Origin of the sequence: Dialister pneumosintes, from assembly GCF_001717505.1 — a bacterium.
GTDB classification, from domain to species: Bacteria; Bacillota; Negativicutes; order Veillonellales; family Dialisteraceae; genus Allisonella; species Allisonella pneumosinta.
In genome coordinates this window covers 628,700-686,370 of the sequence record NZ_CP017037.1, presented here as the reverse complement: position 1 = coordinate 686,370, position 57,671 = coordinate 628,700, and the positions used below count along the sequence as shown (strand labels likewise).

General features: G+C 35.1%; 50 protein-coding genes, 1 tRNA gene, 3 rRNA genes, 2 other RNA genes and 1 other annotated feature (2 of these 57 running past the window's edge). Of the genes, 51 read left to right on the top strand and 5 right to left on the bottom strand.

Going from position 1 to position 57,671, the window contains the following annotated elements:
* Both lpxD and BCB69_RS03390 read left to right on the top strand, forming a co-directional pair.
* Positions 1-967: the 3' portion of a UDP-3-O-(3-hydroxymyristoyl)glucosamine N-acyltransferase gene (gene lpxD, locus BCB69_RS03395; RefSeq protein WP_022513492.1), read on the top strand. Its footprint begins 59 nt before the window's first position; 967 of the gene's 1,026 nt are visible here — the last part of the coding sequence; its start codon lies off the left edge, out of view; the stop codon is at positions 965-967.
* Positions 968-1,025: 58 nt separating this feature from the next.
* Positions 1,026-1,913 carry a lysophospholipid acyltransferase family protein gene (locus tag BCB69_RS03390; protein WP_022513491.1) on the top strand — a complete coding sequence of 296 codons (888 nt, stop codon included), beginning with the start codon at positions 1,026-1,028 and terminating at the stop codon, positions 1,911-1,913.
* A gap of 333 nt (positions 1,914-2,246) precedes the next feature.
* Here BCB69_RS03390 and BCB69_RS03385 read toward each other — a convergent pair whose 3' ends face one another.
* The gene (locus tag BCB69_RS03385) at positions 2,247-3,134 is read right to left on the bottom strand and encodes a fumarylacetoacetate hydrolase family protein (RefSeq protein ID WP_069177003.1); all 888 of its coding nucleotides are present in this window, start codon (positions 3,132-3,134) and stop codon (positions 2,247-2,249) included.
* Positions 3,135-3,256: 122 nt separating this feature from the next.
* On the opposite strand from BCB69_RS03385, the gene BCB69_RS03380 reads away from it, so the two are divergent.
* From BCB69_RS03380 to smpB, 19 genes are all read left to right on the top strand, one after another.
* Positions 3,257-4,942 carry a glutamine--tRNA ligase/YqeY domain fusion protein gene (locus tag BCB69_RS03380; protein WP_069177002.1) on the top strand — a complete coding sequence of 562 codons (1,686 nt, stop codon included), beginning with the start codon at positions 3,257-3,259 and terminating at the stop codon, positions 4,940-4,942.
* 2 nt (positions 4,943-4,944) lie between these two features.
* Entirely contained in the window at positions 4,945-5,628 is a 684-nt protein-coding gene (locus BCB69_RS03375) for a hypothetical protein (RefSeq protein ID WP_069177001.1), read from the top strand.
* Between the two features lie 86 nt (positions 5,629-5,714).
* Positions 5,715-6,143 carry a flavodoxin gene (locus BCB69_RS03370; RefSeq protein WP_022513487.1) on the top strand — a complete coding sequence of 143 codons (429 nt, stop codon included), beginning with the start codon at positions 5,715-5,717 and terminating at the stop codon, positions 6,141-6,143.
* A gap of 128 nt (positions 6,144-6,271) precedes the next feature.
* Positions 6,272-7,408, top strand: coding sequence for a hypothetical protein (locus tag BCB69_RS03365; protein WP_069177000.1), 1,137 nt, complete (start codon positions 6,272-6,274; stop codon positions 7,406-7,408).
* A gap of 22 nt (positions 7,409-7,430) precedes the next feature.
* The gene (locus BCB69_RS03360) at positions 7,431-8,222 is read left to right on the top strand and encodes an undecaprenyl-diphosphate phosphatase (protein ID WP_069176999.1); all 792 of its coding nucleotides are present in this window, start codon (positions 7,431-7,433) and stop codon (positions 8,220-8,222) included.
* Between the two features lie 83 nt (positions 8,223-8,305).
* Positions 8,306-9,064, top strand: a complete 759-nt coding sequence (locus BCB69_RS03355) for an ATP-grasp domain-containing protein (protein WP_022513484.1) — start codon at positions 8,306-8,308, stop codon at positions 9,062-9,064.
* Positions 9,065-9,164: 100 nt separating this feature from the next.
* Entirely contained in the window at positions 9,165-10,964 is a 1,800-nt protein-coding gene (gene dnaG / locus BCB69_RS03350; protein ID WP_069176998.1) for a DNA primase, read from the top strand.
* A 128-nt stretch (positions 10,965-11,092) separates the two neighbouring features.
* Positions 11,093-12,178: an RNA polymerase sigma factor RpoD gene (gene rpoD, locus BCB69_RS03345; RefSeq protein WP_418235874.1), complete on the top strand. Its 1,086-nt coding sequence runs from the start codon at positions 11,093-11,095 to the stop codon at positions 12,176-12,178.
* 52 nt (positions 12,179-12,230) lie between these two features.
* A tRNA-Ile gene (locus BCB69_RS03340) sits at positions 12,231-12,305 on the top strand.
* Between the two features lie 120 nt (positions 12,306-12,425).
* On the top strand, positions 12,426-13,133 hold the full coding sequence (locus tag BCB69_RS03335) for a tRNA (adenine(22)-N(1))-methyltransferase (RefSeq protein WP_022513481.1): 708 nt from the start codon (positions 12,426-12,428) through the stop codon (positions 13,131-13,133).
* The gene (locus BCB69_RS03330) at positions 13,106-14,134 is read left to right on the top strand and encodes a Nif3-like dinuclear metal center hexameric protein (protein WP_069176997.1); all 1,029 of its coding nucleotides are present in this window, start codon (positions 13,106-13,108) and stop codon (positions 14,132-14,134) included. Before BCB69_RS03335 ends, BCB69_RS03330 begins: the two co-directional genes overlap by 28 nt.
* 63 nt (positions 14,135-14,197) lie before the next feature.
* Positions 14,198-14,542, top strand: an RNA gene (gene rnpB / locus BCB69_RS03325) — RNase P RNA component class A.
* Between the two features lie 569 nt (positions 14,543-15,111).
* Positions 15,112-16,557 carry a cysteine--tRNA ligase gene (gene cysS / locus BCB69_RS03320; protein ID WP_022513480.1) on the top strand — a complete coding sequence of 482 codons (1,446 nt, stop codon included), beginning with the start codon at positions 15,112-15,114 and terminating at the stop codon, positions 16,555-16,557.
* Entirely contained in the window at positions 16,547-17,029 is a 483-nt protein-coding gene (locus tag BCB69_RS03315) for a Mini-ribonuclease 3 (RefSeq protein WP_022513479.1), read from the top strand. The genes cysS and BCB69_RS03315 overlap by 11 nt, the downstream gene beginning before the upstream one ends.
* On the top strand, positions 17,007-17,825 hold the full coding sequence (gene rlmB, locus BCB69_RS03310) for a 23S rRNA (guanosine(2251)-2'-O)-methyltransferase RlmB (RefSeq protein ID WP_236887166.1): 819 nt from the start codon (positions 17,007-17,009) through the stop codon (positions 17,823-17,825). Before BCB69_RS03315 ends, rlmB begins: the two co-directional genes overlap by 23 nt.
* A gap of 4 nt (positions 17,826-17,829) precedes the next feature.
* Positions 17,830-18,336: an NYN domain-containing protein gene (locus BCB69_RS03305; protein WP_022513477.1), complete on the top strand. Its 507-nt coding sequence runs from the start codon at positions 17,830-17,832 to the stop codon at positions 18,334-18,336.
* A 130-nt stretch (positions 18,337-18,466) separates the two neighbouring features.
* Positions 18,467-18,703, top strand: a complete 237-nt coding sequence (gene secG, locus BCB69_RS03300; RefSeq protein WP_022513476.1) for a preprotein translocase subunit SecG — start codon at positions 18,467-18,469, stop codon at positions 18,701-18,703.
* Positions 18,704-18,754: 51 nt separating this feature from the next.
* On the top strand, positions 18,755-20,785 hold the full coding sequence (gene rnr, locus BCB69_RS03295) for a ribonuclease R (protein WP_069176996.1): 2,031 nt from the start codon (positions 18,755-18,757) through the stop codon (positions 20,783-20,785).
* An 8-nt stretch (positions 20,786-20,793) separates the two neighbouring features.
* The gene (gene smpB, locus BCB69_RS03290) at positions 20,794-21,264 is read left to right on the top strand and encodes an SsrA-binding protein SmpB (protein ID WP_069176995.1); all 471 of its coding nucleotides are present in this window, start codon (positions 20,794-20,796) and stop codon (positions 21,262-21,264) included.
* A 42-nt stretch (positions 21,265-21,306) separates the two neighbouring features.
* Here smpB and BCB69_RS03285 read toward each other — a convergent pair whose 3' ends face one another.
* Entirely contained in the window at positions 21,307-21,849 is a 543-nt protein-coding gene (locus tag BCB69_RS03285; RefSeq protein WP_022513473.1) for a GerMN domain-containing protein, read from the bottom strand.
* 30 nt (positions 21,850-21,879) lie between these two features.
* Positions 21,880-23,004: an N-acetylmuramoyl-L-alanine amidase family protein gene (locus BCB69_RS03280; protein ID WP_069176994.1), complete on the bottom strand. Its 1,125-nt coding sequence runs from the start codon at positions 23,002-23,004 to the stop codon at positions 21,880-21,882.
* Positions 23,005-23,229: 225 nt separating this feature from the next.
* Here BCB69_RS03280 and BCB69_RS03275 point away from each other — a divergent pair, with 225 nt between their 5' ends.
* The 5 genes from BCB69_RS03275 (at position 23,230) to BCB69_RS03255 (ending at position 28,346) form a co-directional block, all read left to right on the top strand.
* Entirely contained in the window at positions 23,230-24,021 is a 792-nt protein-coding gene (locus BCB69_RS03275) for an electron transfer flavoprotein subunit beta/FixA family protein (protein WP_069176993.1), read from the top strand.
* An 8-nt stretch (positions 24,022-24,029) separates the two neighbouring features.
* Positions 24,030-25,034: an electron transfer flavoprotein subunit alpha/FixB family protein gene (locus BCB69_RS03270; protein WP_069176992.1), complete on the top strand. Its 1,005-nt coding sequence runs from the start codon at positions 24,030-24,032 to the stop codon at positions 25,032-25,034.
* Between the two features lie 58 nt (positions 25,035-25,092).
* Positions 25,093-25,333: a binding site (T-box leader), on the top strand.
* A 38-nt stretch (positions 25,334-25,371) separates the two neighbouring features.
* Positions 25,372-26,853 carry a tryptophan transporter gene (locus BCB69_RS03265; RefSeq protein ID WP_069176991.1) on the top strand — a complete coding sequence of 494 codons (1,482 nt, stop codon included), beginning with the start codon at positions 25,372-25,374 and terminating at the stop codon, positions 26,851-26,853.
* Complete coding sequence (locus tag BCB69_RS03260) at positions 26,847-27,659, top strand: energy-coupling factor ABC transporter ATP-binding protein (RefSeq protein WP_022513638.1); 813 nt, start codon at positions 26,847-26,849, stop codon at positions 27,657-27,659. The genes BCB69_RS03265 and BCB69_RS03260 overlap by 7 nt, the downstream gene beginning before the upstream one ends.
* Before the next feature lie 3 nt (positions 27,660-27,662).
* On the top strand, positions 27,663-28,346 hold the full coding sequence (locus BCB69_RS03255) for an energy-coupling factor transporter transmembrane component T family protein (protein WP_069176990.1): 684 nt from the start codon (positions 27,663-27,665) through the stop codon (positions 28,344-28,346).
* Between the two features lie 63 nt (positions 28,347-28,409).
* Here BCB69_RS03255 and ppx read toward each other — a convergent pair whose 3' ends face one another.
* A complete protein-coding gene (gene ppx, locus BCB69_RS03250) occupies positions 28,410-29,960 on the bottom strand; it encodes an exopolyphosphatase (protein ID WP_022513636.1) in 1,551 nt (516 codons plus the stop codon).
* Positions 29,961-30,169: 209 nt separating this feature from the next.
* Between ppx and BCB69_RS03245 the strand changes: the two genes are divergently transcribed.
* The 12 genes from BCB69_RS03245 to rrf all read left to right on the top strand — a co-directional run bounded on the left by BCB69_RS03245 (position 30,170) and on the right by rrf (position 44,343).
* Positions 30,170-31,726, top strand: coding sequence for a Ppx/GppA phosphatase family protein (locus tag BCB69_RS03245; protein WP_069176989.1), 1,557 nt, complete (start codon positions 30,170-30,172; stop codon positions 31,724-31,726).
* Between the two features lie 2 nt (positions 31,727-31,728).
* Complete coding sequence (gene ppk1 / locus BCB69_RS03240; RefSeq protein WP_107528624.1) at positions 31,729-33,873, top strand: polyphosphate kinase 1; 2,145 nt, start codon at positions 31,729-31,731, stop codon at positions 33,871-33,873.
* A gap of 425 nt (positions 33,874-34,298) precedes the next feature.
* Positions 34,299-35,285 carry a G5 and 3D domain-containing protein gene (locus BCB69_RS03235; RefSeq protein ID WP_022513633.1) on the top strand — a complete coding sequence of 329 codons (987 nt, stop codon included), beginning with the start codon at positions 34,299-34,301 and terminating at the stop codon, positions 35,283-35,285.
* Positions 35,286-35,385: 100 nt separating this feature from the next.
* Positions 35,386-35,817, top strand: coding sequence for a signal peptidase II (lspA, locus tag BCB69_RS03230; RefSeq protein WP_022513632.1), 432 nt, complete (start codon positions 35,386-35,388; stop codon positions 35,815-35,817).
* Positions 35,814-36,728 (top strand): RluA family pseudouridine synthase, encoded by a 915-nt coding sequence (locus BCB69_RS03225; RefSeq protein ID WP_022513631.1) that lies wholly within the window; start codon positions 35,814-35,816, stop codon positions 36,726-36,728. The genes lspA and BCB69_RS03225 overlap by 4 nt, the downstream gene beginning before the upstream one ends.
* Positions 36,729-36,787: 59 nt before the next feature.
* Positions 36,788-37,133: a transfer-messenger RNA gene (gene ssrA, locus BCB69_RS03220) on the top strand.
* A 120-nt stretch (positions 37,134-37,253) separates the two neighbouring features.
* Positions 37,254-37,574, top strand: a complete 321-nt coding sequence (locus BCB69_RS03215; protein WP_022513630.1) for a thioredoxin family protein — start codon at positions 37,254-37,256, stop codon at positions 37,572-37,574.
* Positions 37,575-37,658: 84 nt separating this feature from the next.
* Entirely contained in the window at positions 37,659-38,465 is an 807-nt protein-coding gene (gene thiM, locus BCB69_RS03210) for a hydroxyethylthiazole kinase (protein WP_069176987.1), read from the top strand.
* Positions 38,425-39,108: a thiamine phosphate synthase gene (gene thiE, locus BCB69_RS03205; RefSeq protein ID WP_236887165.1), complete on the top strand. Its 684-nt coding sequence runs from the start codon at positions 38,425-38,427 to the stop codon at positions 39,106-39,108. Before thiM ends, thiE begins: the two co-directional genes overlap by 41 nt.
* 314 nt (positions 39,109-39,422) lie before the next feature.
* A 16S ribosomal RNA gene (locus tag BCB69_RS03200) occupies positions 39,423-40,993 on the top strand.
* Between the two features lie 223 nt (positions 40,994-41,216).
* Positions 41,217-44,143, top strand: a 23S ribosomal RNA gene (locus BCB69_RS03195).
* A gap of 83 nt (positions 44,144-44,226) precedes the next feature.
* Positions 44,227-44,343 (top strand): 5S ribosomal RNA (rrf, locus tag BCB69_RS03190).
* Together the 16S, 23S and 5S rRNA genes form the textbook arrangement of a ribosomal RNA operon.
* A 110-nt stretch (positions 44,344-44,453) precedes the next feature.
* On the opposite strand, the gene fba is transcribed toward rrf, so the two are convergent.
* The gene (fba, locus tag BCB69_RS03185) at positions 44,454-45,386 is read right to left on the bottom strand and encodes a class II fructose-1,6-bisphosphate aldolase (RefSeq protein ID WP_022513528.1); all 933 of its coding nucleotides are present in this window, start codon (positions 45,384-45,386) and stop codon (positions 44,454-44,456) included.
* Between the two features lie 312 nt (positions 45,387-45,698).
* On the opposite strand from fba, the gene BCB69_RS03180 reads away from it, so the two are divergent.
* The 13 genes from BCB69_RS03180 to BCB69_RS03120 all read left to right on the top strand — a co-directional run.
* Positions 45,699-46,733: a rod shape-determining protein gene (locus tag BCB69_RS03180; protein ID WP_022513527.1), complete on the top strand. Its 1,035-nt coding sequence runs from the start codon at positions 45,699-45,701 to the stop codon at positions 46,731-46,733.
* A 56-nt stretch (positions 46,734-46,789) separates the two neighbouring features.
* Positions 46,790-47,659 (top strand): rod shape-determining protein MreC, encoded by an 870-nt coding sequence (gene mreC / locus BCB69_RS03175; RefSeq protein WP_236887164.1) that lies wholly within the window; start codon positions 46,790-46,792, stop codon positions 47,657-47,659.
* Between the two features lie 2 nt (positions 47,660-47,661).
* Complete coding sequence (gene mreD / locus BCB69_RS03170) at positions 47,662-48,153, top strand: rod shape-determining protein MreD (RefSeq protein WP_022513525.1); 492 nt, start codon at positions 47,662-47,664, stop codon at positions 48,151-48,153.
* A 68-nt stretch (positions 48,154-48,221) separates the two neighbouring features.
* Complete coding sequence (gene mrdA / locus BCB69_RS03165; protein ID WP_083990057.1) at positions 48,222-49,982, top strand: penicillin-binding protein 2; 1,761 nt, start codon at positions 48,222-48,224, stop codon at positions 49,980-49,982.
* 34 nt (positions 49,983-50,016) lie between these two features.
* Positions 50,017-50,865, top strand: a complete 849-nt coding sequence (locus BCB69_RS03160) for a nucleotide-binding protein (protein ID WP_069176985.1) — start codon at positions 50,017-50,019, stop codon at positions 50,863-50,865.
* A 3-nt stretch (positions 50,866-50,868) separates the two neighbouring features.
* Positions 50,869-51,990 carry a rod shape-determining protein RodA gene (rodA, locus tag BCB69_RS03155; protein ID WP_022513356.1) on the top strand — a complete coding sequence of 374 codons (1,122 nt, stop codon included), beginning with the start codon at positions 50,869-50,871 and terminating at the stop codon, positions 51,988-51,990.
* Positions 51,991-52,068: 78 nt separating this feature from the next.
* Positions 52,069-53,490 carry an Rne/Rng family ribonuclease gene (locus tag BCB69_RS03150; protein ID WP_069176984.1) on the top strand — a complete coding sequence of 474 codons (1,422 nt, stop codon included), beginning with the start codon at positions 52,069-52,071 and terminating at the stop codon, positions 53,488-53,490.
* A 107-nt stretch (positions 53,491-53,597) separates the two neighbouring features.
* Positions 53,598-53,843, top strand: a complete 246-nt coding sequence (locus tag BCB69_RS03145; RefSeq protein WP_022514178.1) for a type B 50S ribosomal protein L31 — start codon at positions 53,598-53,600, stop codon at positions 53,841-53,843.
* 104 nt (positions 53,844-53,947) lie between these two features.
* A complete protein-coding gene (prfA, locus tag BCB69_RS03140) occupies positions 53,948-55,021 on the top strand; it encodes a peptide chain release factor 1 (RefSeq protein WP_069176983.1) in 1,074 nt (357 codons plus the stop codon).
* Entirely contained in the window at positions 55,021-55,887 is an 867-nt protein-coding gene (gene prmC, locus BCB69_RS03135; RefSeq protein ID WP_022514175.1) for a peptide chain release factor N(5)-glutamine methyltransferase, read from the top strand. Before prfA ends, prmC begins: the two co-directional genes overlap by 1 nt.
* A gap of 5 nt (positions 55,888-55,892) precedes the next feature.
* On the top strand, positions 55,893-56,930 hold the full coding sequence (locus tag BCB69_RS03130; RefSeq protein WP_069176982.1) for an L-threonylcarbamoyladenylate synthase: 1,038 nt from the start codon (positions 55,893-55,895) through the stop codon (positions 56,928-56,930).
* A gap of 49 nt (positions 56,931-56,979) precedes the next feature.
* A complete protein-coding gene (gene rpiB, locus BCB69_RS03125) occupies positions 56,980-57,429 on the top strand; it encodes a ribose 5-phosphate isomerase B (protein WP_022514173.1) in 450 nt (149 codons plus the stop codon).
* Between the two features lie 107 nt (positions 57,430-57,536).
* On the top strand, positions 57,537-57,671 hold the 5' end (the start) of the coding sequence (locus tag BCB69_RS03120; RefSeq protein WP_069176981.1) for a serine hydroxymethyltransferase. It continues 1,104 nt past the right edge of the window; 135 of the gene's 1,239 nt are visible here — the first part of the coding sequence; the start codon lies at positions 57,537-57,539; the stop codon falls past the right edge of the window.

The following is a 57,671-nucleotide window of genomic DNA, read 5'->3' as shown; positions in this document are numbered from 1 at the left end:
TACACATATAATTTCAGATGTAAAAGGAAGTAGAGCTGCGGGAAATTCACATGTTACTTTTGCGCAAGGAATTTATCTGGAGTACATAGAGGAGTGCAATGCAGGCGTTATTTTAGTTGATGAATTGCCACAAAATTTTACTAAAAATATTATTTTGTGTGATGATGCAAAATATGCTTTCAGTCAATTGGTGGAATTATATCATCCGGCACCTCAATTTTTACCGGGTATACATGATACAGCTATTGTAAAAAAATCAGCAGTAATAGATGAAACGGTAACGGTTATGCCTTATTGTGTTATTGATGAATATGTACATATTAAAGAGGGAACGGTTTTATATCCTTATGTATATGTGGGGAAAAATGTACAAATAGGTAAAAATTGTGAAATTAATCCCGGTGTGGTTATTCATGAAAATACAATTATTGGAGACAATGTTACCCTTCGTGCTCATGCTGTTATTGGTGGGCAAGGTTTTGGATTTGCTACTGATGAAAAAGGGCATCATACACATATTCGACAAATTGGAAATGTTGTTTTATATGATGATGTAGAAGTTGGAGCATGCAGTACAATAGACAATAGTACTATGGATAGTACTATTGTTGGGAGAGGAACAAAGATTGATAATTTAGTTCATCTTGGGCATAATGTAAAAATGGGAGAAGATTGTTTTTTGTGTGCACAAGTTGGGGTGGCAGGAAGCACTACTGTAGGAAACAATTGTGTTTTAGCAGGTCAAGCAGGAGTAACCGGGCATACAACAATTACTGATAGAGTAACACTTGGCGGGAAAACAGGGGTGATTGGGAAAATAGATAAGCCGGGCGAGTATGTTGGATTTCCTGCTATACCACGTAGTGAATGGGGGCGCACTCAGGTTTTAACTTCTCGTCTTTCGGAAATGAGAAAACAATTAAGGCAACTTCAAAAGGCAGTTGAACAACTAATCGGCAATAAGTGATTTTTATACTGAAAAAGGTGCAGTTTGCATCTTTTTTTGTTATAAGTATGAGGTCTATATGAAAGGTAATTATTTTTTATTAAAAAGTTTAAGCTGGTTTTGCTGTAAACTTTCTGAGAACCAATCAAAAAAATTAGGAGATAAACTAGGAGAGTTTTTTTGGTTGTTAGTACCGAAAAGAAGAAAAAAGTTAGCAGTACAAAATATACTACGAGCAGGTATTACTACTGATGAAAAAGAAGCGGAGCAAATTGCAAAAATATCTTCTGTTCGATTTGGCGAATTGGCTGTATCTATGTGTAGATTTCCCCTTTTAACGAAAGAAAATATAAAAGACAAGGTGACTATTACGGGCAAAGAAAAGTTGGATAAACTTATCGAAGAAGGGAAAGGTTGCATTCTTGCAGCAACACATTGTGGAAATTGGGAAATAGAAGGTGCGGCTCTGGCTTTGTATGGTTATCCTATTCTTTCTGTTGCAATGCAGCAAGTAAATAAAGAGTTTGACCAGTTTTTAACTGAATATAGATCTATGGTAGGACAAACTGTCGAATATAAAACAGGAGTTCGAGACATGTTAAGGAGACTTAAGCAAGGATATTTTGTAGGGCTTCTTTGTGATCAAGATCCGGGAAATACAGGAATAGGTTCTATGTTTTTTAAACAAATGACACTTACACCTTCCGGTCCTGCTCATTTCTCTATTTTATGTAATTTACCGGTAATGACTGCTTTAATTCATGAAACAGAAGCAGGGCATTATGAAATTATTATTGGAGATCCGATTATTCCTGATGAAGGATTAGATAAGAAAGAAGCAATTCATAATGTAACCGATAAAATCAATCAACGATTGGAAAATTGGATAAAGAAATACCCGGGGGAATGGTTTTGGTTGCATAATAGATGGAAATGGACAGATCGATTACATCCGGAATGGAAATAAAATATGTTAGAGGTATATGAATACCAAATAAAAAGGGAGACATAGAAAATATTTGGGATATTATTATTTTTAAAAGAAAAGGTAATCAATAAGTTTCCGTATTTTTTATCATGGTTAAAGTACTATAAGCGGTAAAAATATTATTTTATTCACTTATGGGATATACAGTTATTCCGGGCAGCATTAACGGGATTCACGTGGGAAATAGGTCAATTATTATGACGATGTATCATAGAATTCTTTTAGAAGACCATTCTATTATTAATAAATAAACAGAATATATCTTTAATTTATGCAAACAAAAAGACTATCGATTGATAGTCTTTTTGTTTATTACTTTACTTTGTTTTTTAATATCCCTATAGGATCAATTGTAATTTCAATTTCATCCCCTTTTTTTAAGAATTGAGGTGGGTTCATTGCCATTCCTACTCCGGAAGGAGTACCTAGTGCAATTATATCACCGGGAAGTAATGTCATGCCTTCAGACAGAGATGCAATAATTTTAGGAATAGAAAAAATAAAGTCGGAGCTGGAACTTTCCTGTCTTAAATTCCCATTTACTTTTGTATAAATCGTAAATGGGAATGGCCAAGCACCTACCATTATAGATGGACCCATAGGACAAAAAGTATTTAAGCTTTTACTCTTAAACCATTGTCCTTGTTTATTTTGTAAATCTCTAGCGGTTATATCATTGATAATTGTATATCCGTAAACATGTTTTATTGCTTCTTCCTCTGAAATGTCGGTACCTTGCTTTCCAATAATAACAGCTAATTCTCCTTCATAGTCTAATTTAGAGGTTATATCAACATGAGAATCAATGAGTTCATTAGGTCCGATTACAGATGTGTTGGATTTAGTAAAAAAAATAGGTGTTTCAGGAAGTGTATTTTGAAAAAGAGAAAGCTCCTTTGCATGTTTTTCAAAATTTTTTCCAACACAAAAAATATTACGTTGTGGATAAAAGGGGATTTCAATTTGAACCTGGGATACAGGGATAGGTATTACGGACTGATCCTTTTTGTTCATTTCAAGCATTTTCGCCAGATTTAAAAGGCCTTCTTCACCAAAGCGAATAAATTCTTCTATGGTTTCTGCTAAAGGAATAAAGTAGGTTTCTTCCAGCTTCAATGCAGAATAGATACCGGTTCCATCGGTTGTCATTACACCCCATTGTTTAAGCCCTTGATAGGAATAGGAAATAAGTCTTTGCATAATAATCCTCTCTTTTATTGAATAATATTTGTTAAATTATAACACAAGAAGGGCAGGTAACTTGAATGAAATTGACAATATGATAAAATGAAATATAAATAAATTTTCTTGGAGGCATAGTTATGAGCGAAATGGTAGAGTCTTCTAATTTCATTGAGGCAGAAATCAATAAAGATATTGAAAATCATGTATATGCGAATGGTAGAGTTTTAACACGCTTTCCACCGGAACCTAATGGATATTTGCATGTTGGTCATGTCAAGAGTATTTGCCTTAATTTTGGAATTGCTATGAAATATAATGGATTAACCAACATACGTTTTGATGATACTAACCCATCAAAAGAAAATGTGGAATATGTGAATGCAATTCTTGATAATGTGAAATGGTTAGGCTTTAAGTGGGAAGAGCCGGTACATTATGCATCAGATTATTTTCCACAGTTATATGAATTTGCTTGTAAATTGATTCGCATGGGTTTAGCTTATGTTGATGATCAGACAAGTGAAGAAATTAAAGAGACTCGTGGGGATTTAGAAAATCCTGGGGTAGAAAGTCCCTGGAGAAATCGTTCCATAGAAGAAAATTTAAAATTGTTTGAAGAAATGAAAAATGGCAAGTATCCGGATGGTGCTAAAGTACTTAGAGCTAAAATTGATATGGCCTCTCCTAATATAGTTATGAGAGATCCTGTGCTTTATCGTATTTTGAGAGCGACCCATCATAGAACCGGAGATACTTGGTGTATTTATCCTCTTTATGATTTTGCACATCCACTTTCTGATGCATTAGAAGGCATTACACACTCTATTTGCACTGTGGAATTTGAAGAACGACGCCCACTTTATAATTGGTGTTTACAAGCTTTTGCTGGTAAAGAAAAACCGAGACAAATTGAATTTGCTCGTTTAAATGTAACGACTATGATTACAAGTAAACGCAAATTACGTCGAATGGTTGAAGAACATGTTGTTTCAGGATGGGATGATCCGCGATTAGCAACTATTGCAGGATTGAAGCGTCGTGGTTATACACCGGAGTCTCTACGTCATTTTTGTGAATTAATTGGAATTTCTAAAGCAAACAGTACAGTTGATATTGGTATGTTGGAATACTGTATTCGTGAAGATCTCAAAGATAAAGCACCTAGAATTATGACAGTTGTAGATCCAATTAAAGTTGTACTTACTAATTATCCGGAAGACAAAATTGAATATATTACTTTAGAAAATAATCCATCAGATCCTACTATAGGAACAAGACAAGTTCCATTTGGAAAGAATTTATTTATTGAAAGAGAAGACTTTATGGAAAATCCAATAAAGAAATTCTTTAGAATGACTCCGGGAAAGGAAGTAAGACTTAAAGGTGCTTATATTATTAAATGTGATGATGTTATTAAAAATAAGCAAGGAGAAATCCTTGAAATTCATTGCACTTGTGATATGGATACCAGAAGTGGAACTCCGGGGGCTGAACGTAAGGTAAAAGGAACTTTACATTGGGTTGCAGAAAAAACAGCAGTAGAAGTAGAATGTCGACTTTATGATTACCTTATTCCTAAAGAAGATGAAGAAGATAATCGTGATTTTATGGAAAAGATTAATAAAAACTCTTTACAAATTATGCATGGTAAAGCAGAACCGGCTATTAAGGAATATGCAGTAGGTAGCCGATTCCAGTTTTTACGTAAGGGATATTTTATATTAGATAAAGATTCTAGAGAAAATTATTTAGTAGCTAATAGAATTGTTGGATTGCGCGATACTTGGGCAAAAGAAAAACAAAAGGTTCAACAAGGGAAATAATTATGAAGAAAAAACAAATTCTTTGTTTATTTGCTATGATAGCAACCGGATTTATGGCAAGTATCAGTCAAACTGTAATAGCGGCAAGTACTTGGGAGCTACCGGGGATTGGAAGCATGAAATTACCTGCTAATGTAGAATTTACAGAGGGCATATATGACTCTATACCTTTTATAGATAATGAACAATATTCTGAATGGTATTTTGGTAAAAACACAGTTAAGAATGGTCACTATTATGTAATGACTTATTCCAAGCCTCCCCATTATTCGTATGGGTGGGCTCTTTCGGAAGAAGTGGGATATCCTTATTTGTTAAAAGCAGGAGTTACAACTACCGGTAAAGAAACACAAGAAGAGCAATTAGATATGATTGCGGATTATATTAATGAAATTTTTGTTAAATATGGAGCTGCGTATACTGCCCCTAAGCCTCTTAGAAAAGTACAGGACAAAAAGAATCCTCGATGGGAAGGACGTGTTATCCTTACAAAACGGGAAGAAGGAGTTATTTACAAAGAGGCTTATCAAATAGTATTACAAATTAGTAACGCCCGTATCGTATTAGGAGTTATTAATTCAGATGCCGGTCAGGGGCAGCTTACGAATTTAATACAGGCTATGGTAAATAAGAGAAAATTACCACAGAAAAAACAGATTACAGGGTATTTAAAAAGCTCTAAATAAAAACACATTAATTGGTTTGACAACATAATCGTTAGCAAGTAATATAACAAAAGGTAAAAATATTTATATACTAGGAGGAATATAAAATGAATAAAATTGCTATCGTATTCTGGACCGGATCCGGTAATACAGAAGCTATGGCACAAGCTGTAGAAGAAGGCGCTAGAAATGCAGGGGCTGATGTAGAACTTAGTTTTGTCGGTGATACCAGTGCTGGTGATGTAGCAGCTTTTGATAAAATCATTTTAGGTTGCCCTGCAATGGGAAATGAAAATTTAGAAGAATACGACTTTGAACCATTTTTTGAAGAATTATTACCTGAACTTCAGGGGAAAACCGTAGGTATTTTTGGTTCTTACTCCTGGAATGAAGGAGAATGGATTCAAATTTGGAAAAATCGTTTAACTGAAGCTGGAGTTGAATTAGCAGCAGAGCCGGTTAAAGCATATAGCTATCCGGATGATGATGCATTAGAATTATGCAGAGAACTCGGAAAAGTAATTGCCGGTGTGTAAATGAAGAGAGCTCATAGTAAAATGTCTATTTTACTATGAGCTTTTTTGATGAAATTATAAATAAGCTATTATAGATATGCTATACTCTTATATAAGCCTTATTAGTAAACTAGTTAGGGAGAATTATAATGAAGTGGGAAAAACACATAAAAGGGATAGCTGCAGTTTTTATTTTGTCTACCTTTGTTTTCGGAAATACAATGATTCAGGCAGAAGATTCTCTTGACCTGCATAAAGAAGATAAGCAACTTATTGACACAAAAGTACATTCAGAAAAAGAGGACGTTAAGACTGTAAATCAGAACATAGATAGTATAGAAGTACAAGAGGAGAATTTACTTGGTATTAATAAAATATCAGTAAATGCCTCAGATTTTGTATGGCAAGGAGTCGTATTGGGAGATGAAGAATCAAACCTTATTAATAAATTAGGAAAACCGGATTCAGTAAAAAATGGTAGTATTTTGACACAATACGCATGGGGAAATATAATTGGAACCTTTCATAAACCTTTACCAACTACTTATACAGAGTCAAATTTTTCTTTAGGTAGAAGTATTAAATCAGGGCTTTTTGATTTATCTTTAGGGAAAGAAACAAAGTCTACTTATAGAGGTATTTCTGTAGGAATGTTACGTGAAAATGTATTACGGACTTATGGAAAACCGGATTCTATCTTGTGGAATGGAAAAAAACACTCTTTTTATTTTTTATATGGATATGAAGATAAAATTATATGCTTTCAAATTGTAAGTGATAAAGTTGAAAGTATTCAATTTTTATACAAAGAATATATGGAATTTTCACCTAAAAAATCTTTTGAAATAGTTCCTACAGGAACCATTGGAACCGATGATTTGCATATAGCAGGATTTCATTTAGGCGATGTTTTTTTAGCACATTCATGGGATACTTGGGAAAAGAAATGGGTTGGTAAAGGAATTACCCAATGGTACTATTCAGGGTATGCTGTAAGAGAAAGTGATAAAAATCATAAGATTCAAAGCCTTTTTATTACTGATAAAAATATGTTAACTAATCGTGGAATTACAATCGGAGACACTGTTGATACTGTCGAGTTTTTATATGGAAAACCGTCAAAAATAGAAATTAATGTAGTAGATGGACAGATAGAAAAGGTATATGTATATATACCGACTTATAAAAATGGAGTTTTATTAATTTACTTTAAAGATAAAAAAGTTTCAAATATTGCAGTAATTTCACATGTTAATAAAAAGGTAAATCATTCTAATAAATCATAGTTAAACAAGGGTGGAAATAAATATGTACGAATATTTTTGTGCCATAATCATTGGTATTGTTGAAGGTTTAACTGAATATATACCCGTATCTAGTACAGGGCATTTAATTATTGTAGGGCACCTATTAGGCTTTACAGGTACGCTGGCTGATGTTTTTGATGTGTTTATTCAACTGGGAGCAATTTTAGCAGTACTAGCCGTATATCGGAATAAATTTATTTATATGTTAAATCCTGAGAATTGGTTTCAGAGGAAGGGAGCTTCCGGACTTAATTTAGCAATTGCAATGCTCCCTGCCTGTTTATTGGGATATCTGTCGCATGGACTCATAAAAAAATATTTATTTGGGCCACATACTGTAATTATTGGATTAATTATAGGTGGTGTTTTTATGATTTTTGCTGAGAAAAAGAGAAAAAAATTATATATTCGTAATGTAGATGAAATTACTTCCAAACAAGCTCTTTCTATAGGACTGTTTCAATGTCTTTCATTATGGCCGGGTTTTTCAAGAAGTGGAAGTACTATTTCCGGTGGATTATTGCTTGGGATTTCTCGAAAAGCAGCTGCAGATTTTTCTTTTATTATGGCTGTTCCACTTATGTTTATTGCTTGTATTTATGATTTGCTTAAAGTAGTAAAGTTTCTTCAATTATCAGATTTTGCTATTTTAGCAATAGGATTTATTACCTCTTTCGTAGTAGCATATGGTTCTATTGTATGGTTTTTAAAGTTTCTTAATCGATATACATTGACCGGGTTTGCTGTATATCGCTTTGTTATTGCATTAATAGCTTGGATTTACTTTTTTTGATTCAACTTGAATGGTGGATAAAAAAAACATATAATTATATATGTAACTTTAGAAGTAAATTTGTATCTTATGAGGTGTAATCGATGAAAGCGTATCTTCGTATTTCTCATAATGGCGAATTTTATAATCAGAATTGTAATGATGCATTTATTGGTTGCCAAAAATTAGGAATTGATGTTGTAAGATATAAAGCAATTTATTCAATAGAGAATAATTTACCGGAAGATGTAGTGGTTGGTAGTTATTCTGATGTATTGGTTGCTTTGGATAATTTGGGAGTACATCCTGAACCTTTAGATTATCCGGAGGAGTTGCTTTCTTTTGCTGGACGTAAAATTTGGAAATCCACATTATTTGATGTTACTCAAAATGTTACCGATGCTATCAATAAAGAATCTTGTCATATTTTTGTTAAGCCACTAAAAGATGTCAAAAGATTTCGTGGAACTGTATTAAATCGATGTGAGGATTTAATAAAGCTTGGTGGTGGAGTAGATGATATTGATATTTGGTGTAGTGAATATGTTCAGTTTGTATCAGAGTGGAGATTGTGGGTCTTACACGGAGAAATTATTGGGATAAATCCTTATCAAGGTGCATGGGATGTTTTTCCGGATGTAGAAATTTTAAAAAAAGCAGTAACTGCTTTTAAATCTGCGCCCAGTGCTTATGCATTGGATTTTGGTATAACGAGCGAAGGAAAAACTTTATTAGTGGAAGTTAGTGATGGATATGGGCTTATGAGTTATGGATTACACCCGGAAAAATATATTCAAATTTTAATAACCAGATGGAAAGAATTAACAAAGGATGCTTCTAAATTTGTTATGGGAGGCAAATAATTAGATAAGAGATTATACTTTGTGATGTCGATTGTTTATTTTGAAATATAATTAGACCTTATGATATATGTGATTATGGTAATACTCTGGGAGGGATATAATGGTTAAATTTCAAAGTGATTTCCTTCAAAAAATCAGAGAAAATACTAATATCACAGATATTGTAGGGTCTTATGTATCCTTAAAGAAAAAAGGGAAACGTTATTGGGGGTGTTGTCCGTTTCATAATGAAAAAACTCCTTCTTTTTCTGTTTCTCCGGAAGACGGACTTTATTATTGCTTTGGCTGCCATGAAGGTGGAGACACTTTCTCGTTTTTACAAAAGATGGAGAACCTCACTTTTATAGAAGCAGTAGAACGTTTGGCAGAATTAGCACATATAGAATTGCCGCAAGCTGAAATGTCTGTAGAAGAGCAACGACGTCATAGTCAAAATCAAGAGCTTTATAAGGTTCTTGATTTAGCTGCTGTTTATTTTCATAATTGTTTGACAAAGACAAAAATTGGAGTTGTAGGCAAGGAATATTTTCAGGGTAGGAATCTTTCTGATAATGTTATTAATCAATTTAAACTGGGGTTTGCACCGGCATCTTGGCATAAGTTATATCATGATTTTACAACAATAAAGCATATTCAAGATAAAGTTTTAGTAGACTCAGGTCTCGTCGGGTATAAAAATGGAAGACATTACGATATGTTTCGTAATAGATGTATGTTTCCCATTCTTGACGTGAAAGGGCGTGTAGTTGCTTTTGGTGGACGTGTTTTAGATGATAGTAAACCTAAGTATTTAAATTCCCCTGAAACATCTATTTTTAATAAACGTAAATTATTGTTTGCCTTTTATCAAGCATTACCTGAAATAAAAAAAACAAGACAGGCTATTATGGTTGAAGGGTACATGGATGCGATTTCTTTACATGCACATGGAATAAAGAATGTAGTGGCTTCTTTGGGAACTGCTTTTACTATTGAACAAGCTAGGTTATTAAAACGGTATGCAGATGAAGTGGTTTTTAGTTATGATATGGATGAAGCAGGACAAAAAGCAACTAAACAGGCATTAGAAATAGCAAATAATGTGGGGCTTTCTATTCGGGTATTAAAACTTAGTGAGGGTAAAGATCCGGATGAGTTTGTTAATTATTATGGGAAAGAGTCTTATTTAGAGGCTGTTATAGAAGCGAAACCTGCTATGGATTATCTATTATCATCCTTGCTTAAACAATATGACCGTACTTCTTTAGAAGGGCAGCATTTAATATTAGCTGAAATGTTTTCAGTATTATCTGCTAGAGGAGATTCTTTTGAGTTTAATTTGTATATTCAGAAGATGGCGCAAGCTCTTCGTGTGGATGAAGGTTTAGTTCGAAATGAAGCTAAGCTTTATGCAGAAAAAAATAATCCTAAAATTTATATTTCGCAGCAAAATCAACGTACAGAAATAGAAATTCCATTATCAAAAGAGGAAGAGAAACAAAAAATTCTTGAAGAAGAAATTATTCGTTATTGCTTAGTATCACATCGCAAACCCGAAGGTTGGGAAACTTTATCAACGTATGATTTTATTGATGGATTTTGCAAACGAATGTATCAAATACTGAGCGTGCTTTTACAAGAAGATAAAGCGTGGACACAAGAAAATGCAACACCATTAATGGAACAAAACGAAATAAAAAAATTAGCACCTCTTATAGTAAAAGAAGGACGATTAGCTATAGATGCTTGGGAAGAATATATTCGACCACTTAAAATTATCTCACTTCAAAAATTATATAAAGTGCATACTGAAAAAGTAGCTGCTTTTCTTGAAGAGGGGAATAGAGAAGCTGCTATTAAAGAACAGCAAACTTGTATTAAGATAAATCGAGAAATACGTTCATTAAAAAGAAAAGTCTAGTAAGCATTATGCCTTTTAATATCTGAGGAGGTGTAAATATGGGGAATAAAATAAAAAATGTAAAATTATTAGTAGATAAATTAATTGATGAAGATGTAAGGGAGTCTTCTATCTCAAATAAGGATATTATGAAATTTGCAGAAACATATCAATTAGAGGCAAAGCAAATATCTACCATTTATGAAGAGCTTCATGAAGAGGGGGTAGAAATTACTTTTGATGAAGATGCGGTGGGAATAGAGGGGAATGCTTTAATTCCTACAGATTTAGAAGAAGAACTGCATTTATCGGATGAACGGGTAAAAGACTCTCAACCTGTTAGGATGGCTCGAAAGATTATTAGCAATATTACTGAATCTGTTGGCATTGATGATCCTGTAAAAATGTATTTAAAAGAAATAGGAACTGTTAGTTTGTTGACAGCAGAAGAAGAAGTTATTTTAGCAAAAGCTATTGAAGCCGGTTTAGATGAAAAGGCAACTACAGAAGAAGTTTTAGAAGGTGAACGAGCAAAAAAAGCATTATCAGATGCTAATTTAAGACTTGTAGTATCTATCGCTAAGAAGTATTTAGGGCGAGGACTCCAATTTTTAGATTTGATTCAAGAAGGAAATCTGGGGTTATTGAAAGCTGTCGACAAGTTTGACTACACAAAAGGTTATAAGTTCAGTACATATGCAACTTGGTGGATTCGTCAAGCGATTACTCGAGCTATCGCAGATCAAGCTCGTACCATTCGCGTACCTGTTCATATGGTGGAAACTATCAATAAATTAAATCGAATTTCACGTCAACTATTACAGGAAAAAGGTCGAGATGCTACTAATGAAGAATTAGCAGAAGCTATGGGAGTAACACCGGCTAAAGTTATAGAGGTAAAAAAGATTGCACAAGATCCCATTTCTTTAGAAACACCTATTGGAGAAAAAGAAGATTCTCATTTAGGTGACTTTATTGAAGATCATGATGCCATTGCTCCGGATGAAGCGGCAGGTTCTATTTTATTACGAGAACAAATTGATGAATTGCTCAATTTGTTAACAGATAGAGAGCGGCAAGTATTGGAACTTCGCTTTGGTCTTAGGGATGGGAAAACACGTACTTTAGAGGAAGTAGGAAAATATTTTGCGGTTACTCGAGAAAGAATACGTCAAATAGAAGGAAAAGCTTTGACTAAGCTGAAAAAATCGGCACGATTTTTAATTACCGGATGATTTACTTCTTGACGTTTATTTATTTTATTGTTAAAATAGCTTATGTCGCTAGGGGCCTATAGCTCAGTGGTAGAGCCGCCGGCTCATAACCGGCTGGTCCCAGGTTCGAACCCTGGTGGGCCCACCAATAATATAAAAAAGTCGAAGCAATTTGCTTCGGCTTTTTTTATAGCCGAATTATTTGCATTTTTTATATTTAATACTTATGATTTAAGTAGTATATATAATTATTGATAAAGAGGTTTTTATGGAACTGACAAAAAGACTTTTAATGGTAGCCGATTTAGTACCTGTATCAGAATCTATTGCAGATATTGGTACCGATCATGCATACATTCCCATTTACCTTTTTCTAAAAAACAAAATAAAGCATGCTATCGCATCAGATATCCATAAAGGACCACTGACTATGGCAGAAACTCATATTAAATATTATGGATTAGAATCTCATATTGAAGCACGTTTAGGGGCGGGCTTATCCGCTTTAAAAAAAGAGGAATGTGAAGGAGTCGTGATTGCCGGCATGGGAGGGCTCATGATTCGCAATATTTTACAGGAAAGTTCAACCATCGCCAATTCTTTATCGTGGGCAGTTTTACAACCGATGAACCATGCTTCTGATTTACGCATATGGTTAACACAGAATGGATGGAAGATTGTTAAGGAGAAATTAGCCAAGGAAGATAAGCATATTTATGAGGCTATGTATGTAATACATGGAAATATGGAACTACCAAGTGAACTGCTAGCGGAAATTGGAGTTACAGAAGAGCGAAAGCAGGATTCACTATTTGGATTACATATAGAAAAACTTATGGCACATAAAAAAAAGGTAATAAAAGGAATTCCTTCTAATACTATGAATAAATTAAATAAAGAAAAAAGGGAAAAAGCTATAAAAGAATTAATGGAATTGGAGGCGTTTTTATGTCAATTAAAGCTAAAGAACTCATAAGTTTAATGAATAGATGGGCACCTCCCTCTTTAGCTGAAAAATGGGATAATCCGGGACTTCAAGTAGGCAGTCCTGAAACGATAGTAAAAAGAGTAATGATAGCACTTGATGTAACAAAAGAAAATGTGGAATATGCAATTAAACATCAGGTGGATATGATTATTTCACATCATCCACTTATTTTTAAACCATTATATGGAATTAATTCAGAAGAGCCGAAAGGCAAGCTTATCACATCATTATTAACAAATAATATCGTTTCATTTGCAGCACATACTAATTTAGATTCTGCAGAAGAAGGAGTTAATGATGCATTGGCTCATGTTTTAAAACTTACTAATTGTATAGGATTTGTTCCTGTTAGACAGGAAGTAATATATGAATTATCTTTACACGGTTATGCTCAAAATGAAAGTCAATTAAAAGAATTATTTTCTTCTTTTCAAATGTTGTTAAAACATGATTCTTATCAAGATATGATTCATTATAGTATTAAAGTACAAGAGGGAGATATAAATAAAGTAAAAGAAATTCTTATAAAAGGTGAGGAATATATACATTCTTTTGAATGGCATAAACTGGCACATAATGGACATTTATATACTATGGGGAGAATAGGTGAACTTCCGCATATAATGGATGGAAAGGATGCTTTGCAATATATTAAAAATTGTCTTAAAATTCCGGTTTTAAAATATTCCGGAAATAGCAATAAAAGAATATCTAAGATTGCTATACTTGGCGGATCCGGTGCTGATTTTGCACAAATGGCTAAAAATATAGGTGCTGATATGTATATCACCGGAGATGTTAAATATCATCAAGGACAAGATGCGGCGGCATCAGGTTTGCTAATAGTAGATGGAGGTCATTTCTACACGGAACATGTTATTGTTCCTTATTTGGCACAACGATTGAGAAGAGAAGCTATTGCAAAAAATTGGGATATAGAATGGGTAGAAGATCCTGTAGCTAAAGATATATTTGAGTATGTAATATAGGTCTAATATTAATATTTGAATTTTTTATTGAAAAAAAATGATATTAATGATATACTACCGTCGCGAGCAGGAAAGATGATTGCGGGCCGTAAGGCGTGAGGAAAGTCCGAGCTTCGCAGGGCAGGATGCCGGATAACGTCCGGCGGGGGTAACCCTAGGGAAAGTGCCATAGAAAAGGAGACCGCCGCGTACGCGGTAAGGGTGGAAAGGTGTGGTAAGAGCACACCAGCAGTCAGGAGACTGATTGGCTTGGTAAACCCCATCTGAAGCAAGACCGAATAGGGAAGGGTTGAGGTTGCCCGCTGACCTTCCGGGTTGAGTCGCTTGAGCAAAGAAGCAATTTTTTGCCTAGATAGATAATCATCATCGTGGAAACGAACAGAACTCGGCTTATTGATTGCTCGCACCAAATAAAAAGAGACCTATAGGTCTCTTTTTATTTGTATAGAGTTGACATGTATATTTAATAAATTCTATAATGAAAGAACAAGCATAGGACAGGTCTGTGGTTGCAAGTCGAAGCCAGTCGCAGGCAAAACGATCCACTTAAGGTATCAAAAGGATACTGAGCATGGTGCGGCTTAGAAGTAAGACCTGCCGATATAAAATCGAGAGGATTAGTAGTGAGAGGTATATGACCGCATAGCGAACGTTCCAGCAGGCGAGTGTGGGGGAAAAGACCAGGTCAGCTGTGTGTGCTTGTTCCATAATAAGAGCGATGAACGAAAAAAGTAATTATTTTATCTGTTGACAGAGAAAATGGATCTTGGCTGAAAGTCCATTCATCAGTGTTATAATGAAATGCCTTCGTGAGCTGAAAAGGGGAAATGAAGTATCCTTTTCCGTAATGTTTACGATACGAACAATGATTATGTGGCTTTTTTAGCTAACAGAGTGGAACAACGGACCACCGCCTCTGTGAGACGGTGGTTTTATTATGAAAAATAACAAGTGGTAAGCAGTTTATGGGAGGAATTATGCAGGAGATTAAGGTTTATAACACATTGACAAAACAAAAAACAATTTTTAAACCGGTTATTGATGGAGAAGCTAAAATTTATGTTTGTGGCGTTACTCCTTATAATCATCCACATATTGGTAATGCAAGACCGTCTGTAACATGGGATGTTATTCGTCGTTATTTGGAATATGTAGGATATAAAGTTGTTTTAGTACAAAACTTTACAGATGTTGATGATAAAATTATTAACAAAGCTAATGCGGAAAATTCAGATTGGAAAACTATTTCTACTCGATATATTGATGCTTATTTCAAAGTAATAGATGCACTTCATGTACGACGTGCTTCTATATATCCTAAAGTATCTGAACATATGGATGATATTATCCATATGATAGAAAAATTGATAGCAAATGGACATGCGTATCAATTAGATAATGATGTTTATTATGATATCTCTACTTTTGAGTCTTATTGTCAATTGTCCGGTAGAAAAATAGAAGATATGTTAGCAGGAGCACGTGTAACCATAAATACAGATAAACGAAATCCGGGAGATTTTGCGTTGTGGAAAGGCGCTAAACCCGGAGAACCGTTTTGGGAAAGTCCATGGGGAAAAGGTAGACCCGGATGGCATATTGAATGTTCAGCTATGTCTATTCACTTTTTAGGAGAAACATTTGATTTCCATGGTGGCGGAAGTGATTTAATTTTCCCTCATCATGAAAATGAAATAGCACAGTCAGAAGGGTGTACGGGAAAGCACTTTGTTAATTATTGGTTACATAACGGATTTATTACTATTAATCAAGAAAAGATGAGTAAGTCTTTAAATAATTTCTTTTTGGTAAAAGATGTATTAGAAAAATATTCAGCTGATGCATTAAGATTTTTCTTACTATCTACACACTATAGAAGTCCTCTGGATTTTTCTGATGAAAGATTAGACGAAGCAGAACGAAATATGAGCCGATTAACAGATGTGATTGAAAAAATTAAAGAGTTAACTGTATTGAATGGTAATCATGAATGTGAAGCAGCAAAAGAATTGTTGTTAGCAAGTGAAAGTACTATGCAATATTTTAATAAAGCAATGGCTGATGATTTTAATACCGGATTAGCTACCGGGTCTATGTTTGATCTTGCTAAAGCTATTAATGTATATTATACCGCTGTTCATAATGGTATAGAAAACAATCGGAATGTAGCAGAAAAAGCTTGTATTGCATTAAAAACCATGATGAATATTCTTGGAATTTTAGAAAGTAAATGGGAAATTAAAGATATTTCCTCAAATGAAGAGTACGAAGCTTTGATGAAAGTAATTTTAGATATTCGCCAAGAAGCAAGAAGTCAAAAGTTATATAATATGTCAGATGCAATTCGAGATAAGTTAGGAGAAATTGGAATTGTAATAGAAGATTCTCCAACTGGTGCAAGGTGGAAAAAACGTGGAATTTAAGCGAGTTCTATTTCTAAAAGAGCAGATGATAAAAAAACTGAATAGAGAGGTTATACCATTTACAGAGCAAGAGATATATTCTATGGATGCACTAACTCTTGCTTATATAGGAGATGCTTGTTGGTCATTCTTTGTAAGAAAAAAGTTGATTGATACAGGTATTCATCATGTTCATATTCTTAATTCTTTTGCTTCTGAAATGGTTTCCGCCAGGTGGCAATGTCGTATCCTCTATATGTTGGAAGAGTGTTTGACAGAAAGAGAGCTTAAAGTTTGTAAACGTGCAAGGAATGCAAATACCAATGTTCCTAAAAGTGCTACTGTTGAAGAGTATCGGGAAGCAACTGCTTTTGAAGGTTTGCTTGGTTATTTAAAATTATCTGAGCAACAGGAACGGTTAGAAATAATTATGACAAAAGCAATCACTTTCTTAGCTGAGGAATTTAATAGTGAAATTAAACAAAAGAAATAGTCGAGTTGATAGTAAGAGTCGTAAAAAAGATTTAACAAAAGTACATATGCATAATAAATCTTATGCACATAAAGAATCTAAATTTTATATAGCCGGACGGAATAGCGTAATAGAAGCTGTTCGTACGAATAATGTAAAAAAAGTATTTATAAAACGCAGTGGAGATGCTCGCCTTTTAGCCATTGTGGAAGAAATAAAAAAGCGTTCTGTTTCTATTATTGAAACAGAAGAAGAATTTTTAAATACTTTAGTTTCTGATGTAAAGCATCAAGGGATTGTAGCTGTATTAAAACCTTTTAAATATGCAGAGTTAAATGTAATTATTGAAAATTGTTTTAATGATAGCCCTTTATTGCTTTTATTAGATGGAATAGAAGATGTAAGAAATTTAGGGGCTATTGTTCGTACGGCTGAATGTGCAGGAATACAGGCAGTTTTATTACCTGCCAATAAAGGAACTGAAGTTACTGCTTCTGCAATGAAAACAGCAGCAGGGGCTTTCTCAACAATGCCTGTTTGCAAAATTGGAAATGTGAGACAAACATTAGAATCTCTTAAGAAAAAAGGATTTTGGATTGTTGGTGCAGATATGGCGGGTTCCGATTTATATTATGATGCCAATCTTAAAGGACCGCTTGTTATTGTCATGGGAGCAGAAGGGAAAGGGTTAAGTAGGCTTACTAAAGAAACCTGTGATTTTCTTGTTCGTATTCCTATGAAAGGTAAGATTTCTTCATTGAATGTATCTGTTGCAGCAGGTCTTTTGCTATATGAGGCGATTCGGCAGCGGAGTTAATTCTATGAGGGATTTATATTTAATTGATGGATATAATGTGATTTTTGGGGCTCCCAGCGAATTTTCAAAAAATGATTTGGAATCCAGTCGCAAAAAATTAATTGATATGTTACAGGATTATGGTGCACATAAAGATATAGAAATCATAGTTGTTTTTGATGGGCAAGGAATTTCTAATAATATAAGTATTGAAGCAATTTCATCCTTATTTCAAATAGCGTTTACTCCTGTACACATGACCGCTGATAGTTATATTGAAAAAGAATCTTATAGAAGACGTGATGAATTTAGAAATGTATATGTAGTGACATCGGATGGCGTTGAACAACATATTGTGTTAGGTAATGGAGCTTTTCGTGTACCGGTAATGGAGTTATTAAAACAAATAAAAGAAGATAAAGCAGAACAACATCGAATCATTCATGAATATAATATATCCAATCTTCGTAGTGAATTAGGCAGAACTTTACCTAAGCATATTGTTGCGAAATTAGAACAACTAAGAAAATAATTTGTATAAATGAATGATAGTTTGCTCAAGTAACCATTGACCGAGTTACATGATTGTTATATACTCATAATTAATAGTATTATACGTGAACAGACTCATAAGAAAATTCTTATGATGTGGAGGGAAAGCAGTGAAAATTGTACTTGTTTCTTTATTATTAATTCTTTCAATTATTATTATTCTTGCTGTGGTATCCCAAGAGGAAAAGACTCCGGGAATGGGTTCTGCTATTGGTGGCGGAACTAATGCAAATATGAGTGGAAGAACTCGTGGTAAGGATGTAGTTTTATCGAAAATAACAATGGTTTGCGGAGTTTTATTCGCAATTTTGTGCCTTGTATTAGGCAGATATATGAATACATTCTAATGTAGGGGAAAGAGGCTTGCTGAGGCAAGTCTTTTTATATAGGAGAATAAAATGCTAGAAAAATTATTAACATATAAACCGGGAACCATTCTTCAAGGTACTTATAAAGCATATGGAAATCGTTTTGGTTTCGTATTGACAGATGAAAAATATGAAGATATTTATATTGCAGAAAAAGATGCCGGTAGTGCTGTTAATAATGATATCGTTGAAGTAGAAATTATGAAAAGTAAAACCGGTCGTCATAGTACGGAAGGTCGAATTATACATGTGATTACACGTGCTAATACGACTGTGGTAGGTACGTATGAAATGACCCGATATGGTGGAGAAGTGATTCCTGTTGATGAAAAAATTAATATGCTTATCGAAATTCCGTCCGGGCAAGAATGTCAGGCAGTAACCGGTGCTAGGGTTGTAGTTGAAGTAACTAAGTGGCCGGGAAGATATACTAATGCGGAAGGTAAAATCATAGAAATTATTGGTTACAAAGGTGATAAAGGGCTGGATATTGACATTATTGTAGCTCAGCATAAAATACCACATGTGTTTAATACCGATGTTATGAAAGAGGCTGCTGCATTGTGTCAAGATATATTTTTAGAAAAAAATATGGCAGATTTTAGAGTACAGGAATTAGTGACTATTGACGGTTCTGACTCTAAAGATTTAGATGATGCTATTTATTGTGAATTAAAAGATAATGGACATTATAGACTAGGTGTACATATTGCAGATGTAAGCAGATATGTAAAACCAAGGTCTGCTTTAGATAAAGAGGCCTATCAGCGAGGAAATAGTGTATATTTAGCAGATCGAGTTATTCCTATGTTACCGTTTGAACTTTCTAATGATTTGTGTAGTTTAAATGAAGGAAAAGAACGTTATGCCATATCATGTATCATGGATGTAGATCCGAATGGTATAGTAACTTTAGAAAAAATTACTCCTTCTATTATAAAAGTGGCACGTCGCTGCACCTACCCTGAAATTAATCAAGCTTTTGATGAGGGGATTGTGTCTGACGGGTTACAAAAATTTTTACCTATGTTAACAGTATTTAAAGAATGTACTCACTTACTTCGTAAACAAAGGGAAGGTAGGGGGGCACTTGCTTTTGATTTTCCTGAATATAAAGTAGCTCTTGATGAAAAAGGGGCTCCTTTACGTATTATAAAGAGAGAACGTGGAGAAGCTGAACGAATGATTGAAGATGCAATGATTGCAGCTAATGAAACGGTAGCATCCTTTATTACCAGAGAAAATTTTACCGCTGTATATCGAGTACATGATCAACCGAATCAAGAAAAGTTAGATATATTGAGACAGATGATTAATGTTTTAGGTATAAATATCAAGATTCCTGCAGATGTAAAACCTAAAGATATGCAACAGTTATTAGAGTTTGTTAAGGGAAAAGATATTGCAGCTGTTATAGAAGTGATGGCATTACGCTCACTTCCCCAAGCTTGTTATAGTACAGAAAATGTAGGTCATTTTGGCATTGCATCTTCTTGTTATACACATTTTACATCTCCTATTCGTCGTTATTCTGATTTATTGGTACATCGATTAATTAAACAATTATTATATAAAAAATTAAGAAAATCAGAACAAGAAAAGCAAATGGAATTTTTAAAGAAAGCTGTAGATCATATATCGATGACCGAGCAGAATGCTACAGATGCAGAACGCGAAACTACCGAGTTAAAGATGACAGAATACATGGAGCCTTTTGTAGGAGAACCATTTGATGCACATATTACCGGTGTTACTAAATTTGGTGTTTTTGTAGGGTTGGAAAATGGTGTAGAAGGACTTGTACATATATCAACGATGGATGATGATGAGTATGTATATAATGAAGAGTCTATGCAACTAACCGGGCGTTTTAATGGTGTTCAATATAGCTTAGGAATGCCTGTACGTGTTACTTTGATAAAAGCAGATAAAGATAAACATGAAATTGATTTTATTATGGGGGAAATACATTCACCCTTACAGTTAGAGAAAAGTAATAGAAAAAAGAAGAAACCCCATTCTAAAAAAGTAAAGAGAAGATATATTAGAATAAGAAGGTAATAATATTTATGAAAGCAAAAGGCAATAGGGCACCCATTTCTACAAACAGAAAAGCATTTCATGATTACTTTATTCATGAAACTTATGAAGCAGGTATTGTGTTGACCGGAACAGAAGTTAAGTCTATACGACAAGGACGAGTTAATTTACGAGATAGCTTTGTGCGTATCCAAGGAAGCGAAATATGGTTATGGAATACACATATAAGCCCTTATGAGCAAGGAAATCGATTTAATCAAGATCCATTAAGAACTAGGAAATTATTACTGCACAGGAAAGAAATTAATAAAATACATAGTCTTGTGCAAACAAAGGGATATACTATAATTCCTTTAAAACTATATTTTAAACATGGTAATATTAAATGTGAAATTGCGGTTGCTTCAGGTAAAAAATTATATGATAAACGTCGTGATATTGCAGAACGTGATTCGAGACGAGATGTTAATAGACGTTTAAAAGAGCAACAATTTGATTGATATTAATTTACAGAAAAACCCCCTTAATTAAGGGGGTTTTTGTTAACTTTTCTTTTGAATGTAAGATTCATCACGTTTTAATGGTTTAGTTAAGTCTGTATGACCGTTTAAATAGGTAATTGGGGTGCCGTTAATACTAAAAGTGACAGCATGTATATTAGGGAATTCTGTTAGTGTATTTACAGTCATAGCAATAAAGAGTAGTTCTGTAGTAGAGCCTTTACTAAGATTTTTTAGTTCTCTAGAAAAATCAACAGTAGCAATTCCTTGAGACACGGTTACATTATTTATTGTTAAACCTGTAGGAAGAAGTGGATATGTGGCATTTTTATCTGCACGAATCATTTCTTTTAATGCTTCTGTAGCTGTATTATTTTTAGATATTGTTTTTATTGTATGAGGAATAATATGTAAGCCGTCATCACTCGGAAGATAGAATATAAGTGTAGATTCCTGTTGTGCAGGAGTTGTTTGTAAAGAATTTGATGTGTTTGATAAGTTATTAGTTTGAGATAGAGGGAGGCCACATCCATATATAGATAATCCCAAGAGACCAATTAATAGACATGTGTAAATTTTTTTCATAGAGTTATCCTTTATAATCATTATTTAAATCTATACTGCTTCAAAATAGTTAACAAGCCCATCATATAAACTTTTAGCAATACTGCCCGGCCCCCAGTTGGAGGTTAACATTTTAAGTCTATGTGGATTAGAAATAAATCCAAGCTCCACAAGAATTGATGGCATGGTTGTATGCATATTGACATAGAATCCACTACTTCGTACACCACGATCCGGGATGGATAAATTATCAATAGTAGATTGATGAATCATATGAGCTAATAACAAATCTTGATCACTCTTCGGGTAATAGTATGTAGTAGTACCATCTACCGTTTCATTTACAAAAGAATCAATATGAACACAAATAAAAACATCAGATTTAGCTTTATTAGCTATATCACATCGAGTTTGTAATTCTGTAACTCCATCGGCAAAAGGTGCATAGACATCTTTATCTGTTGTCCTGGTCATTATTACTTTAGCACCGGCTGATTTTAGCATATCTTGCAAGATTTTCGAGATACTTAATGTAATGTCTTTTTCATAATATTCTTTATCATTTAAGTGTCCGATGGCGCCGGTATCAGAACCACCGTGCCCCGGATCAATGGTGATGGTTTTTCCTTTTAAAGCGTTTTTATCTTTTTCTGTTACCGAAAAGGATTTAGGCATAGTCGCTGTCGCGGTTACTGTTGCAGTATCCACTTTAGTAGATTTAGTATTAGAAGTGGGTTTAACACTTACGGCAGGGATATCAATAACTATACGATGCGGTTTATTATTTTTTGAATCCGGTTTTAATCCGAAAATTTTTACATCTGAAGAAGAAATTACATGTGCATGTGTTAATGCTGCATTAATACAAACATCATTACCTTGTTGTTCAATTGATATGGAATTTATAGTTTTGGGATCCATCTGATAATTACTTTGAATAGCACCTTTATCTGTATTTTTTAATAGAACTTTTAAATGGTGTCCTTCTTTATCCAGAGAGGCTTCTGCACGTACTTTGTTTGAAAGATCCATGACTATACGAACAAAGGGGGGATTACCATCGTTACGTGCTTTCCAACGGAGATCCGTAATAGTACTGTTTTGTGCTTTTGCTATTCCGATAGGAAGTAGTAAAAGTATAAAGAAAAGCACTATCCATTGTTTGAATTTTTTCATAATAAACCTCATTTTATATAAACTCATTTTAGATTCGATTATATTCTTGTTGGAACTACATTATAACATAGGTGGACGATAAACGCAGAATAATGGCATATGAAGAGACAGTTTATATCGATGAATACAATATAAAGCAAAACTGCAGTGTAGTGGAAAATACCCTATAAATCATATATACTTAATTTAAAATAGTTTACTTAATAAGTGTATAGGGAGGACATAATGAAATTTCTAGTGTGTATAAAGCAGGTAGTTGATTCATCTAAGATAGAAGTAGATGCAGCAACAGGACGACTAAATAGAAATAATGCAAATAGTATTTTGAATCCTTATGACTTATATGCATTAGAAGCTGCTTTAAAACTTAAAGAAATTCACGGTGGAATGGTGTCGGTAATGACTATGGGACCACCTCAAGCAGCTGCTGTATTACGACAGGCAGCTTCTATGGGGGCTGATGAGTTATATTTAATAACAGATCGTGTTTTTGGCGGCGCAGATACATTAGCTACTTGTTATACTTTAGTAAAAGCTATTGAAAAAATAGGACCGTTCGATCTGATTTTATGTGGACAAGAATCTATTGATAGTAATACTGCACAAGTAGGTCCTGAAATGGCAGCCATGTTACATATTCCTAATGTCAGTAACGCAATAGGACAGTTATGCATACATGATAATTTACTTACTGTAGAACGTAAAATGGATAATGGAACTGAGTTGGTAGAAATGAAACTTCCGGGACTTATCACTACGAGTAAAGGATTAAACTCCCCGAGATATCCAAGTATTAAAGGAATTTTAGAAAAAGATGAAAAAGAAATACATACTATTACAGCTTCTGATATAGATGTTGATAGTAATCGCATTGGACTTAAAGGTTCTCCTACACAGGTTAAACGAGTTCGACCTGTTGTGCCTATTAAGAAAGAAAACATTAGAGTTACAAAACAAACGGCAGAAGAGTCGGCACAAATTTTGGTGGAAGCATTGCAGAGAATACGGGCTATATAGGAGGCATTATGGGGTTTTCTGAATATAAAGATATATATATTATTGCGAAATCTTTAGATGGGGTTATTGGAAAAGAAGCATTAGAAATTACAGGACAAGCAAGATTATTAGCTAATGAATTAAAAGAAAGAGTTTGTGCTGTAGTTATTGGTGAAAAAGTTACTGATGAAAGCATACAGTTACTGATTGCATCAGGTGCTGATGAGGTATACGTATTAGCGCATGCTCTTTTAATGAATTATGATGGCAAATCATATGCTAAAGTAGTTTCTAAATTGTGTGATGAGAAGAAACCGAGTGCGGTCATTTTCTCAGCTACCGCTTGTGGGAGAGATTTGGCTCCTCGTGTAGCTGCAGAACTTGTATGTGGAGTAACTGCTGATGTAACGGAATTGTCTATTGATAAAGAATCTCATCTTATTATTTGGTCCAGACCGGCTTTGGGGGGAAATATTATTGCAGATATTATAAGTCCTAATTATAAACCGCAGATGGGAACTATACGCCCGGGAACATTTAGAATTCCTTCGCCAGATTATACTCGTCATGGAGAGGTCATTCATGTGCCAGTTTTTTTGTCTGAGGGGGATATTGGTGTAGTAGTAAAGGAAAAAATTCCTGCTAAAAAAGAAGCTTATTCATTAAAAGATGCAGAAATTGTAATTGCTGCCGGACGTGGTATTCGAAATAAACAAGAATGGGATATGGTGGAAGAATTAGCTAATATGTTACATGCCGGAATTGGAGTTACACGTCCTATCATTGATCAAGGGTGGATTTCAGCTGAACATAAAGTAGGACAAACAGGTAATAATGTAACGTCTAAAGTATATATTGCATTAGGTATTTCTGGTGCTATGCAACATATGTGTGCAGTAAAATCAGATATTCTTGTTGCAGTTAATAACAATGTAAATGCACCCATTATGGATATGGCTGATTATTCCGTAGAGTCTAATTTAAAAGACTTTTTACCAGCCATTATTAAAGAGTTAAAAAAGAGAAGCATATAAATTGCTTGACACTTATAAATAGTGAATGCTATAATCATAAAAATTATAAGATATCAATTATAAGCTATTGAATGAGAGTAGTAATAAAGTCAAACTCATTACAGGAAGCCGACGAAACTGAGAGTTCGGTATGCAGTGATTTTATGAATGGACTCAGGAGGCGCAACCCAAAACGTTGTACGGAGTAGGCGTTGCCGGAACTTTCACCGTTAAAAGAAAGCACGTATCGATAATTCTGTACGTAGAGCTGGGCTTTAGCCAAATTGGGTGGTACCGCGGAATAAACTTTCGTCCCTTTATATAAGGGATGGAAGTTTTTTTATTGGGAGGAATTCGTATGCAACAGATTAAAGATGTATCAACTTTAACATTTACTAAAGCAAGAGGGGGGCAATTTAGATGGATTACAATATCGACCTTAATGCTGGCAATTGGAACTCTTTTACATTTAGTATCTCCTTCTTTAGCAGGATTTACTCCTAATTGGATGATAGCGGCTTATTGTGTGGCTATTTTATTAACTAAACCATCTTATAAACAATGTATAGGAATTTGTATGGTGGCAGCATTATTAGAAGTATTTACTAGTAAAGCGGGATTTCCTTATGGAAACTTTTTCAGTGAATTTGCAGGGGCGTTGGTTGCAGGTTTTTTTGCGCATGCTGTACCTCCGATTACTATAGGGAAAATAGAAATGAGACCTGTTTTATCAGGGTTTATTGCAACATTGGTTAGCGGATTTGTTTTTGTAAGTTTATTGAAATTGGTTATGGGAATTCCTACAAATGTTTATATTTTTGTAATATTACCTGCTGTATTTATGGTTGGTATTGCGAATGCTGTTATTACACCTTTTTTATATTTTCCGGCTAAACGTTTATTTGAAAATATGAGTCATAATTCTTCAAAGTTTATTGAGGATAGCGATCATAGTGCATTGAGTCTTGTTCAGAAACAATCTGGAATTATTAGCGTAGAACATTTCAGTTATACCTATCCTGAAGGGGGAAAAGAAGCTCTTCATGACATTAATTTGCACATCAATAAAGGTGATTTTATTGTTGTTACAGGAGCTAATGGTGCAGGTAAAACTTCTTTATTAATGGCAATGGCCGGAGCTATTCCCCAATATTATGGAGGAACTATGAAAGGGATGGTTTTTACAGGTGGTAAAGCCATTACACAAGTAGGAGTTGCTGATTTGGCTTCTAAAGTAGGCGTTATTTTAGCAGAGTATGGAGCACAAATTGTTACATTAACTGTAGAAGAAGAAATGGCATTTGCTTTAGAAAATCATGGATTTAAAGCAGAAGAAATTCGGAGAAGAACTAAAGAAGCTTTAGCAAAAGTTCGTTTATCGGGCTTAGAGAAACGAAAAATATCTACATTATCCGGCGGGCAAAAACAACGTTTAGTTATTGCTGCTGTCTTGGCAGAGAATCCTGAAGTATTAGTGTTTGATGAACCTACAAGTGCTATGGATCCGGAGGGGGTAGTAGAATTCTATGAGTTGGTAGGACGACTTAATAAAGAAAATGGATTAACAGTAGTAGTAGCAGAACATCATTTGGAAGCGGTACTTCCTTATGCAAATAAATTTACATTAATGCATGAAGGGCAGTTACTTATAACAGATACGCCTATAGCAGTTATGCAATATATGGATATGCATAATATTTATACAAATGCAATTCCTGCTATTTATAAAACACAATTAGAATTAGAAAAACAAGGATGCTTTTTTAAGAAAGATTTTATTAATTTGAGAGATGCAAAAGAGGCAATCAATCAATCTTTAGAAGGAGGACAATTATGTTAACTATGCAACATGTATCTTTTGAATATGGTACAAGCGGTTATCAAGTATTGTCAGACATTTCGGCTTCTTTTGATGTTGGAGAGCTTATTGCCGTAACCGGGAGAAATGGAAGTGGAAAAACGACATTAACGCGATTGTTGGTAGGACTTGAACAACCGTCTAATGGCATGATTTTTTATAAAAATAAAAATATTTCGAAAGAAAGCGTTGCGATGAGAAGTCGATTTATCGGATATGTATTTCAGCAACCTGATTGTCAAATGTTTATGCCTACAGTGAAGGAAGAAATAGCATTTGGTCCGTACCAACAAGGAAAGCGGGGCAAAGAATTAGAAGAAACTGTATTAAATGCTATGAATGCTATGGATTTATTGGATTATGAAGAGTCTTATCCCAGAAATCTTAGTAGAGGAATTCAACAAAGAGTAGCTATTGCATCTGCTATTGCTATGGATATTAAATATTTGATTTTAGATGAGCCTACTAGTGGACAGGATGGTAATGAAAAGAAAAAGTTGATTTCACTTATGCATACATTAAGATACAAAGGAATCACCGTTATTCTGGTTACACATGATATGGATATTGTGGCATCTGAATGTACAAGAGTTATTGTAATTGCTGATAAACATATAGTATATGATGGTAGCCCTATGCAACTTTTTGAAAAAGAGGGGAATTGTGAACGATGGGGGTTAGCAACTCCATTCTCTATTGCATTAGGAAAGCAATTGCCTCACAAACCATATTGTAAAAATATGCAAGAATTCTGTTCCGAGTATTTAAAATTAAAAAAGAAGGTGTAATTGATGAGAGACCTAGTACCTATAACAAAAATAATGCTTACCGTATCTGTAGCGGTGTGGGCTATTACCCTTCATACACCTATAGCATTATTAATTCTTTTACTCTTTGATATTTTAATTTTACTTATTTCAAAGGAATTTTTTAAAAATATAAAAGCAATAGTGTTAATTTTTATATTTTCAATACTATTGGGGGTTGTTGAATATATAGGAGATGGAAGTCTTGAAGCAGGTTATGTTTCTGCCTTGCGAATGGTAGATATGAGTACCATATTTATATACTTATTAGGAACTGTTCGTTTACAACATCTTACCGCTGCCATGGTTGAACAGTTAAAGATTCCTTATGAATATGCTTTTATGTTTACGGCAGGGTTACGATTTCTCCCGGATTTTATCGAAGAAAATCGGATTATTTCAGAAGCACAAGCTTGCCGAGGTGTGGAAGTTAAGGGGAGTTTTATAAAGAAATGTAAACATTATATGGCTATCGTAAGACCACTAATGCTCCGTTCTCTCGGAAGAAGTGAAATTATGGCACTTTCGTTAGAATTACGAGGATTTGGAAGTAAAGACAGAACTTTTGTAGATAATGTTTCTCCACATGGTTTGGATTATATAATGATGACATTTATTGTTGTAGCTACTATAAGCATTGTTTACTTACGAATTTATCTAGGGTATTAAATGTAAAAAGGAATGAATTGATGTAGTCAATTCATTCCTTTTTACATGGTGTTTTAAAATTTATTATCTTTTAGCTCGATTAGAAGGGTACCATTCAAAAACCAGTTTTATATCAAATAATTTTTCAAAATATGGTGCAATATCATTAACTGCATGTGCAAACATATCAAAATGGTTTTCTGTTATATAAACTCTAATGAGTGCCATGTTGTGGGAGGAAGAACAAACCACTTTATTTACCAATTGTGAATTGGATTCATCTAAGCACTCTGCCAGTTGTAAAAAACAAGCTAATATTTTAATTTGTTTTATATCTTCGTCACTAAGTAAAGAAAGATAGGGATTATTACGAGTGAATTTTCGAGAATATCCATGATGGAAAGCAATAATAAATGCACACATAATTTGTTCTTTGTGCGATAATCCAAAGATATGCGCATTAGCTGTTAGATATGCACTATGTCGTGCATGACTATAATAATTGATAAGTATTCCGGTATCATGTAAAAAGCTTGCTGTAAACAGTAATTTTCTAAATCTATTAGGTAGGTTATGCAATGATTTCCACTGATCAAACATGGTTAATGCTATTTTTGTAACAAGTGTTACATGTTTATTATCATGAAGAGGAATTGATGCTTTATAATTTTTTACTGATGAAATAAGCATGTTTTTTAAATACTCTTTTTTATTGTCGTATTTTTTGTCATAGTATCTAAAAAAGATACCTTCACGTAATCCGCAACCGGATATAATTAATTCTTCTGGTTTCACCGCTTTTAAAAGTTCTTGAATAACTAAAGTTCCTGCAATAATAATGTCATTTCGTTCATTGGAAAGACCGGATATGTGTTTACGTTCTTCCGTTGTCGTTTTAGTTAAATTAGTAATAATGCGATATAAATCTTTAGTAGGTATATGATAGTTATGAAGTTTAGGTAATGGATATTGTTTTTTTCGTTGGTGAATTTTGGCTAAATTTCTAACTGTACCTCCAATTCCTATAATAGGAATACTTTTTTTAGGTAACCAATCAATCCTATTTAATTGGTTGGCAATGAATAACTCCATTTCTTCTTTTAGACTAACAGATATTTTATTTTCAGAATGAAATTTTTCTGTTAATGTAACAGCACCAATGGGGATGCTGATAGAATTTACACGTTTTTTGTTTTTAACTAATGAAATTTCTACACTGGCTCCACCAAGGTCAAAAAGTAAAAAATCTTTTTGGTCGATGGTATGAATAACACCGGAAAAGCCAAGTGTTGCTTCTGCAAACCCACTAATAACTGTCATGGGGATACCGGTAGAAGCTCGGACTCTTTTTATAAAAGAAGAGCCGTTCTTAGCATTTCTAACAGCAGCTGTTGCTACTGCCAGTACTTTAGTAATATTATGTGATTTTATAATATGAGAATACACCATTAAAGATTTTAATGCTCGTTGTTGTGCTTCTTCTGTTAAACACATGTTATTTTCAAACATTCCATCAGAAAGACGAATAGATTCTTTTTCTTGATAAATTAATTTATAAGAGCCTTTAACACTGATTTGAATAATAACAAATCGTATAGAATTTGAACCTAAATCAATAATTGCAATTTGTTCCATGTATACTCCTCACTTTAGTGACTATGGTTATTATTTTACAATAGATTTTTCTCTATTAACATAGGATAAATACTAAATTATAAATTATTTTAAAAGTAAAATAATTTATTTTTATTTAAAATGGGAAATATAAATATATGAATGTATAATAATAAGTAAAGGTATAACGTGATATTTTAATGATTAACTATAAAAAAGCGAGGACTTTTATGATAGCAAAAAACAATAATATTTATGGGATAATTCATATTGGTTCGGCATCTCTTTCTATGAGAATAGTAGCCTATTATGATATAGAAGATATAGAAGTTATTGAAGAAGTCGAAAAAGATATTACTTTTGGGGAAGAAGTATTTTTAAATAAAAAACTATCATTTGCATCAGTAAGAAAATTATGTCATATGCTTAATGGGTTGAAGCAATTATTAAATGATTATCAAGTCACTGAATATCGTGTGTATGCAACTGCTGTTTTTCGTGAAGCGGAAAACAGGCGATCGATATTAGATTTAGTACAAGTGAATACCGGATTTATAGTGAATGTATTAGATATGTCACAAGAAATATATTTAGAGCATTTTGCTGTACAACATAAGTTAAAAAGAGAAATTAGCAAAGAAAAATATGAATTTGGAAAACAACTTTTATATGTAGATATTACTTCCGGCTGTTTAGGATTTACTGTATGGCAAGGTAATGCAATTAAGTATCAACAAAACTTGCATATTGGTTCTTTGCGCTTATTAGAAATATTTAATACAAATCAACGAGCTTCTAAAGATTATCCACAAGCTTTAGCAGAATATATTCATGTGATTATGTCTCCTATTTGGAATGCCATTAAACAATTTAAAATAACTGCTATTGTTTTTTCCGGTAGAGAGTCCAGAATGATTGCTCAATTGTTAGGATATACTTTTAGAAAAAAAGACTTGGTTGTATCTAGTTCAGCTGATGTATTTCAACTATATAATGATTTAAAACATCTTTCCGTATCACATATTTTAAAGATATACAATGTAGAAGAATCAGTAGCAGAGATTATATTACCGACTATTTATATATGGGCTGAAATATTAAAAAATATGTCTTCTCAATATATCCTTATTATGAAAACCACTTTTTTAGAAGCTGTAAGTATGTACTATGGTGCTACCAAAACAAAGGATGATGCGATTGAATGGATGCATCAACAGAATTTAACTCTTACAGAAGCTATTGCCAGAAGATATTATTATGAACCTGAGCATACTAAGTGTATGCAAGAATATAGCCAAATCATTATCCATGCATTTAAACATTTAAACGGATTAGGAAAGCGAGAAGAATTCTTACTTGCTATGACACTTATTTTGTATCAAATTGGAAAACATGTAAATTTGATGGAGTCTAATAAGAATACATGGAGTCTTATTCGTAGCATTGATATTTTTGGTATATCAGAGATGGAAAAAGATGCTGTAGCATGCATTGCTTTTTATGCACAAAAGGGAATGCCGGAAGAGGATGACTATGAGTTTAAATATTTAGATAGTCAATTAAAAATGACAGTACTAAAGCTGATAGCTATATTTAGATTAACATATGCAATGGATATTTCACGAAAGCAAAAAATTAAAGATGTTACTGCACGTATGCAAGGAGACTTTTTGCTAATTGAGTATAATAGCATGGAGAAAACCTCATTAGAGGAGTGGATGTTTGCAAAAGAAAATGACTTATTTAAAAATATTTTTGGAATAGAAGCCAAGTTGGAGAAACGATAATGATGAAGAGCACAAAAAGAGGAGAACAAAGCTATCTAAATAGAGAGCTATCATGGCTTTCTTTTAATGAACGAGTATTAGAGGAATCTATAGATCCTAATAATCCATTGTTGGAACAATTAAAGTTTATTGCGATTACATCGTCCAATTTAGATGAATTTTTTATGATACGTGTTGCGGGATTGCGGCATCAAAAAGAAAATAATATTACAAGAAAAGATATTGCAGGCATGCTTCCGGAAGAGCAATTACAAGAGATTTCTGAGACTGCTCAGAGATTAGTTTCTAAGCAATATATGTATTTAAAACAAGTATTGAATGCATTGGAGCGAGAAGGTTTATTTTTTGTAAAACCTTGGAATATAACTAAAAAACAATATCAATGGTTAAAAGAATATTTTGAAAGAGAAATTTCACCGGTTATTACACCTATGGCTGTTGATTCTTCACATCCATTTCCTTTTTTAGCATCTAAAAGCCTTAATTTGGCATTACTTTTAGAAAAAATTGAAAGGGTTGGTGATGATGATAATGATATAGATGTAAAAACTGCTATTGTACCTGTTCCTGCTGTTTTAGATAGAATTATTAGTTTACCGGATGATGAGGCGTATCCCCAAAAACATGCATTTGTATTGTTAGAAGATGTTATTCGACATTTTGCACAAAATTTGTTTATGGGATATGATCTTTTAGAAGCAAGAGCCTTTCGTATTACTCGCGATGCCGATTTATATATTGATGAGGAAGACGCACAAGATTTAGTTGTTGAGGTAGAACGACAATTAAAAAAGAGGCAAAAGGGGGAAGCGGTACGTATTGAGTTTGAGCGTGGGACTAGTCGATTTATACAACGCTTTATGACTCAATCTATGAATTTAGAAAAAGAAGATTTATATGAAATTGATGGTCCTTTAGATACGACAGTATATTTTTCATTTTGTGGTATTAAAGGGTATGATACTTTGCGATATGAATTTGCCTATCCACATACTCCGTGGAGTATGATTCAATCAACAGAAAATAATATTTTTGATATGATTCGAGAAAAAGATATGTTGGTACATTTACCATATGAGTCTTTTGATGAATCGGTTGTTAATTTTGTAATGTCTGCAGCTACAGATCCGGATGTATTGGCTATTAAACAAACTTTATATAGAGTAAGCTCTAAAAGTCCCATTATTCTAGCTTTAGAAAAGGCCGCACAAAATGGAAAACAGGTTACTGTTCTCATGGAAGTAAAAGCACGTTTTGATGAAGAAAATAATATTCATATGGCAAGACGTCTGGAAAAAGCAGGGGCACATGTTATTTATGGGTTGGTCGGACTTAAGACGCATTCAAAATGTACATTAATTATTCGACGAGATAAAGATGGTATTCGGAGATATGTTCATGTGGCGACAGGTAATTATAATGCATCAACTGCTAAACTATATACTGATTTAGGGATTTTTACTTGCAAAGATACATTTGGTGCAGATGCCTCTTCCTTTTTTAATCTTTTATCCGGATACTCAGATCCACCTTTATGGAATTCTTTTTTAGTAGCACCGATTAATTTGAAAGAACGATGTGTGGAACTTATTGATAGGGAAATTAAACATGCTACCAATGGAGAGTATGCACATATGGTTATTAAGATGAATTCTTTATTGGATCGTGATATGGTAGATAAACTTTATGAGGCATCTTCTGCAGGTGTATGTATTGAACTAATTATTCGAGGTATTTGTGTTTTAATTCCGGGGTTATGCGGTAAGAGTGAAAACATTACGGTTCGTAGTTTGGTCGGACGTTTTTTAGAACATAGTAGAGTGTTTTGGTTTTCTAATGGGGGACGTGAAGAGTTATATATAGGTAGTGCAGATTGGATGCCGCGTAATTTAAATGATCGAGTCGAACTTATGATTCCTGTAGAAGATAGTGATTGTAGAAATAGAATAAAAGAAATGCTACATATGGAGCTGTCAGATAATCAAAAAGCACATATAATGCAGCCTGATGGCACTTGGAGAAAAGTAATAGCACAAGAAAATCAATTTTGTGCACAAAATAATTTTCAAATTTTAGCAGAAAAACGCGATAAAGAACAGCAAATGACCTTACGTCAAAAGTTGGAACCATATATACCTGTAAAGTAAAAATGAACATGCAAATAAAAACGGATTATAAATTTTATAATCCGTTTTTATTTGCATATATGAGAAAAAAAATACCCATATATACCTTCAAGAATATTTTAATAATTTTTTTTAAATGTACGGAATAATTTTAAGAATTTATAGGTAATGTGGAGAATTACTATGGTTTACAATTAAAAAATAAATAAAAATTCTCCTGTATATGAACATAGTTAACAATATGATATTTATAAACATATAGATTTAAAGCGAAAAATATGTAATTTTAAAAGAGTTTTGAATACAATTAAATATAAAAACAAATCAAATTTTAAACTTTATTTATTGATAAATGCTAATATATCTATATAATTCAAATTGTTAACCTTATTTAATTTGACAGAATGTCCGTGTATGGTAGAATATTTCACATAGGAGAGATAATTGTGGGAAATATAAAACTTATAAAATTACGGCGTATGGCTGTGGGAATGCTTATGCTTTTGATTCCTGTTATCGGGTCGCAAATTGCAATGGCATCTCTTTCTTCAGAAAGTATGTTTTCTAAAGAAGGGAAAAAAATTACTATTATTGATGGAGAAAATCGTATTACCGTACATTCTAATAGTAATGATTACAAACAAATAATATTTGAAAATAATATCACGTTTGGAAAACATGATTCCTATTGGACAAGTTCTAATGTAGTCAATGAGGGCTCAGTGATTGTTATAGAACGAGCGGTGCCGGTTATCCTTGATGTAAAAGGAAAGCAAAAGAAAGTGTACACTACTGATAAAACAGTACAAGGCGTTTTAAATACACAGGGATTTGATTGGAAGACAATGACTGCTTTAGAAGATGATATGGAAATGGTTAGAGCCGGAATGGTTATTCACGTTGTACCATATACAACTAAAATAGTTACTGTTGAACAAGATGGAGATGTCGTTTATGACAAGTGGTATGACAGTTCTTTAAGTTCGTCTGAACAAGTTATAGTTAAGGAAGGGCGACCGGATAAAGTAAAGGCAACTATTCAACAAACTATAGTTGAGGGGAAAGTAGTTAAGAAACAAATTATTAAAACTGAGACTATTGCACATGGCGAACATGGAATGATGAAAACAGGAGATAGCCAAGCGAATGTTTTGGGGTGGGTTTCGCATATGTATGCAACTGCCTATCATCCGGCTGATGGTAATGGCGATGGTATTACTGCAACAGGAACAAAAGCAGGATATGGAACCATTGCTGTAGATCCTGCAGTTATTCCTCTTGGTTCAAAAGTGTATGTACCTAATTATGGGGACGCTGTTGCTGCAGATACCGGTGGGGCAATTAAAGGAAATCGAGTAGATTTATGCATGGAAAACTACTCCGAATGTTTTGACTTTGGAGTAAGGTATGTAGATGTATTTGTACATTACTAATAATAAAAAGCAAGGATGACTGGTCATTCTTGCTTTTTATTTATTTTAAAATTTATAAAATATGTCTACATGTTATAATTAAATATCTAGGAGGATTCTTATGATTGCTTTTATTGCATTACTAATTATGCTTGTTGATCAGGGGACTAAATATATTGTTCAGCAGTATATGGAATTAGGGCAAACTATTGCGGTTATCCCGAATGTTTTTCATTTTACTTATATTTTAAATCCAGGTGCTGCTTTTGGGTTATTTCCATATCAAAATTGGATATTTTTAATTATTGTAGTTGCACTTTTTATAGCATTTTTTATGTTTAGGAATAAAATTGAATTAGCCCCCTTTTATTTTAAGTTAGGAATCAGTTTTCTGTTGGGGGGCTCATTAGGGAATGCGATAGACCGTATACGTATCCAAAGTGTGATAGATTTTTTTGATTGGAGAATATGGCCTATTTTTAATATTGCGGATATTGCAATTTGTGTAGGAACATTTTTAATTATGTTGTACTTTTGGAGGGAAGAGTTATGAAAACTTGTGTATATAATATAAATTCTTCTGAAATTGGACTTCGGGTAGATCAATTTCTTACAGCAAAAACAGGACTTACTCGTTCAGAAGTGCAAAAATGGATAAAAGAAGGATTGGCTCACAAGGATAGCAAAGTACTTAAAGCAAATTATCGCTTAGAAGAACAAGATGTTATTTCTTTTTCTTGGAAGACAAAAGAGAAAATAGAAATATATCCAGAGAACATTCCTTTGAATATTTTATTTGAGGATCAGGATATCTTGGTTATAAATAAAAAAAGAGGAATGGTTGTACATCCTGCGCCGGGAAATGGAAAGGGAACGTTAGTCAATGCCTTGCTGTACCATTGTGGGGATGGAATAAAACAGGTGGGAAGTGAAGGTCGTCCGGGGATTGTTCATAGACTCGACAAAGATACATCCGGTGTTATGGTCGTAGCTAAAACATCGTTGGCATACAATAAGCTCCAGAAAGATATTGCAACACATACCGTACAACGAAAATATGTAGCTTTAGTACATGGGCAGATGGCGGGTGAACATGGTGAAATTCGGCTTCCTTTAGGAAGAAGCAATAAGGATCGTATGAAATGGGATGTACAACCGGAAACAGGGAAAACCGCTATTACACATTTCAGAGTTTTAGAATATTTAAATCACTATTCATGGGTGGAATGTCGATTGGAAACTGGACGTACACATCAGATACGTGTTCATATGGCACATATCAGACACCCGGTGGTTAATGATCCTTTATATGGTTGGAAAAAAGATGATTTCCCTATTTCAGGTCAAGCACTTCATTCTTGTTTTTTAGCTTTTATACATCCAGTAACAGAAGAACATATGTGTTTTAATGCTCCGATTCCTAATGATTTGCAACAGTGTTTAGAGCGAGCCAGAAAAGAATAGCTAAAAAGTATATAACTTTGACAAAGAGTCTATAGCAAAGTACAATAAGGGGTATCAATGGGGACGTACTGGTTTCGACAGGGGTTACTGTATCATAGACAGCGAGCCGGGATTCCATCTTCCCGTAAAACGGTGGGAACACATAAAAGCAAGAAATAACTTTGCTTTAGCAGCTTAATGTAAACTGCTTGCCTCTTTAGAATTTTCCTGTGATTTTAAACAGGCATCAACTAACAGGATACTGATGAGAGACTTCCGGTATCTCTGAGGGAAATTCAACCGGTATAGGTAAAGGTAGTTTGTTCCTGTACAATACTTTACTGAAAATTAAAACAGGAACTGCGCTCGGAGAGGTTTATGGGGCGGGCCTTTTGGACAGGGGTTCAACTCCCCTCGTCTCCACCAAAAAAGTCAAAGCGAGATGAATTCTCGCTTTTATTTCAAGCTTAATATTGACAAATATCGATATATAAGTTAGAATACGAATACTGAAAATATAATATTATAATGTAGGAGGAAAATATAATGATTAATAAATTGACTGGTGTAGAAAATTTTGATAAAGCAATTGCTAAAGGAGATGTTATTGTAGGCTTTAGTGCACCTTGGTGTGGTTATTGCCGCAAAATTCGTCCCGTAATGGAGAAGTTATCTGAAGAAATGGATATTCCTTTTTATGGAATAAATTGTGATGATGATCAAGAATTAGCTAGACGATATAAGGTAGAAACTATTCCTAATATCTTTTATTTTAGAGACGGAAAGCCTATAGATAATATCATTGGATATGGTACAGTTGGATATAAAGAATTAAAAGATTTTTTTGCTAAAAACAGTATCAAATGATTGCACATAAAAAGGAATCTTATCAAAAGATAAGATTCCTTTTTATGTTAATATAATAGAAAATTACTGAAGGAGGAGCGGTATATGTTTGTTAGGGATTTAATACAAGAAATAAGAACAACACGACCATTAATCCATCATTTAACCAATTACGTTACTGTTAATGATTGTGCCAATATAGTGTTAGCTATAGGAGGTTCTCCGGTTATGGCTGACGCAGAGGAAGAAGTAGCTGAGATGGTTACATTGGCATCCTCGCTTGTCATAAATATAGGGACATTAAATAGGAGGAAAGTTTTATCTATGTTTCAAGCGGGGGAAGCGGCTAAGAAACACAATATTCCTATTGTTTTTGATCCTACAGGTGTAGGAGCCACTTCTTATAGAAATGATATAGCAAAAGAGATTATAAAAGAAATTCGTCCAACAGTTATTAAAGGGAATGCAAGTGAGATTTTAGCTCTTTTAGGAATAAAATCAAAGGGGAAAGGTGTGGATGCTTGTACGGGGACATCGATGAACACTTTGATAGCAGGGACAAAACAATTATCAGAATTAACAGATGCAATTATTGTAACAACAGGAGCTATAGATATTATTTCAAATGGTAAACAGACAATTTTGGTGAAAAATGGTGTAAGAGCGATGTCTTTAGTGACAGGAACCGGTTGTATGTGCAGTTCTTTAATTGGTACTTTTTGTGGAGTGGCTCAACAGGATATATTATCAGCAACTGCAATGGCTGTTATAATTATGGGGATTTCAGGAGAATTGGCATGGGATAAAGAAGGTTCTCGTGGATTGGGGCATTTTCACATGGGAATTATTGATGCAATTGGAGAGATGAATCATGACATTCTTAAGAAATATGGTAGATGGGATAAAATATAATATTGATTATTCTTTATATTTAATAACGGATAGAAATTTGCTTGGAAATCGAAATATAGAAAATATAGTTGAAGAAGCGATACAAGGAGGGGTTACTGTTGTTCAATTAAGAGAAAAGGACGGTGACTCCGTTTTTTTGTATGAACAAGCTTTGCTTATTAAAACTATAACGGATAAATATAACATCCCTCTTATTATCAATGATAGAGTGGATATTATGCTTGCTGCCGATGCAGCCGGTGTTCATGTTGGACAAACAGATTTACCTGTAGCTGTTGTTAGAAAGATAATTGGAAAAAATAAGATACTAGGCGTATCAGCTTCTTCTCTTGAAGAAGCTTTACAGGCGGAATTTGAAGGTGCAGATTATTTAGGTGTTGGCTCTATTTTTTTAACAAAAACGAAACTGGATACAAAGAAAACTTCTTTGCAAACATTACAACAAATTACTCAATCTGTTCATATACCGACATTAGCTATTGGAGGCATTCACTTAGATAATATAGATAATTTTAAAAATGTAAATATAGAAGGTATATGTGTAGTTTCAGAAATTATGGGAGCAAAAGACCCTTATAGTCGTGCACTACAACTACGAAGTCGATTAAGAGAAACGGGGATAAAAAAGAGAAAAGTGAGATAAAGGAAAAAGGGAGAAAGAGAGAAAAAATAAAAGAAAAAGAGGATAAAAATAGAGTTGACGTAAGAAATAGGGATATGATAGGATAGGATGCGTCGCCAAAAGGGCGAATAAGCAGAGAAAAAACTTCTGTTTTACTTAAAAAGTTACTTGACAAAAGAAAATTTGTAAGGTAACATAATGAAGTCGCTTACGGGCGATTGGTTCTTTGAAAACTGAACAGTATGACAAACAAAAGCCGATGTGCGGATTGGAAACAATCCCGCAATAATTTGAGAAAAAAAGGCAAGAAAATAATCGAGCCAAACAAACAATCTATCATGGAGAGTTTGATCCTGGCTCAGGACGAACGCTGGCGGCGTGCTTAACACATGCAAGTCGAACGGAAAGAGATGAAAGAGCTTGCTCTTTTATTAATTTCAGTGGCAAACGGGTGAGTAACACGTAAACAACCTGCCTTAAGGATGGGGATAACAGACGGAAACGACTGCTAATACCGAATACGTTCTAAGCATCGCATGATGCATAGAAGAAAGGGTGGCCTCTACAAGAAAGCTATCGCCTTAAGAGGGGTTTGCGACTGATTAGGTAGTTGGTGAGGTAACGGCTCACCAAGCCGACGATCAGTAGCCGGTCTGAGAGGATGAACGGCCACACTGGAACTGAGACACGGTCCAGACTCCTACGGGAGGCAGCAGTGGGGAATCTTCCGCAATGGACGAAAGTCTGACGGAGCAACGCCGCGTGAACGAAGAAGGTCTTCGGATTGTAAAGTTCTGTGATTCGGGACGAAAGGGTTTGTGGTGAATAATCATAGACATTGACGGTACCGAAAAAGCAAGCCACGGCTAACTACGTGCCAGCAGCCGCGGTAATACGTAGGTGGCAAGCGTTGTCCGGAATTATTGGGCGTAAAGCGCGCGCAGGCGGTTTCTTAAGTCCATCTTAAAAGCGTGGGGCTCAACCCCATGAGGGGATGGAAACTGGGAAGCTGGAGTATCGGAGAGGAAAGTGGAATTCCTAGTGTAGCGGTGAAATGCGTAGAGATTAGGAAGAACACCGGTGGCGAAGGCGACTTTCTAGACGAAAACTGACGCTGAGGCGCGAAAGCGTGGGGAGCAAACAGGATTAGATACCCTGGTAGTCCACGCCGTAAACGATGGATACTAGGTGTAGGAGGTATCGACCCCTCCTGTGCCGGAGTTAACGCAATAAGTATCCCGCCTGGGAAGTACGATCGCAAGATTAAAACTCAAAGGAATTGACGGGGGCCCGCACAAGCGGTGGAGTATGTGGTTTAATTCGACGCAACGCGAAGAACCTTACCAAGCCTTGACATTGATCGCAATCCATAGAAATATGGAGTTCTTCTTCGGAAGACGAGAAAACAGGTGGTGCACGGCTGTCGTCAGCTCGTGTCGTGAGATGTTGGGTTAAGTCCCGCAACGAGCGCAACCCCTATTTCCTGTTACCAGCACGTAAAGGTGGGGACTCAGGAGAGACCGCCGCGGACAACGCGGAGGAAGGCGGGGATGACGTCAAGTCATCATGCCCCTTATGGCTTGGGCTACACACGTACTACAATGGGTGCCAACAAAGAGAAGCGAAATCGCGAGATGGAGCGGACCTCATAAACGCACCCCCAGTTCAGATTGCAGGCTGCAACTCGCCTGCATGAAGTAGGAATCGCTAGTAATCGCGGGTCAGCATACCGCGGTGAATACGTTCCCGGGCCTTGTACACACCGCCCGTCACACTATGAGAGTTAGAGACACCCGAAGCCGGTGAGGTAACCGCAAGGGACCAGCCGTCTAAGGTGGAGCTGATGATTGGAGTGAAGTCGTAACAAGGTAGCCGTATCGGAAGGTGCGGCTGGATCACCTCCTTTCTAAGGAGACAGCTTTATAGAAATATAAAGACTGTAGGTCGGACATCGGAAGAGAGTTATACTGTTCAGTTTTGAGAGAACCAAAAGTTCTCTTAAAAAAGGAAAAGAAGATGTTCTTTGAAAACTATATAGAAGTAAAAGACGTAAGAAAGATTTCATAGAAAATCAATCTTGCGCACTGAAGGAAACTCAAAAGCAAGAAGGTCAAGGTGTGAAGTATGTAAGTTAAGATACTAAGGGCATACGGTGGATGCCTTGGCGATATCTGCCGAAGAAGGACGCGACAAGCTGCGAAAAGCTACGGGTAGGCGCAAATAGCCGTTGAACCGTAGATATCCGAATGGAGAAATCCGGCGGTGGTAATGCACCGTCACCCATACCGACCGGTATGAGGAGGGAACTCGGTGAACTGAAACATCTAAGTAACCGGAGGAGAAGAAATCAAACGAGATACCCCAAGTAGCGGCGAGCGAACGGGGAAGAAGCCTAAACCGAATAAGGAAACTTAATCGGGGTTGAGGACCGACAAAATTGGAGGAAAAGTTAGCCAAATCTCTTGGGAAAGAGAGCCGAAGACAGTGAGAGCCTGGTAGGCGAAAACAAGAACTCTAAGGACGGAATCCAGAGTAGTGCGGGACACGAGAAATCCCGTATGAAGCAGGGGGGACCACCCTCCAAGGCAAAACACAGATATCGACCGATAGCGCATAGTACCATGAGGGAAAGGTGAAAAGCACCCCGGGAGGGGAATGAAATAGAACCTGAAACCGTATGTTTACAAACAGTCAGAGACCGTATATAAAACAGGTCGATGGCGTGCCTATTGAAGAATGAACCAGCGAGTTACGAGGGCCGGCAAGGTTAAGCAGGAAATGTGGAGCCGAAGCGAAAGCGAGTCTTAATAGGGCGAGAAGTCGGAAAGCGTAGACCCGAAACCACAGTGATCTACCCATGTCCAGGTTGAAGCACAGGTAAAAATGTGTGGAGGACCGAACCTATATCTGTTGAAAAAGGTTAGGATGAGGTGTGGGTAGGGGTGAAATTCCAATCGAACGTGGAGATAGCTGGTTCTCCCCGAAATAGCTTTAGGGCTAGCCTCAAGTGGTGATTACAGGCGGTAGAGCACTGATCAGGAGCGGGACCTACCCGGTTACCAAACCCAGTCAAACTCCGAATGGCTGTAATCAAACTTGGGAGTCAGACTACGACTTATAAGGGCCGTGGTCAAGAGGGAAACAGCCCAGATCATCAGCTAAGGTCCCAAATGCCGTGCTAAGTGGCGAAGGATGTGGCGTTTCATAAACAACCAGGATGTTGGCTTAGAAGCAGCCATCATTTAAAGAGTGCGTAATAGCCCACTGGTCGAGAGACGCTGCGCCGAAGATGTCCGGGGCTCAAGCACGGAACCGAAGCTATGGCAGACGCAAGCCGTCTGGGTAGGGGAGCGTTCTTATTGGGGAGAAGCGATACCGGAAGGAGTCGTGGACTGATAAGAAGTGAGAATGCTGGTATGAGTATCGAAAAGAAAGGTGAGAATCCTTTCCACCGAAAGCCCGAGGGTTCCTGAGCAACGATCGTCGTCTCAGGGTAAGTCGGGACCTAAGCCGAGGCAAGAAGCATAGGCGATGGACAACAGGTTGAAATTCCTGTACCGGAAGAGTCTGATTGAGTGAAGGAGTGACGCAGAAGGGCACACAAGCATGCGAGTGGAAGAGCATGTCTAAGTGCGTAGCCTGTATGATAGGAAAAACCGTCATACGAGAAGGGTGAGACATGAAGGGGAGTTAAAGGAGACTTTAATGAACTTGTGAATCCCATGCTGCCAAGAAAAGCTTCTAGCGAGGACTCGTCCGCCCGTACCGTAAACCGACACAGGTAGGCGGGGAGAGAATCCTAAGGTGCGCGGGAAAACCCTCGTTAAGGAACTCGGCAAATTGCATCCGTAACTTCGGAAGAAGGATGGCCCTTGGTAGGCGAAGAGTCAAGCACTTGGAACCGAGAAGGGTGGCAGAAAAGAGGCCCAAGCAACTGTTTACCAAAAACACAGGTGCCTGCGAAAGCGAAAGCTGAAGTATAGGTGCTGACGCCTGCCCGGTGCTGGAAGGTTAAGGAGAGAGGTCAGCTAAGGCGAAGCTTTGAACTGAAGCCCCAGTGAACGGCGGCCGTAACTATAACGGTCCTAAGGTAGCGAAATTCCTTGTCGGGTAAGTTCCGACCCGCATGAAAGGCGTAATGATTTGGGCACTGTCTCAACGAGGGGCCCGGTGAAATTGAAATACCTGTGAAGATGCAGGTTACCCGCGACTGGACAGAAAGACCCCATGGAGCTTTACTGCAGCTTGAGATGGAATCTCGGAAGTAGATGCACAGGATAGGTGGGAGACAAAGAAGTATGTACTTAGGTATGTATGGAGTCGATGTTGGGATACCACCCTTCTAGTTCTGGGATTCTAACGCCAGGAGTAACGACCCTGCGGACAATCTCAGGTAGGCAGTTTGACTGGGGCGGTCGCCTCCGAAAGAGTAACGGAGGCGCCCAAAGGTTCCCTCAGGTCGGACAGAAACCGACCGACGAGTGCAAAGGCAGAAGGGAGCTTGACTGCGAGACCAACAAGTCGAGCAGAGACGAAAGTCGGGCTTAGTGATCCGGTGGTACTGTGTGGAAAGGCCATCGCTCAACGGATAAAAGCTACCCTGGGGATAACAGGCTAATCTCTCCCAAGAGTTCATATCGACGGGGAGGTTTGGCACCTCGATGTCGGCTCATCACATCCTGGGGCTGGAGTAGGTCCCAAGGGTTGGGCTGTTCGCCCATTAAAGTGGTACGCGAGCTGGGTTCAAAACGTCGTGAGACAGTTTGGTTCATATCCATCGCGGGCGTAAGAAGTTTGAGGGGGGCTGCTCCTAGTACGAGAGGACCGGAGTGGACGAATCAATGGTGTACCAGTTGTCACGCCAGTGGCATGGCTGGAAAGCCACATTCGGAAGGGATAAACGCTGAAAGCATCTAAGCGTGAAGCCCACCCCAAGATGAGACTTCTCATCAGAAATGAGTAAGATCCCTTATAGACTATGAGGTAGATAGGCCGCAAGTGGAAGAGCAGTGATGTTTGGAGCGATGCGGTACTAATAGATCGAGGTCTTAACTTAGAGAGAATCACAAAGCGCAGACAGTCTTGGAAGAGACTTCAGTGGTACTTCTATATAGTTTTGAAGGAATATCTTCAAAGAGAAACAGTGGCGATAGCTGTGAGGATACACCTGTACCCATGCCGAACACAGAAGTTAAGCTCACAAACGCCGAAAGTACTTGGCTGGAAGCGGCCCGGGAGGATAGGAAGCTGCTGATTAAGAAAGAACACTCATAGGAGTGTTCTTTTTTATTGTATATATACTTTTTATATTGAATGTTAAATGCAATATAAAAAGCTTCTTTATTTTTATAAAGAAGCTTTTTTGTTTAAATAGAATTGCTGGATCCTACTACTTCACGAATCTTATGAATTACCATTTCTTTTACAGCTTGTCTTCCTGCTTTTAAATAAGAACGTGGATCAAAATTATCCGGTTTGGAATAAATACTTTCTCTTACAGCAGCAGTCATTGCAAGGCGAATATCGGTATCAATATTAATTTTGCATACAGCCATTGTAGCAGCTTTACGTAGCATTTCTTCCGGAACACCTTTTGCTCCTAATACTTTTCCACCAAATTCATTACATTTTGCAACATACTTAGGTATAACAGTAGACGCACCATGAAGAACAATTGGATAGTTAGGAAGTAAGTCGCTTATTTTTTGAAGGCGTTCATAATCTAAATAAGGCTCTCCGCTATATTTATAAGCACCGTGACTTGTACCGATAGCAATTGCTAGAGAATCACAGCCGGTAAGTGCAACAAATTCAGCAGCTTGCTCAGGATCAGTAAAGATAGCATCTTTAGCATCTACGCTTACAAAATCTTCAACACCTGCAAGACGCCCTAATTCTGCTTCTACTACGACATTATGAGCGTGTGCATATTCTACCACTTGTTTGGTGATTTTTACATTTTCTTTATAAGGAAGTTTAGAACCGTCAAACATAACAGAAGTAAATCCGCCATCAATACATTCTTTGCACATTTCAAAGGATGCACCATGATCTAAATGAAGTGCTACCGGGACTTCCGGAAATTGCTTAACAGCAGTTTTTACGAGATCTACAATATAGGGTTGTCCTGCATATTGTCTAGCACCTTCAGAAGCTTGTAAAATTACAGCTGATTTTTCTTCATGTGCTGCTTCCATAATGCCTTGTATAATTTCCATATTGTTTACATTAAATGCTCCAATTGCATAGTGTCCTTTATATGCTTTCTTAAACATTTCTTTTGTGTCTACCAGTGCCATTTTGAATCCTTTCAATTACTTATAATTAAAAATACATATAGTCTACTTCTTATAGATTATACTAAGAATTTATTATATAAAAACTTCTCTATTATTATACGTTGTATAAATTATTTTTTCCAGTTGAAAAGGAATATCAATTATATAATTTAAATAGAAGAATATAATTTATGATTTGTGCTAAAATTAAAAGGAGGTTTTACTTTTTATTTTATTATAGGGATATAAAAACAATAGTGTATAATTAGTAAGTATTTAAATATCATACGGGTTATAAATATTAACTTTTAATATATAAGGATGGATAAGGAAATGAAATCATTTTCAAAATCAGTCAGCCGAATTGGTATAGATATGGGATCATCTCAAACGCGTATCTTTTCAGAAGGGCAACTTTTATTAGAGGAGAAAACTGTGGTAGCAGTTGATAATACAAATGATGATATACTTGGCTTTGGCACAGATGCTATTATTCATTATCATACAGAACCACAACGTGTACGTTTAGAATGGCCTGTAAAAAATGGAGCTATGATTGATTATTACTATACCAGGGGTATTTTAAGTTATTTCTTAAAAAAAGGATTAAAACATTCTTTATCCAGGCCTGAAATTGTAATGTCAATTCCTAGTGGACTTAGTTCGGTAGCAAGACATGCTTTAATTGATGCAACTATGCATGCAGGAGCAGCTAAAGTTTATTTAGTATCTTCTTCAGCAGCGGCTATTTTTGGGCAAGGAATTTCTTTAGGAGGTTCTGATGTTATTTTATCTGTTGTAATGGGAAGAGATATTACAGATTGTGGACTTTTTTCTTGCGGCGGGATTGTAGCACAGGAACAAATTGCTTTCGGTGGAAATAGCATTAATGAAGAAATTCAAGCATATGTAAGAGATTCTTTAAAAATTGTAATTGGAGAAGAAGAAGCGGAAGTTATTAAACAAAGTATGGTGTCTATAGCAGATCCAAATGCAGTAAAAGTTTTTACAATTCATGGACGTCGATTAGTAGATGGAGGTGCTGTAGCCGTTGAAATTAATACTACAGCACTTTATCAGGTTATTCAGACTGCATTAATGCCGGTATTGGAGTCAATAGAGCGTATTATTCGGAGAGCAACTCCGGATATGGCAGAAGATTTATTAAGAAATGGTCTTTTATTGTCCGGTGGTGCTGCACAATTATCAGGACTTAATCATTGGCTTAGTGCTCAATTAGGGATTCCTGTTGTAATAACCAAACATTCAGACTTAGCAGTGGTTATTGGTTGTTATCGTTCTTTTGATAAATATCGTCAGTTTCCGGATTTAATTGAAAGTGGAGATAAGTACTACGGAGGTAAGTAACTTTGTTCTTTTTTGGAAAACGCAAAATTATTATTTCAATACTGCTTTTTTTATTTATGACAATCTGTGGTTGGTTTTGGAGAAATCGAGAAGCGGTTTCTTTTATTTCGCAACCTCTTTCTATTGTTGAAGCACCTTTTATGTATGGTGCCAGTCGATTGACTTTATTAGGAAAATATGGTGGAGTAACTATTAATAAAATTCTTTCCAATTGGGATGAATTAGATAATTTAAAACGTGAAAATAATAATCTTAAAGCTGAACAAGTAGCATATAGTGAAATATTAGCAGAGAATATTAGGCTTAGAGAATTACTTGCATTTAAACAACAATATAATCAGTATCATATGCTTGGTGCAAAAGTTATTGCTAAAGATTATAATAGTTGGACAAACACGATTACTATTGATAGAGGTGCGGATGACGGAGTTTCTAAGTATATGGCAGTCATAGTGCCGGATGGAGCAGTAGGATTTATTATAGAAGCAGATAAAATGACTTCTAAAGTACAGTTACTTGTAGATCCAAGAACTTCTATAGGAGGAATTATACAAAGACCGGAATCTCGAGTTGCCTCTATTTTAAAAGGAACAGGGAATCGTTCTGATTTACTTGTTTTTGGAAATATCCCCAAAGAAGCTGATGTTATTAAAGGGGATACCGTTATTGCATCTGGATATGGCGGAATTTATCCTAAAGGAACTCTTATCGGTACTGTAAAACAAGTAGATGTAGATAAGTTGGGAATTTCTTTAGAAGCATTAGTTAAACCGGCTGTTGATTTTACTCGATTGGAAGAAGTATTTGTTGTTATTGCTTTTGAACAAATGATAGATCCTTTAGAAATAAAAAATCAAGTTCCTTTAACTGAGCCCGCAATGAATCCTAATGAGCAGCAAGCTAAGGATAATAAAACAGGTGACTGATAATGAGTGTATTTTATATGATAATCACAGGCTTTTGTGTGTTTGTTATACAATGGTCCATATTCCCTTTTTTATGTAGTGCTATTTGGCAACCCGACTTATGGTTAACATTACTTATTTTGAGTGCCTTAATGTATGATAAAAAAGAAATACTTATTTGGACTATTTTTGGAGGTTTTATTCAAGATATTACCTCCGGAAGTATGATTGGTACACATTTACTTCTTTATACTATTATAGCCCTTCTATTTTTTAAGTTTGTAAGGCAAAAGTTTAATAGAAGATGGTATATTTCAATTTTGGCAGTTATGATAGGTACTTTTATTTATACTATATTATCAGGGTTATTAATTACTATTAGTGGAGAAAATCTTTCTTTACCTATGTATATTGCATTTAAATCTGTTCCACTTATGTTATCAAATGGTGTATCAGCACTTTTTATGTATAATTTACTGTGGAATGTGACAATTGAGGGGGAGTCGCAGTGGTAAAAAGGAATAAAATCCCTGGATTTCTCAGTAATCTTATAAAAAAAGAAGAAGAGTCTAGATATGCAAATATGCTTTATATTGCGGTGATTTTTCTTTGTTTATTAAGTTTACGTATTTTTTATATGCAAATTCTTAAAGGGTCCTACTATAAGAGTGAATCTGATGGAAATAGAATGAGACAAATTCCGGTACAGGCGGCTCGAGGTGTTATGTATGATCGTAATGGAAAAATTATGGCGGGTTCTCGCAGTGCTTATAGTATTATTCTTTCTGATGTAAATAAAGATAAAGATATTCCGGAGATAGAGTTAAATCGATTAGCTTCTTTACTAAATATATCAGCATCTGAAATTAAAGAAAAAATTTCTAAAAATAAAAAATCGTTTGGTGAAATTGTTATTGCAAGAGATGTAGGGATTGATGTAGCCACACAAATTGAAGAAAGACGGGATGAATATCCTAATTTTAATATTGAAGTATATCCTTTGCGGGTATATCCGTTAAATGATGCCGGGGGACAAATTCTTGGATATGTTGGTGAAGCGGGAGAAGAGGATAGAGATTCTAATGGAAATACCTATCAATTGGGAACTATTATTGGTAGGGCAGGCTTAGAGGCTCAATTTAATGAATATTTAGAAGGTACAAATGGTACTAAGTTAGTAGAAGTGGATGCATCAGGTCATCCTGTAAAAATTCTTAATGGTATACCGGTAACTCGAGGTCATAACATTAGACTCACTTTAGATAGTAGAGTACAAAAAGCAGCAGAAGATGCTATTAAAGAACAAATGATTACATTAGGTAGTTCAGGTTCTTTTGCAACCGGGGCGTCTGCTGTTGCAATGGATCCACAAACGGGAGCTATTTTAGCTATGGTTAGTTGGCCAAGTTATGATTCTAACCATTTTAGCCAAGGTATATCAGCTAAAGAATGGAATAGCTTAATAACGAATCCAAATCATCCTATGCAAAATAGAACTATTTCTTCCATGTATCCACCCGGGTCTACCTTTAAGGTTATTACAGGGGCAGCTGCGTTAGAAGCTCATGTAATGACACCTAGTGAGCAAATTTATGACAGTGGTAAACATTGGGTTATAGATAAACGAAATGCACAAGGAGAAGCTTTTGGATGGATTGATTTTTACCAAGCTATGGCTAAGTCTGATAATGTCTATTTTTATGAGATGGGGCGTCGTTTAGGGATTGATCGTCTTGCTGCCATGTCTAGAGCATTTGGGCTTGGAAAAAAAACAGGAATTGATTTGCCGGGAGAAACGGAAGGTAATGTGGCTAGTGAAGAGTATAAAAGAGAAGTGTTTAATCAAGATTGGTACTTAGGAGAAACTTTTGATGCAGCCATCGGGCAAAGCTATACTTTGGTTACACCTCTTCAAATGGCAGTGGTATACTCTGCCATTGCAAATGGTGGATATCGTTATCGCCCTTATTTAGTGACTCGTATTGATAATTTTGATGGAACTCCTCTTAAGATTTACTCTCCGGAAGTTATGGGAACAGTTCCTATTTCTAAAACGACTTTAGAAACAATTCAAGCTTCTATTTTAGGAGTTATGAAAAAAGAGGGAACAGGAGGATTTTTATTTGCAGACTATCCTATACCTATTGCAGGTAAATCGGGAACAGCAGAAACTAACGGTATCGATAATGGATGGTTTATTGCTTATGCACCTTATGATAAACCTGAAATTGTAGTGGTGGTTATGTTTGAACATAGTGGGTTTGGTGCAGATTCAGCGGCACCTGTTGTAAAAAAGATGATGGATGCTTATTTTCATCTTGATGGAAATAATAAAATAAATTAGAAAAGTTTCTTTGAAAAAGAGAGGAGGCAATCGTGTGAGCCATTTGACTGCAATAGTATCTGGTAAAGGTGGGGTAGGAAAATCCACCTTAACAGCCGCTCTCGGAATTACTCTTGCTCGTGCAGGGAAAAGAGTACTTCTTATTGATGGAGATTTAGGTCTTTGTAATTTAGATATTATTTTAGGTGTTAGTGATAAAGTAAAACATCATATATATGAATTGGCACAAGGTAGTTGTTTTCTTGAAGAAGCGATTATTTCTGTATCTGATAATCTTGATTTTATAGCAGGAACCGTAGAACAAACTTGGGACTACGTTTTTGAAGGAGCTATAGATACCGTATTGGAAGATTTAGGGGAAATCTACGATTATATTTTATTAGATTGTCCAGCAGGAATTGGGCGGGGAATTGAATATGTGAAACAACATGCTGATGATGTAATACTTATACAACTTCCCACAAAAACAAGTCAAAGAGATGCTTTACACACTCGTGAAATTTTAAGAAACCATATACCTATTTGGGTTTTATTAAATGAATTTACTTATAACAATCAGGAATCATTGGAAGCTGTTTTAGCACAAATAGATAGAGAGAAACTATTAGGAGTAGTTCCTTATTCTGAAAAGATTTCTCTACTTTCTAATCAAGGAAATTTTATAAATGAGTCTTATTGGGGCGTATTAACGGAAGCCATACATATTATTGCAAAGAATTATATAGATTTTAAAGTATATCCTAATTCTACATGGATACAATTGTTAAAATCTGCAGAGGAAGAAATTCCTTTAAAAGTAGATGAACAAACTAAAAAACGTGAAAAAGAAAAACAAACTTTACTTTCTCGTATGGTGTATAAATGGGGACGAAGGAGATGGTAATCAATGCATAAAATATTGAAAATTTTCAAAAAATTAGATTGGTCACTATTTCTTTCAATAATAGGGTTAGCAGTTATTAGCTTATTAATTATTGGAAGTGCTACACATGCCAATATTTCTCATGTGGAAGGACAATTTGATTTTATTATTAAACAGGGAGCTTTTCTATTATTAGGCATTATTACATCTATTTTTATGTTAAAGTATGATTTTCATATTTTAGAGAAATATATTAAAAGTATTTATATTTTAAATATAATTTTACTTTTAATTGTAAAATTTGCCGGTACCAGTGCACTTGGTGCACAACGTTGGATACAAATTGGACCGTTTACGCTGCAACCTTCAGAATTTGCAAAATTATTTATGATTATTTGTTTAGCTAAGTTATTAGCTAAACATCCGGAAGGTTTTCATACATGGAAAAGTTTGATTCCGGTTATAGCACTTATGGGGATTCCTTTTATTTTAGTATTAATTCAACCGGATTTAGGAACCAGTTTAGTTTTTGGCGCTATTACGTTTGGAATGCTTTATGCTTGTGGATTTGATATGAAAATGTTTAAGCAGATTTTAGGGGGATTTATTGTTTCATTGCCGGCTATTTGGTTTTTCTTATTGCATGATTACCAAAAAATGAGAATTAAAGTATTATTTGATCCTGACTTAGATCCTTTTGGTTCAGGATATCATGTGATTCAATCTAAAATTGCTATTGGTAGTGGTGGTTTTTTTGGAAAAGGACTTTTTGAAGGAACACAAAGTCAATTAAATTTTTTACCGGAGAATCATACAGATTTTATTTTTTCTGTTGTAGGAGAAGAACTGGGATTTATTGGTGCGATATTTTTACTGTTTTTGTATTTTTTAATACTTTATAGAGCACTTATTATTTCACACTCTACACATGATAGATTTGGAAGCCTTATTGCGGTCGGTATTTTCTCCATGTGGTTGTTCCAAGTTTTTATTAATGTAGGAATGACTTTAGGAATTATGCCTGTAACAGGAATTCCATTACCTTTTATGAGTTATGGCGGAAGTGCTCTTCTTATGAATATTCTATGTGTGGGACTGTTAATGAATATTTTTATTCGAAGGAAAAAATTGCTATTTGATGAATAGTTAAGAATGTGAAAACAATAAAGAGGATTCTTCAATTATTTAAATGCATGGTTCTTATTCATGTTAAAGGGAGGGGTAATGAAACAAATCTTATTAGATTGCTTGCCGGAAGAGATTATGATGGCAGTAATTACAGATGGAATACTTACAGACTTTGAAATTGAACGTGTTGAGGAATCCAGTTTAGTTGGAAGAGTATATAAAGGTATTGTAAAGAATGTATCACCTACATTAAAAGGTATATTTTTAGATATAGGTATAGCTAAAAATGCTTTTTTACGAATGGAGAATTGGCCTTCTATAAAAAAGAAACCTACTATTGGGGAATCTATATTAGTACAAGTATTAAAAGATGCAACAAGTACGAAAGGGCCTTTAGTTTCAGGTGTCTTGAATATTCCTGGAAGATGTGCGGTTTTACTTGAAAATACCGGTTATATAGGCGTGTCTAAAAAGATTTCCAATGAGAATACAAGGAAGCAATTAAAAGATATAGGATATTCTTTATGCCCGGATGGATTAGGGCTTATTATACGCACAGTAGCAGCTGAAACGGCTATTGATAAAGTAAAAGAAGAAATTTCTCATCTTATTAATACATGGAATATTATTAAGCGTCGAGCTGAAATAGAAAAAGCTCCGGCTCTTTTATATAGAAGTAGTGATATCGTAGTTAGATGTCTTAGAGAATATATAACCAATAAAAATGATTTTATTATTGCTGACGATCAGAAGATTGTTAAACGTTTACAGCATATTGCAGAATCAGAGGAGAGTTTAATAAAAGAGAATATTCAATATTATGATGGTATTACTCCTATTATGCAAAGGTATCAAGTTTGGGAAGATATTCAATCCCTGTATAAAAGAGAAGTTCAATTACCGTCCGGAGGATCTATAGTTATTGATTATACAGAAGCATTAACTGCGATTGATGTTAATTCCGGTTCTTTTCATGCTTATGGAATTCCTCATGAAGATGCTGCTTATTTAACCAATAGAGAGGCTGTTTTAGAGATTGCAAAGCAGATTAGATGTAGAGGTATCGGGGGAATTATTCTTATTGATTTTATTGATATGCAAAAGGAACAGAATAAAGAAAAGATTGTAGAGCAGCTTAAATCAGCAGTAAAAAAAGATAAAATTAAAACAGTCGTTTGTGGAATGACATCACTAGGTCTTGTTGAAATGACCAGGAAAAGAAGTACATATCGGTTAGAGCAATTAGCATATAGTTCATGTCCTTTGTGTGAGGGACATGGACGAATAGCTTCTACACAATCCATAATTACTACTATTCACAGAAATTTAAAAAGAATTAAAAAGAATTATAAAAGAGATGAAAAAATTATTATTCAATGTCATCCTTCGATTGCAGAATCATTAGAATCAGAAAAGGAACAATATTATTTAAAGTCGTTAATGCATAAAGATATTCATATAGAAAAGAAAGAGAGTTTAAAACGAGAAGTTTTTTCTGTATTATCTTTGTCCGAGTAAATTAAGTTAAAACAAATTACAGAGAACTATAATTTATTCTTGCAATTGTATAGTGCATTTGTTATACTAGTCAAGAATTATGTTTGTTTTGAAATGAGGTGCAAACAGTGAAGAAGGGAATTCATCCGGATTATCATCCAGTCGTATTTCGCGACATCGGTGCAGATTATTCTTTCCTGACTCGTTCTACGGCTACTTCTGACCAGACCGTAAAATGGGAAGATGGTAATGAATATCCGTTGATTAATATCGATATTAGCAGCCAGTCCCATCCGTTCTATACAGGACAGCAGCGTTTTGGTAAGGCTCGTGGTCGTATCGAAAAATTCAACAAGCGTTACGGCGTTAAGTAAAAAATGGAAAACAGGGCATTTGCCCTGTTTTTTTCATTCTCTGAATTTTATATGATATACTGATTTGAGATATTTCAAAATTATATGATGTGAGGAGTTAATAAATGAAAACAGAAAAACTGGAAGCGAAAGAAGCCAGATTTTTAAGTATAGAAGATCAATTAAGCGATCCTTCCGTAATTGCAAATCAAACGAAATGGAGAGCTTTATCTAAAGAACATGCTGAATTATCAGAAATTGTGCAAAAGTTTAGAGAATATAAAGAAGCAAATAAACGTTGTCAAGATTTAAAAGATATTCTTGGCGATAATGATATGAAAGAATTACATGATCTTGCTAAAGAGGAGTTAAAAGAGGCAACAGAGGAGATCGTATGCTTAGAAAAAGAGATTCGAGTGTTGTTAATTCCTAAAGATCCTAATGATAATAGAAATGTTATTTTAGAAATTAGAGCAGGCACCGGTGGGGATGAAGCTGCATTGTTTGCTGCAGATTTAATAAAAATGTATTTAAAATTTGCAGAAAGTCGTGGATGGAAAACTTCTATTGCTGACTCCAGCGAAACAGATTTAGGAGGGTTTAAAGAAGTTACTTGTCTTATTGATGGTCAAAATGCTTATTCATTACTTAAGTTTGAAAGTGGTGTACATAGAGTACAACGTGTGCCTGAAACTGAAAGTTCCGGACGTGTACATACTTCTGCTGTAACCGTTGCTGTATTGCCTGAGGCACAAGATGTGGATGTAGATATTGATATGAAAGACCTTCGTATAGATGTATATAGAGCATCAGGGGCTGGAGGGCAGCATATTAATAAAACATCATCAGCTATTCGTATTACGCACATTCCAACAGGAACTGTGGTAACTTGTCAAAATGAAAGAGACCAAAGACAAAATAAAGAAAAAGCACTACAAATTTTACGTTCCAGATTGTATTTAGAAGCTTTACAGAAAGAAGTAGAAAAAACTGCTGCGGATCGAAAGGGGCAAGTTGGTTCGGGAGATCGTTCTGAACGTATTCGGACATATAATTTCCCACAAGGTCGAGTTACCGATCACCGTGTACACGTAACATTATATCAATTGGATGATTTTTTGAATGGGCATATGGAGCCGATACTTCATAGACTTATTGAAGCTGATTTGGCACAGCGGATGGGAAATGAGGACGAATAATGACTGCTAATAGTGTATGGACTATACAGCGTATTTTGCAGTGGACAACTCAATATTTTAAAATACATCACATTGAAGAAGCTAGATTGGATGCAGAGCTTCTTTTAGCACATGTTTTAAAAAAAACTCGTATTTATTTATATACTAATTTTGAGAAAATATTAAATAAATCAGAATTATCAGAATATCATACTCTGATTGAAAAAAGAGTACAAGGACTTTGTGTAGCTGCATTAACGGGACATAAATCTTTTATGGGATTAGATTTTTATGTCAATAAAAATGTATTAATTCCTCGTCCGGATACGGAAGAGTGGGTAGAAAAAATTATACAAAGATATAGAACGGTTGAAAATTTTAAAATATTAGATTTGGGTACTGGGAGTGGGGCCATTGTTCTTAGTTTTCTTACTTATTGTATAGGTGCTATTGCAGTTGGTATTGATATTTCAGATGATGCACTAGATGTAGCAAAAAAAAATGGAGTATTATTATCTTTATCTGAACGAGTAGAGTGGAGACAGGGAGACTTTTTAAAAGCATTAAAAGAGGGGGAACTATTTGATGGAATTTTTAGTAACCCTCCTTATATACCGACGAGAGAAATAGAGACTTTAGCAAAAGAAGTAAGACATGAGCCTTATTTAGCATTAGATGGAGGCATAGACGGGTTGGATTTTTATCGACTACTTGTTAATGGAGCTGCTAATCATTTAAAGCCGGGTGGTTTTTTAGCCTTTGAAGTAGGAATTAATCAATCAAAGATTGTTGAAACTATGTTACAAAAGACAGCATTTTTTACTGATTTTGAAATCATTAAAGATCTTAATGGTATTGAGAGAGCTATTTACTGTAGAAAGAAGTGAGAATAATGAAGACCAAAGTCATAAAAGCAAATGCTCATTCTTGGAATCAGAAGCTTAAAGAGTTATCTTATATTATTAAACAAGGCGGTTTAGTTGCTTTTCCAACAGAAACAGTTTATGGTCTTGGCGGGAACGGACTGGATGCGAAAGTAGCTAAAAAGATTTATGCAGCGAAAGGGCGTCCTTCTGATAACCCTTTAATTCTTCATGTAGCAGATAAAAAAGATGTAGAATTATTGGTTTGTGATATTACACCTCTTGAAAGAAAACTTATGGATGCTTTTTGGCCGGGGCCTTTAACAATTGTTTTTCCAAAAAAGGATATAGTGCCTTTTGAAATTTCAGGGGGACTTGATACGGTTGCTATACGATGCCCGGCGTTAGAATTTACCAGGGAATGGATTCGTGCCTGTGGAGTACCTATTGCCGGACCTAGTGCTAATTTATCAGGAAAACCCAGCCCAACTACTGTAGAAGCAGTATTGCATGATATGGATGGTCGAATTGATGCAATTATTGATGGAGGAGTTACTGATATAGGTGTCGAATCTACCATTGTATCTGCTAGGCAAAATAAAATAATTATTTATCGACCTGGTGGAATTACCAAAGAGATGCTTGAAAACTATGCTTCCGTAGAATTGGATAAGGGACTTACTTCTTCTTTTATACCACCTTTAGCTCCTGGAATGAAATATACACATTATGCACCTACTTCACCTTTGGTAGTTTATACTGGTGATACTAAAAAAGTAGAGAATAAAATTTTATCTTTTATAAATAAAAAAGATAAAAAATATGGTTTTTTTGTAAGTGAAGAAACAGCTGCTTTATTACCGGAGGATGCGGTTGTCTTTTGCTGGGGATCTAGGAACAATCAACAACAAATGGCACACCGATTATTTCAAGGATTACTATACTTTAACACGAATGTAGTTGATGAAATTATAGGTGAAGGAACCTCGCATACAGGATTGGGATTAGCTATTATGAATCGCTTGACTAAGGCTTCAGGATATCATATTATTGTTGAAAGCACGTAATAAGAGTAATTTATTTTATTAAAGTATACCTTTAATAGGGGGGCAATGAATGAAAGTTGCAATAGCAAGTGATCATGGTGGATTAGAATTAAAGAATGTAATTAATGAACACTTAAAAGATAAAGGAATAGAAGTCATTGATTGTGGAACTTATACAAAGGAATCTTGTGATTATCCGGATTATGCAGAAAAAGCATGTAAGAAAGTACAAGATGGAAATGCAGAAATTGCTATTCTAGTTTGTGGTACCGGATTAGGAATGAGTATTGCTGCAAATAAAATGAAAAACATTCGTGCAGTAGTGTGCGGAGAAGAATTTTCAGCTTATCATGCGAAATCACATAATAATGCGAATGTATTATGTTTGGGCGCAAGAGTTGTAGGGATAGGACTTGCTACCTTAATAGTAGACACCTTTTTAAATGCGTCTTTTGAAGGTGGAAGACATGAAAGACGTGTAAATAAAATTGCACAGTTAGAATCTTCTTTGTTTGAATAATTTTGATATTTATAACTTTGTTATATTTCATTTTAATTTTTATTATAGGTATTTTCTAGGAAATAAATGTGGTAATACATTAAGGAAATCAAGAAAGGAAATTAAGTATGAAACATATAAAACAAGATAAAGCAGTTTATGAAAGTATCAAAGAAGAACTGAACCGTCAGAGAAATAAATTAGAGATGATAGCCTCTGAAAATTTTACAAGTTATGCAGTTATGGAAGCACAAGGCAGTATA

What these genes read in the sequence shown, in the direction of transcription:
- BCB69_RS03390 (WP_022513491.1), top strand. Translation starts at nt 1,026, where the DNA reads ATGAAAGGTAATTATTTTTTATTAAAAAGTTTAAGCTGGTTTTGCTGT.
- BCB69_RS03385 (WP_069177003.1), bottom strand. Translation starts at nt 3,134, where the DNA reads ATGCAAAGACTTATTTCCTATTCCTATCAAGGGCTTAAACAATGGGGT.
- BCB69_RS03380 (WP_069177002.1), top strand. Translation starts at nt 3,257, where the DNA reads ATGAGCGAAATGGTAGAGTCTTCTAATTTCATTGAGGCAGAAATCAAT.
- BCB69_RS03375 (WP_069177001.1), top strand. Translation starts at nt 4,945, where the DNA reads ATGAAGAAAAAACAAATTCTTTGTTTATTTGCTATGATAGCAACCGGA.
- BCB69_RS03370 (WP_022513487.1), top strand. Translation starts at nt 5,715, where the DNA reads ATGAATAAAATTGCTATCGTATTCTGGACCGGATCCGGTAATACAGAA.
- BCB69_RS03365 (WP_069177000.1), top strand. Translation starts at nt 6,272, where the DNA reads ATGAAGTGGGAAAAACACATAAAAGGGATAGCTGCAGTTTTTATTTTG.
- BCB69_RS03360 (WP_069176999.1), top strand. Translation starts at nt 7,431, where the DNA reads ATGTACGAATATTTTTGTGCCATAATCATTGGTATTGTTGAAGGTTTA.
- BCB69_RS03355 (WP_022513484.1), top strand. Translation starts at nt 8,306, where the DNA reads ATGAAAGCGTATCTTCGTATTTCTCATAATGGCGAATTTTATAATCAG.
- dnaG (WP_069176998.1), top strand. Translation starts at nt 9,165, where the DNA reads ATGGTTAAATTTCAAAGTGATTTCCTTCAAAAAATCAGAGAAAATACT.
- rpoD (WP_418235874.1), top strand. Translation starts at nt 11,093, where the DNA reads ATGAAATTTGCAGAAACATATCAATTAGAGGCAAAGCAAATATCTACC.
- BCB69_RS03335 (WP_022513481.1), top strand. Translation starts at nt 12,426, where the DNA reads ATGGAACTGACAAAAAGACTTTTAATGGTAGCCGATTTAGTACCTGTA.
- BCB69_RS03330 (WP_069176997.1), top strand. Translation starts at nt 13,106, where the DNA reads ATGTCAATTAAAGCTAAAGAACTCATAAGTTTAATGAATAGATGGGCA.
- cysS (WP_022513480.1), top strand. Translation starts at nt 15,112, where the DNA reads ATGCAGGAGATTAAGGTTTATAACACATTGACAAAACAAAAAACAATT.
- BCB69_RS03305 (WP_022513477.1), top strand. Translation starts at nt 17,830, where the DNA reads ATGAGGGATTTATATTTAATTGATGGATATAATGTGATTTTTGGGGCT.
- rnr (WP_069176996.1), top strand. Translation starts at nt 18,755, where the DNA reads ATGCTAGAAAAATTATTAACATATAAACCGGGAACCATTCTTCAAGGT.
- smpB (WP_069176995.1), top strand. Translation starts at nt 20,794, where the DNA reads ATGAAAGCAAAAGGCAATAGGGCACCCATTTCTACAAACAGAAAAGCA.
- BCB69_RS03285 (WP_022513473.1), bottom strand. Translation starts at nt 21,849, where the DNA reads ATGAAAAAAATTTACACATGTCTATTAATTGGTCTCTTGGGATTATCT.
- BCB69_RS03280 (WP_069176994.1), bottom strand. Translation starts at nt 23,004, where the DNA reads ATGAAAAAATTCAAACAATGGATAGTGCTTTTCTTTATACTTTTACTA.
- BCB69_RS03275 (WP_069176993.1), top strand. Translation starts at nt 23,230, where the DNA reads ATGAAATTTCTAGTGTGTATAAAGCAGGTAGTTGATTCATCTAAGATA.
- BCB69_RS03270 (WP_069176992.1), top strand. Translation starts at nt 24,030, where the DNA reads ATGGGGTTTTCTGAATATAAAGATATATATATTATTGCGAAATCTTTA.
- BCB69_RS03265 (WP_069176991.1), top strand. Translation starts at nt 25,372, where the DNA reads ATGCAACAGATTAAAGATGTATCAACTTTAACATTTACTAAAGCAAGA.
- BCB69_RS03260 (WP_022513638.1), top strand. Translation starts at nt 26,847, where the DNA reads ATGTTAACTATGCAACATGTATCTTTTGAATATGGTACAAGCGGTTAT.
- BCB69_RS03255 (WP_069176990.1), top strand. Translation starts at nt 27,663, where the DNA reads ATGAGAGACCTAGTACCTATAACAAAAATAATGCTTACCGTATCTGTA.
- ppx (WP_022513636.1), bottom strand. Translation starts at nt 29,960, where the DNA reads ATGGAACAAATTGCAATTATTGATTTAGGTTCAAATTCTATACGATTT.
- BCB69_RS03245 (WP_069176989.1), top strand. Translation starts at nt 30,170, where the DNA reads ATGATAGCAAAAAACAATAATATTTATGGGATAATTCATATTGGTTCG.
- ppk1 (WP_107528624.1), top strand. Translation starts at nt 31,729, where the DNA reads ATGAAGAGCACAAAAAGAGGAGAACAAAGCTATCTAAATAGAGAGCTA.
- lspA (WP_022513632.1), top strand. Translation starts at nt 35,386, where the DNA reads ATGATTGCTTTTATTGCATTACTAATTATGCTTGTTGATCAGGGGACT.
- BCB69_RS03225 (WP_022513631.1), top strand. Translation starts at nt 35,814, where the DNA reads ATGAAAACTTGTGTATATAATATAAATTCTTCTGAAATTGGACTTCGG.
- BCB69_RS03215 (WP_022513630.1), top strand. Translation starts at nt 37,254, where the DNA reads ATGATTAATAAATTGACTGGTGTAGAAAATTTTGATAAAGCAATTGCT.
- thiM (WP_069176987.1), top strand. Translation starts at nt 37,659, where the DNA reads ATGTTTGTTAGGGATTTAATACAAGAAATAAGAACAACACGACCATTA.
- thiE (WP_236887165.1), top strand. Translation starts at nt 38,425, where the DNA reads ATGACATTCTTAAGAAATATGGTAGATGGGATAAAATATAATATTGAT.
- fba (WP_022513528.1), bottom strand. Translation starts at nt 45,386, where the DNA reads ATGGCACTGGTAGACACAAAAGAAATGTTTAAGAAAGCATATAAAGGA.
- BCB69_RS03180 (WP_022513527.1), top strand. Translation starts at nt 45,699, where the DNA reads ATGAAATCATTTTCAAAATCAGTCAGCCGAATTGGTATAGATATGGGA.
- mreC (WP_236887164.1), top strand. Translation starts at nt 46,790, where the DNA reads ATGACAATCTGTGGTTGGTTTTGGAGAAATCGAGAAGCGGTTTCTTTT.
- mreD (WP_022513525.1), top strand. Translation starts at nt 47,662, where the DNA reads ATGAGTGTATTTTATATGATAATCACAGGCTTTTGTGTGTTTGTTATA.
- mrdA (WP_083990057.1), top strand. Translation starts at nt 48,222, where the DNA reads ATGCTTTATATTGCGGTGATTTTTCTTTGTTTATTAAGTTTACGTATT.
- rodA (WP_022513356.1), top strand. Translation starts at nt 50,869, where the DNA reads ATGCATAAAATATTGAAAATTTTCAAAAAATTAGATTGGTCACTATTT.
- BCB69_RS03150 (WP_069176984.1), top strand. Translation starts at nt 52,069, where the DNA reads ATGAAACAAATCTTATTAGATTGCTTGCCGGAAGAGATTATGATGGCA.
- prfA (WP_069176983.1), top strand. Translation starts at nt 53,948, where the DNA reads ATGAAAACAGAAAAACTGGAAGCGAAAGAAGCCAGATTTTTAAGTATA.
- prmC (WP_022514175.1), top strand. Translation starts at nt 55,021, where the DNA reads ATGACTGCTAATAGTGTATGGACTATACAGCGTATTTTGCAGTGGACA.
- BCB69_RS03130 (WP_069176982.1), top strand. Translation starts at nt 55,893, where the DNA reads ATGAAGACCAAAGTCATAAAAGCAAATGCTCATTCTTGGAATCAGAAG.
- rpiB (WP_022514173.1), top strand. Translation starts at nt 56,980, where the DNA reads ATGAAAGTTGCAATAGCAAGTGATCATGGTGGATTAGAATTAAAGAAT.